General features: G+C 43.0%; 56 protein-coding genes (2 of these 56 cut by a window edge). 36 read left to right on the top strand and 20 right to left on the bottom strand.

The features are described from left to right. Together addA and J7E35_RS02620 are read left to right on the top strand one after the other, a co-directional pair. Nucleotides 1–580, top strand: the end of a protein-coding gene (addA, locus tag J7E35_RS02625) for a helicase-exonuclease AddAB subunit AddA (RefSeq protein ID WP_214776748.1). The gene continues 3200 nt to the left of window position 1, outside the view; the window shows 580 of its 3780 coding nt (coding positions 3201–3780); its start codon lies beyond the left edge, outside the window; it ends in the stop codon at nucleotides 578–580. 307 nt (nucleotides 581–887) lie between these two features. Then, on the top strand, nucleotides 888–1196 hold the full coding sequence (locus tag J7E35_RS02620) for an HNH endonuclease (protein WP_214776653.1): 309 nt from the start codon (nucleotides 888–890) through the stop codon (nucleotides 1194–1196). On the opposite strand, the gene J7E35_RS02615 is transcribed toward J7E35_RS02620, so the two are convergent. The 6 genes from J7E35_RS02615 to J7E35_RS02590 all read right to left on the bottom strand — a co-directional run bounded on the left by J7E35_RS02615 (nucleotide 1193) and on the right by J7E35_RS02590 (nucleotide 3228). Next, nucleotides 1193–1411 (bottom strand): spore germination protein, encoded by a 219-nt coding sequence (locus tag J7E35_RS02615; RefSeq protein ID WP_214776651.1) that lies wholly within the window; start codon nucleotides 1409–1411, stop codon nucleotides 1193–1195. The two genes, J7E35_RS02620 and J7E35_RS02615, sit on opposite strands and share 4 nt — an antisense overlap. An 87-nt stretch (nucleotides 1412–1498) precedes the next feature. Further along, nucleotides 1499–1897, bottom strand: coding sequence for a spore germination protein GerPE (locus J7E35_RS02610; protein ID WP_214776649.1), 399 nt, complete (start codon nucleotides 1895–1897; stop codon nucleotides 1499–1501). Nucleotides 1898–1902: 5 nt separating this feature from the next. Next, nucleotides 1903–2085 (bottom strand): spore gernimation protein GerPD, encoded by a 183-nt coding sequence (locus tag J7E35_RS02605; protein ID WP_214735407.1) that lies wholly within the window; start codon nucleotides 2083–2085, stop codon nucleotides 1903–1905. Beyond that, nucleotides 2085–2699: a spore germination protein GerPC gene (gene gerPC, locus J7E35_RS02600; RefSeq protein WP_251009655.1), complete on the bottom strand. Its 615-nt coding sequence runs from the start codon at nucleotides 2697–2699 to the stop codon at nucleotides 2085–2087. Before gerPC ends, J7E35_RS02605 begins: the two co-directional genes overlap by 1 nt. 38 nt (nucleotides 2700–2737) lie before the next feature. Beyond that, nucleotides 2738–2992, bottom strand: coding sequence for a spore germination protein GerPB (locus J7E35_RS02595; protein ID WP_214776647.1), 255 nt, complete (start codon nucleotides 2990–2992; stop codon nucleotides 2738–2740). Nucleotides 2993–3006: 14 nt separating this feature from the next. Beyond that, a complete protein-coding gene (locus J7E35_RS02590; RefSeq protein WP_214776645.1) occupies nucleotides 3007–3228 on the bottom strand; it encodes a spore germination protein in 222 nt (73 codons plus the stop codon). 252 nt (nucleotides 3229–3480) lie between these two features. On the opposite strand from J7E35_RS02590, the gene J7E35_RS02585 reads away from it, so the two are divergent. From J7E35_RS02585 to J7E35_RS02560, 6 genes are all read left to right on the top strand, one after another. Next, entirely contained in the window at nucleotides 3481–5073 is a 1593-nt protein-coding gene (locus J7E35_RS02585) for a long-chain-fatty-acid--CoA ligase (RefSeq protein WP_214776642.1), read from the top strand. A gap of 367 nt (nucleotides 5074–5440) precedes the next feature. Continuing rightward, nucleotides 5441–6625, top strand: coding sequence for a DUF418 domain-containing protein (locus tag J7E35_RS02580; protein ID WP_214776640.1), 1185 nt, complete (start codon nucleotides 5441–5443; stop codon nucleotides 6623–6625). Then, on the top strand, nucleotides 6625–7149 hold the full coding sequence (locus J7E35_RS02575) for a DNA topology modulation protein (protein ID WP_214776639.1): 525 nt from the start codon (nucleotides 6625–6627) through the stop codon (nucleotides 7147–7149). The genes J7E35_RS02580 and J7E35_RS02575 overlap by 1 nt, the downstream gene beginning before the upstream one ends. Before the next feature lies 1 nt (nucleotide 7150). Continuing rightward, nucleotides 7151–8059 carry a fumarylacetoacetate hydrolase family protein gene (locus J7E35_RS02570; protein ID WP_214776638.1) on the top strand — a complete coding sequence of 303 codons (909 nt, stop codon included), beginning with the start codon at nucleotides 7151–7153 and terminating at the stop codon, nucleotides 8057–8059. Between the two features lie 83 nt (nucleotides 8060–8142). Then, complete coding sequence (locus J7E35_RS02565; RefSeq protein WP_214776637.1) at nucleotides 8143–8496, top strand: YisL family protein; 354 nt, start codon at nucleotides 8143–8145, stop codon at nucleotides 8494–8496. 124 nt (nucleotides 8497–8620) lie between these two features. Further along, on the top strand, nucleotides 8621–10660 hold the full coding sequence (locus J7E35_RS02560; protein ID WP_214776636.1) for a sensor domain-containing protein: 2040 nt from the start codon (nucleotides 8621–8623) through the stop codon (nucleotides 10658–10660). A gap of 36 nt (nucleotides 10661–10696) precedes the next feature. On the opposite strand, the gene J7E35_RS02555 is transcribed toward J7E35_RS02560, so the two are convergent. Then, nucleotides 10697–11257: a DUF2777 domain-containing protein gene (locus J7E35_RS02555; protein ID WP_214776635.1), complete on the bottom strand. Its 561-nt coding sequence runs from the start codon at nucleotides 11255–11257 to the stop codon at nucleotides 10697–10699. Nucleotides 11258–11438: 181 nt separating this feature from the next. Here J7E35_RS02555 and asnB point away from each other — a divergent pair, with 181 nt between their 5' ends. From asnB to J7E35_RS02515, 8 genes are all read left to right on the top strand, one after another. Beyond that, on the top strand, nucleotides 11439–13286 hold the full coding sequence (gene asnB, locus J7E35_RS02550; protein ID WP_214776737.1) for an asparagine synthase (glutamine-hydrolyzing): 1848 nt from the start codon (nucleotides 11439–11441) through the stop codon (nucleotides 13284–13286). Between the two features lie 320 nt (nucleotides 13287–13606). Beyond that, entirely contained in the window at nucleotides 13607–14683 is a 1077-nt protein-coding gene (locus J7E35_RS02545; RefSeq protein WP_214776634.1) for an NAD(P)H-dependent flavin oxidoreductase, read from the top strand. Nucleotides 14684–14792: 109 nt separating this feature from the next. Then, nucleotides 14793–16415: an ATP-binding protein gene (locus tag J7E35_RS02540; RefSeq protein WP_251009653.1), complete on the top strand. Its 1623-nt coding sequence runs from the start codon at nucleotides 14793–14795 to the stop codon at nucleotides 16413–16415. Continuing rightward, the gene (locus J7E35_RS02535) at nucleotides 16393–17052 is read left to right on the top strand and encodes a response regulator (RefSeq protein WP_214776633.1); all 660 of its coding nucleotides are present in this window, start codon (nucleotides 16393–16395) and stop codon (nucleotides 17050–17052) included. Before J7E35_RS02540 ends, J7E35_RS02535 begins: the two co-directional genes overlap by 23 nt. Before the next feature lie 271 nt (nucleotides 17053–17323). Further along, nucleotides 17324–18286 carry a DctP family TRAP transporter solute-binding subunit gene (locus J7E35_RS02530; protein ID WP_353050327.1) on the top strand — a complete coding sequence of 321 codons (963 nt, stop codon included), beginning with the start codon at nucleotides 17324–17326 and terminating at the stop codon, nucleotides 18284–18286. 91 nt (nucleotides 18287–18377) lie between these two features. After that, complete coding sequence (locus tag J7E35_RS02525; RefSeq protein WP_214776632.1) at nucleotides 18378–19418, top strand: TAXI family TRAP transporter solute-binding subunit; 1041 nt, start codon at nucleotides 18378–18380, stop codon at nucleotides 19416–19418. A 57-nt stretch (nucleotides 19419–19475) separates the two neighbouring features. Next, nucleotides 19476–21446 carry a TRAP transporter permease gene (locus J7E35_RS02520; RefSeq protein ID WP_214776631.1) on the top strand — a complete coding sequence of 657 codons (1971 nt, stop codon included), beginning with the start codon at nucleotides 19476–19478 and terminating at the stop codon, nucleotides 21444–21446. A gap of 181 nt (nucleotides 21447–21627) precedes the next feature. Then, nucleotides 21628–22686, top strand: coding sequence for a tartrate dehydrogenase (locus J7E35_RS02515; protein ID WP_214776630.1), 1059 nt, complete (start codon nucleotides 21628–21630; stop codon nucleotides 22684–22686). A 270-nt stretch (nucleotides 22687–22956) separates the two neighbouring features. On the opposite strand, the gene J7E35_RS02510 is transcribed toward J7E35_RS02515, so the two are convergent. After that, nucleotides 22957–24318 (bottom strand): MATE family efflux transporter, encoded by a 1362-nt coding sequence (locus tag J7E35_RS02510; RefSeq protein ID WP_214776629.1) that lies wholly within the window; start codon nucleotides 24316–24318, stop codon nucleotides 22957–22959. A 206-nt stretch (nucleotides 24319–24524) separates the two neighbouring features. Beyond that, a complete protein-coding gene (locus tag J7E35_RS02505) occupies nucleotides 24525–26285 on the bottom strand; it encodes an alpha-glycosidase (RefSeq protein ID WP_214776628.1) in 1761 nt (586 codons plus the stop codon). Nucleotides 26286–26669: 384 nt separating this feature from the next. Here J7E35_RS02505 and J7E35_RS02500 point away from each other — a divergent pair, with 384 nt between their 5' ends. The 5 genes from J7E35_RS02500 (at nucleotide 26670) to J7E35_RS02480 (ending at nucleotide 33309) form a co-directional block, all read left to right on the top strand. Then, nucleotides 26670–27947 carry a sugar ABC transporter substrate-binding protein gene (locus J7E35_RS02500; protein ID WP_214776627.1) on the top strand — a complete coding sequence of 426 codons (1278 nt, stop codon included), beginning with the start codon at nucleotides 26670–26672 and terminating at the stop codon, nucleotides 27945–27947. A 460-nt stretch (nucleotides 27948–28407) separates the two neighbouring features. After that, nucleotides 28408–29691, top strand: coding sequence for a carbohydrate ABC transporter permease (locus J7E35_RS02495; RefSeq protein WP_214776626.1), 1284 nt, complete (start codon nucleotides 28408–28410; stop codon nucleotides 29689–29691). 1 nt (nucleotide 29692) lies between these two features. Further along, nucleotides 29693–30535, top strand: a complete 843-nt coding sequence (locus J7E35_RS02490) for a sugar ABC transporter permease (RefSeq protein WP_214776625.1) — start codon at nucleotides 29693–29695, stop codon at nucleotides 30533–30535. A gap of 71 nt (nucleotides 30536–30606) precedes the next feature. Beyond that, entirely contained in the window at nucleotides 30607–32148 is a 1542-nt protein-coding gene (locus J7E35_RS02485; protein WP_214776624.1) for an alpha-amylase family glycosyl hydrolase, read from the top strand. A 117-nt stretch (nucleotides 32149–32265) separates the two neighbouring features. Continuing rightward, nucleotides 32266–33309, top strand: coding sequence for a LacI family DNA-binding transcriptional regulator (locus J7E35_RS02480; protein ID WP_214776623.1), 1044 nt, complete (start codon nucleotides 32266–32268; stop codon nucleotides 33307–33309). A gap of 56 nt (nucleotides 33310–33365) precedes the next feature. Here J7E35_RS02480 and J7E35_RS02475 read toward each other — a convergent pair whose 3' ends face one another. From J7E35_RS02475 to J7E35_RS02465, 3 genes are all read right to left on the bottom strand, one after another. Beyond that, nucleotides 33366–34232, bottom strand: a complete 867-nt coding sequence (locus J7E35_RS02475) for an SDR family oxidoreductase (RefSeq protein ID WP_214776622.1) — start codon at nucleotides 34230–34232, stop codon at nucleotides 33366–33368. Nucleotides 34233–34493: 261 nt separating this feature from the next. After that, nucleotides 34494–36146 carry a CoA-disulfide reductase gene (locus J7E35_RS02470; RefSeq protein WP_214776621.1) on the bottom strand — a complete coding sequence of 551 codons (1653 nt, stop codon included), beginning with the start codon at nucleotides 36144–36146 and terminating at the stop codon, nucleotides 34494–34496. 293 nt (nucleotides 36147–36439) lie between these two features. Continuing rightward, nucleotides 36440–36931, bottom strand: a complete 492-nt coding sequence (locus J7E35_RS02465) for a YajQ family cyclic di-GMP-binding protein (RefSeq protein ID WP_214776620.1) — start codon at nucleotides 36929–36931, stop codon at nucleotides 36440–36442. A gap of 167 nt (nucleotides 36932–37098) precedes the next feature. On the opposite strand from J7E35_RS02465, the gene J7E35_RS02460 reads away from it, so the two are divergent. Further along, nucleotides 37099–37962 carry a CvfB family protein gene (locus J7E35_RS02460; RefSeq protein ID WP_214776619.1) on the top strand — a complete coding sequence of 288 codons (864 nt, stop codon included), beginning with the start codon at nucleotides 37099–37101 and terminating at the stop codon, nucleotides 37960–37962. Between the two features lie 61 nt (nucleotides 37963–38023). On the opposite strand, the gene J7E35_RS02455 is transcribed toward J7E35_RS02460, so the two are convergent. Together J7E35_RS02455 and J7E35_RS02450 are read right to left on the bottom strand one after the other, a co-directional pair. Then, the gene (locus J7E35_RS02455; protein ID WP_071976845.1) at nucleotides 38024–38155 is read right to left on the bottom strand and encodes a DUF3941 domain-containing protein; all 132 of its coding nucleotides are present in this window, start codon (nucleotides 38153–38155) and stop codon (nucleotides 38024–38026) included. Between the two features lie 64 nt (nucleotides 38156–38219). After that, nucleotides 38220–39080, bottom strand: coding sequence for a DegV family protein (locus tag J7E35_RS02450; protein WP_214776618.1), 861 nt, complete (start codon nucleotides 39078–39080; stop codon nucleotides 38220–38222). A gap of 129 nt (nucleotides 39081–39209) precedes the next feature. On the opposite strand from J7E35_RS02450, the gene J7E35_RS02445 reads away from it, so the two are divergent. Continuing rightward, a complete protein-coding gene (locus J7E35_RS02445) occupies nucleotides 39210–40052 on the top strand; it encodes a YitT family protein (RefSeq protein WP_214776617.1) in 843 nt (280 codons plus the stop codon). A 23-nt stretch (nucleotides 40053–40075) separates the two neighbouring features. Further along, nucleotides 40076–40864, top strand: coding sequence for a BsuPI-related putative proteinase inhibitor (locus J7E35_RS02440; RefSeq protein WP_214776616.1), 789 nt, complete (start codon nucleotides 40076–40078; stop codon nucleotides 40862–40864). 37 nt (nucleotides 40865–40901) lie between these two features. On the opposite strand, the gene J7E35_RS02435 is transcribed toward J7E35_RS02440, so the two are convergent. From J7E35_RS02435 to J7E35_RS02425, 3 genes are all read right to left on the bottom strand, one after another. Further along, nucleotides 40902–41093 (bottom strand): DUF3813 domain-containing protein, encoded by a 192-nt coding sequence (locus J7E35_RS02435; RefSeq protein WP_214776615.1) that lies wholly within the window; start codon nucleotides 41091–41093, stop codon nucleotides 40902–40904. After that, entirely contained in the window at nucleotides 41094–41246 is a 153-nt protein-coding gene (locus J7E35_RS02430) for a hypothetical protein (protein ID WP_214776614.1), read from the bottom strand. It lies immediately after the preceding gene. A 503-nt stretch (nucleotides 41247–41749) separates the two neighbouring features. Continuing rightward, nucleotides 41750–42568, bottom strand: a complete 819-nt coding sequence (locus J7E35_RS02425; RefSeq protein WP_214776613.1) for a Cof-type HAD-IIB family hydrolase — start codon at nucleotides 42566–42568, stop codon at nucleotides 41750–41752. Between the two features lie 388 nt (nucleotides 42569–42956). On the opposite strand from J7E35_RS02425, the gene yjfP reads away from it, so the two are divergent. The 3 genes from yjfP (at nucleotide 42957) to J7E35_RS02410 (ending at nucleotide 45458) form a co-directional block, all read left to right on the top strand. After that, nucleotides 42957–43724 carry an esterase gene (gene yjfP / locus J7E35_RS02420; protein WP_214776612.1) on the top strand — a complete coding sequence of 256 codons (768 nt, stop codon included), beginning with the start codon at nucleotides 42957–42959 and terminating at the stop codon, nucleotides 43722–43724. A gap of 78 nt (nucleotides 43725–43802) precedes the next feature. Beyond that, nucleotides 43803–44114, top strand: coding sequence for a metal-sulfur cluster assembly factor (locus J7E35_RS02415; RefSeq protein ID WP_167832161.1), 312 nt, complete (start codon nucleotides 43803–43805; stop codon nucleotides 44112–44114). Nucleotides 44115–44333: 219 nt separating this feature from the next. Beyond that, nucleotides 44334–45458 (top strand): TIGR04053 family radical SAM/SPASM domain-containing protein, encoded by a 1125-nt coding sequence (locus J7E35_RS02410; protein ID WP_214776611.1) that lies wholly within the window; start codon nucleotides 44334–44336, stop codon nucleotides 45456–45458. A 72-nt stretch (nucleotides 45459–45530) separates the two neighbouring features. Here J7E35_RS02410 and J7E35_RS02405 read toward each other — a convergent pair whose 3' ends face one another. After that, nucleotides 45531–46229, bottom strand: a complete 699-nt coding sequence (locus tag J7E35_RS02405) for a Crp/Fnr family transcriptional regulator (protein WP_214776610.1) — start codon at nucleotides 46227–46229, stop codon at nucleotides 45531–45533. A 392-nt stretch (nucleotides 46230–46621) separates the two neighbouring features. Between J7E35_RS02405 and J7E35_RS02400 the strand changes: the two genes are divergently transcribed. From J7E35_RS02400 to cls, 3 genes are all read left to right on the top strand, one after another. Further along, nucleotides 46622–48121 carry a nitrate/nitrite transporter gene (locus J7E35_RS02400; RefSeq protein ID WP_214776609.1) on the top strand — a complete coding sequence of 500 codons (1500 nt, stop codon included), beginning with the start codon at nucleotides 46622–46624 and terminating at the stop codon, nucleotides 48119–48121. Nucleotides 48122–48408: 287 nt separating this feature from the next. Further along, the gene (gene moaA / locus J7E35_RS02395; protein WP_251009678.1) at nucleotides 48409–49425 is read left to right on the top strand and encodes a GTP 3',8-cyclase MoaA; all 1017 of its coding nucleotides are present in this window, start codon (nucleotides 48409–48411) and stop codon (nucleotides 49423–49425) included. 314 nt (nucleotides 49426–49739) lie between these two features. Then, the gene (cls, locus tag J7E35_RS02390) at nucleotides 49740–51251 is read left to right on the top strand and encodes a cardiolipin synthase (protein WP_214776608.1); all 1512 of its coding nucleotides are present in this window, start codon (nucleotides 49740–49742) and stop codon (nucleotides 51249–51251) included. Between the two features lie 55 nt (nucleotides 51252–51306). Here the strand turns inward: cls and ric are convergent, their stop codons facing one another. Further along, nucleotides 51307–52005, bottom strand: a complete 699-nt coding sequence (gene ric, locus J7E35_RS02385; protein WP_214776607.1) for an iron-sulfur cluster repair di-iron protein — start codon at nucleotides 52003–52005, stop codon at nucleotides 51307–51309. 221 nt (nucleotides 52006–52226) lie between these two features. Here ric and J7E35_RS02380 point away from each other — a divergent pair, with 221 nt between their 5' ends. The 4 genes from J7E35_RS02380 (at nucleotide 52227) to J7E35_RS02365 (ending at nucleotide 55618) form a co-directional block, all read left to right on the top strand. Beyond that, complete coding sequence (locus tag J7E35_RS02380) at nucleotides 52227–53492, top strand: molybdopterin molybdotransferase MoeA (protein WP_214776606.1); 1266 nt, start codon at nucleotides 52227–52229, stop codon at nucleotides 53490–53492. Then, nucleotides 53480–53995, top strand: coding sequence for a molybdopterin-guanine dinucleotide biosynthesis protein B (gene mobB, locus J7E35_RS02375; RefSeq protein WP_251009679.1), 516 nt, complete (start codon nucleotides 53480–53482; stop codon nucleotides 53993–53995). The genes J7E35_RS02380 and mobB overlap by 13 nt, the downstream gene beginning before the upstream one ends. Nucleotides 53996–54122: 127 nt before the next feature. Next, entirely contained in the window at nucleotides 54123–54569 is a 447-nt protein-coding gene (locus J7E35_RS02370) for a respiratory nitrate reductase subunit gamma (protein WP_214776605.1), read from the top strand. Between the two features lie 332 nt (nucleotides 54570–54901). Beyond that, nucleotides 54902–55618: a YwiC-like family protein gene (locus tag J7E35_RS02365; protein ID WP_214776604.1), complete on the top strand. Its 717-nt coding sequence runs from the start codon at nucleotides 54902–54904 to the stop codon at nucleotides 55616–55618. Nucleotides 55619–55678: 60 nt separating this feature from the next. Here the strand turns inward: J7E35_RS02365 and J7E35_RS02360 are convergent, their stop codons facing one another. Next, the gene (locus J7E35_RS02360; RefSeq protein ID WP_214776603.1) at nucleotides 55679–56371 is read right to left on the bottom strand and encodes a Crp/Fnr family transcriptional regulator; all 693 of its coding nucleotides are present in this window, start codon (nucleotides 56369–56371) and stop codon (nucleotides 55679–55681) included. A gap of 223 nt (nucleotides 56372–56594) precedes the next feature. Between J7E35_RS02360 and argC the strand changes: the two genes are divergently transcribed. Beyond that, entirely contained in the window at nucleotides 56595–57629 is a 1035-nt protein-coding gene (argC, locus tag J7E35_RS02355; protein WP_214776602.1) for an N-acetyl-gamma-glutamyl-phosphate reductase, read from the top strand. 11 nt (nucleotides 57630–57640) lie between these two features. Beyond that, on the top strand, nucleotides 57641–57671 hold the 5' portion of the coding sequence (gene argJ / locus J7E35_RS02350) for a bifunctional ornithine acetyltransferase/N-acetylglutamate synthase (protein WP_251009680.1). The gene runs 1205 nt beyond the window's last position; 31 of the gene's 1236 nt are visible here — the first part of the coding sequence; the start codon lies at nucleotides 57641–57643; its stop codon lies off the right edge, out of view.

Here is a 57671-nt window from a genome sequence, read left to right as displayed (position 1 = left end):
CCTCAATAGGCCGAGATTCATGCAGGAGAAGAAACTTACACCTGCAGAACGCGGAACCGCGATGCATATGGTCATGCAGCATATCGATCTGAACCACCCTGTAACGGAAGCCTCTCTGGAACTGCAGCTGGACAGGATGGTAGAGAAGGAGCTGCTTTTCCCTGAGCAACGGGATGCTGTTGATAAAAAATGGATACTTGCCTTTTTTGAAACTGATATCGGCAAGCGACTGGTTACTGCTGAAAAAGTCAGCCGTGAAGTTCCATTTTATCTGTCATTGCCGTCAAAAGAAGTATATCCAGATTGGCAGGGAGAAAACGAGTCGATCTTTATCCAAGGGGTAGTCGACTGCATATTCCAGGATGAAAAAGGGACAGTCCTGCTTGATTTTAAAACGGATGGCATTCACGACCGCTACAAAGGCGGTTTTGAGCAGGCAAAGCCGATTCTCGAGGAACGTTATCGAATCCAAATCAGCTTGTATGCCAAAGCAATCGAACAGGTGTGGAAGCAGCCGGTTGAGGAGAAGTACTTATATTTCTTCGACGGCGGTCATCTGCTGGAACTGGATCAACTATAAAGGATTGTTAAAAACCGGCGGGTTGTGAATAATAACCCTGCCGGTTTTTTTGGGTTTGGCTTTGAAAAGTTTCCGATAGAAGGGCTGTATTGGACAAACGTAAGGCGAAGAAAGAGAAAAGTGTCCGATAGAAAAGAGCCTATAGGTTACTCAGAAAAGATGAACCAATATATATTGGATCCAAAACCGTAAAAACCCGTGTGTAATGGTGCACCTACCAAGGTAAAAAGATTTTATGAGTAAAGAAACTTTTTTTTCAAAGAAAGCACTTTATGCCAAAATTCATTCTGATAGGTGGGATCACCGAGTGGCAAAGAAAAAGAAGTCCGGCACATGCGAATTATGCGGCAGGCAGGATGTTGAGGTGACCATTCACCATCTGGTTCCTAAAGAACTGGGGGGCACTTTCATGCCAACTGCCGATCTGTGCATCCCTTGCCATAAACAGATTCATGCTCTGTTCACGAATGATGAGCTTGCAGCGGATTTGAACACAATTGAGCGTCTTCGCTCCCATCCTGAATTGGGGAAATTTTTGAAATGGATAAAAAAGCAGCCTTCTACAAGGCTGCCGAAAATTTCAAAATCTAATGCGCGAAAAAGAAATAAACGCTAGTTATTTCCCACAGTCGGCTGGTCAATCAAGTTGGCATCAAGGACATTGCTGGCGCTTAATCCATTATATGTGACGATAAATCCTCCAGTATTGAATCCACCCTGCCCAGCGACTGTTTTTGAATTGCTTTTTGGCGAGATGAACAGCGTGTCGCCAAACTGCACCGTCCCGCCGCCTACATTCAATATTTGCACAGGACCTATTATTGCTGGCATTGAAAACATCCTTTTCTGCTTTTGTTTAGTTATTTATGCTCATTGCCGTCGTAAAACCGGATATAGACTAGAAACTCCATACTAAATCTATATGCCTTCCCCACTTGAGTTGTTATTACGGGGCAAAAGTTGACGTATATGCTTAACCCGGGCTTCCATGGAAATATTGTGGCTGTTTCCAAGATGCACTAAAGACGAGGAAGAGGTTCCCAGGATATCAATGTTCCGAACCTTCAATACAGGGTTGAGGTTCTGGGAAGAGAAAATAACACTTTCTTCTTCTGCTGGTTGAAATGGGATTGTTTCTGAAAAAATTGGATAGACATTGTAATTCCCTTCATTATCAAAAAATATCTCAGCCTCTCTTTGTACGGCCAAAGCCCTGGAAACCGCCTGTATTTGTTGCGAATCACCTATCTGGAAAATCGAGGAGAAGGATACCGAGTCAATTTTTATGTGGTCAACACAAGTTATTCTCCGAAGCATAGCGATCACGATATATCCGGCGACAGAGGGACAAATGGGCCGACAATCAACGACTCTGCAGGTGTATCAAAGGTTGCTGCCAGCTGGATTGTATCTGCATCCCCAACCATCAGCAGCGAGGAACTTGAAACACCTATGATCCTGATGTCGCCGACACAAATATCACGGTTATAAACTTGGAAATTCATTAAGAACGTCCTTCCTTTACATTATCCGGCAGGTTTTTCAGGAACAGGAATACACCATTCTGGATTTCCTGCTTAATCAAATCAATCACCCGTTCATTCAGCTGAGGGCTAAGTTCCGTACCTCTTTCATTCGAGGATTGTTCTTTTAAATGCTGAGCCACTCTGCCAGACAATTGTTTTTTGATATCATTTTTTATAAACTCGAAATAGGAATCATCTACACTGATTCCCAGCTCCGCCTGGGCACCTCGGTAAATGTTCTCCAGTTCCGATTCTAGATATTGGTCTATTGCTGTTTCAATCTCGATTGTCCTTTTAAATAACTGCTTTGGCGGAATCGGTACATTCACAGCCTTTTGATCTACGGTAAAATCGTCAATTCCATCCATGTCCGTTGGGTTTAAACCAATATTTAAAGTTCCCTCAAGGGTTTCCACTTTTAACTGGTCGAACTTATACTCGATATTTCCGATTTGAACCGGAGGCCGCTCCTTCAGTGCAGCAATTTCCTGCTGCAGTTCGGAAATCATTTCCTCCAATCTTGCAGTCTTTCTGCTCTGGTGCTCCACATATAAATGCAGCTTCTTTATATAATGATAAAATTCCGCATTCAAAATGAATCACCTCGAATCGGCCGATTTTTAAAACATCCCTAACTACGTGGAACAGGGGCCTGCAAAGGGACTGCAGGGGCTTCAAGTGTACCGCCTGGCATATCTCCCATGCCAGTGCTGATTTCTGTGGGGTGGACCGCCTCTGGCGCAGGAGCTGTAAATCCACCGGTGTTATAAAGATAGGAAACTGGCTTGATCATTCCTGCACTGCCAATTTGCAGTACAGAAGAGTTTGTGATTCCATCAATCCTCAGAAGGTTGATTTTGATGGATTGTTGTATATAAAAATTCATTCGACTCACCCGCATTATACATTCAGATAGTTTCCTTGATCGACGGCATCCTGATCATAGGTATTCGTTGAGCTCTGGTTATTGTACACGGTCAATCCATCTCCGGTATTGAATGAGCCAGCTCCGGAAAATGTTTTTGCATTGGAAACCGGGCTTATCCTGTAAACATCGCCTATATGGAAAACGGAGCTGTTCCCAATGGAAATGACCTGTGCGACTCCAACAATTGCTGGCATAAGCAACACCCTTTAATAAGATTTCTCTATTATCCTATGTGCCCAGAAGCAGAATGTGATTAAAATGCCTATTCAGTTTAAAAGGTTCTTTTCGCAAACAATGGTCATCAGGGGTTGATACAAGAGTTTTGCAGCAAAGCCTTAGAGAAAATACATGTTATATAACAGTTAAAAAGTTATATAACAGGTGGAGTAATATGTTAATATATTTATATATTTAGAATTATAAAATTATTCTACAGGAGGCAGATTATGAACGTTCCATTGCTTTTGAACCAGTTTCTAGATCGTGCGGTGTCACTATACGGCGATACGAAAGCCATTTTTTCCGAAGATCGGGCACTTACATATTCTGAGTTGAATAATAGGGTGAACAGGCTTTCCGATGGTTTAAGAAAGCTGGGGGTGTGCAAAGGCGACCGGATTGCCTATCTTGCACCAAATTCGATTGAGATGCTTGAAGGTTTTTATGGTGTATTCCAGCTGGGCGGAGTCATGGTCCCATTGAACATCCGCCTGAAGCCTGATGATTATTTGTTCATCCTTAACCACAGTGAATCAAAGGTTTTGTTCGTGGACCAGGATTTATATCATTTGATCCAGCCAATCAAGGATCAGCTCGAAAGCGTTCAGCATATTATTGTCCATTACAAGGAAAATAGCCTGGATGAAATCAATTATGACGAATGGCTTTCACAGCAATCTGCTGAAACTTTTAAACGTGAAGAAATCAAAGAAAATGATGTCTGCAGTCTCCTGTATACAAGCGGTACGACCGGAAATCCAAAAGGAGTCATGCTCACTCACCGGAATAATTATCTCCACGCGCTGAGCACGATGCACCATTTACGAGTCAGCGATGAGGATGTCCTCCTGCATGTCCTGCCAATGTTCCATGTCAATGGCTGGGGATCGCCATTTTATTACACAGCGAACGGCGCTTCACAAGTATGTCTGCGAAAAACGACGCCCGAGACAATTTTCAACGCGCTGGAAAAACATAAAGTCAGCGTCATGCATATGGCTCCAACTGTGTTGAATGCGCTGCTGCAGTATTTTGAAAAGAATGTCCCGACCATCGAACAGCAGGTACGGGTAGTCATCGCTGGTTCTGCACCGCCACCGGCTTTCGTCACCCGGGTGGAAAAAGAACTGGACTGGGAGTTCATCCAGGTGTACGGGATGACGGAATCCTCACCCTTAAGCACGATTTCAACGATCAGGTCGCATTTGAAGAAGCTGCCTTTGAATGAACAATACCGAATGAAAGCAAAAGCAGGCGTATCCATGATTGGCAGCCAGGTAAAAGTCGTGAATGAGCATGGGGAAGAAGTTGCCCATGATGGCAGGGAAATTGGAGAAGTTATAACCCGAAGCAATGGAGTCATGAAAGGCTACTGGAAAAATGAAGAGGCGACGATGGAAACGATCCGTAATGGCTGGCTTCATACCGGGGACATGGCAACCGTCGATGGATACGGCAACATTGATATCGTCGACCGCAAGAAAGATGTTATCATCAGTGGCGGCGAAAATATTTCCTCCATCGAAGTCGAGGGTGTCTTGTATGATCATCCGTCGGTCCTTGAAGCGGCAGTCATTGCCGTTCCTCATGAAAAATGGGGTGAGACTCCGCATGCCTATATTGTGCTGCGAGAAAATGAGCGAGTCACAGAACAGGAACTCATTGCTTTTTCCAGAGAAAAGCTAGCCCATTTCAAAGCGATTACAGGAGTGACTTTTGTAAAAGAACTGCCGAAAACGGCTTCCGGGAAAATCCAGAAAGTTCATTTGCGTAACGAATATTGGGAAAGCAATGGAAAGACTGGCAGATTTGTAAACTAATAGGCCTGGGGGGATGCCTTGCTATTGGCATCCTTTTTTTTATTGTAGTACAAGAATTTATATACACTTTGAGATTGGTACAGCTGCAGCGGGGGTGCTTCTGCACATTTAGTTTGGTAGGAATTTATATAATAATTTAGTTGTAAATATTACATGTGTTTTCTTAATCCAGCTCCAGCGCCTAGCCCCTCGAGTCGCTTCGGTCCGCCCAATGAAGTCAAAGAACGACTTCACCGGTCGGCCCTCCAGCGCTTGTCGGGGCTGACCAAGGCGCTTGCGCTTTTTGTTCAGTTACCTTTGGCATGTTGTTTTATTGTGTGATATACATAGATTAGATGTTAACTATTAGGATGGAAAGAGGGGGAAAATGGAGATTAACGGACAGGTATCCGGAAATAGGGTTATTTCAATTGACCGGATGCGGGGCTTTTCATTATTGGGTATTTTTCTCGTAAATATGATTTCATTCCATTCGCCGTATTTTTATATTGATCCAGAGACATGGTGGGGTGGAAGCGAAAATTTATTTACATACCGGTTCATTGATATATTTATCCAGGCCAGCTTTTACCCGCTGTTTTCGATGCTGTTCGGATATGGTCTGGTTATTTTAAGAGAACGCACGCTTGAAAAAGGGTTAAGCTTTAACCCTCTTGCTTTAAGAAGACTTTCAATCCTTTTGTTGATTGGTATCATCCATGCATTCTTGATCTGGCCAGGTGATATTCTCATAACTTATGCAGTCTGCGGTTTTGTTTTCCTTCTGTTTATTGGGTGGAGTGCGAAGAGGCTTTTTATTGCCGGATTGGGTTTATACATAGTTCCAAACATCCTCCTGTTGTTGATGCTTGGTGCAGCATCAGTTGTTGATGGCGGAGAGGGATTTTCGATGTATGACGCACAAGCTGCAGAGCAGTCGATAACCATCTATCAAACGGGCAGCTATACGGAAGTGACACATTATAGAATAACTGAATGGTATAAAAATAATAACCTTGTGGGGTTGTTCTTATATTTGATCACAATTCTTCCTTTGTTCATGATAGGAGCTGGAGCGGCAAAGCTGAAATTGTTTGAAAATGTACGTAATAAAAGAGGTAAGATTGCAGTCGCTGCGGCTGCATTCGCAGCCCTTGGCCTGTTGATAAAAGCAATTCCGTACCTGTTTGGCAAAACGATGATGACGGATTATTTGCAGGATGTTTTTGGCGGTGTATTGGTCGCGATGGCTTATGCATTAATTATTGCGCTCGTTTCTGAGCTAAAACAATTTGACAGGTTCTTCTACCCGATGGAGGCTGCCGGCAGGCTCTCCATCAGCAATTATCTGATCCAGTCCATCGTTTCGACACTGATTTTTTATAGTTATGGACTAGGGTACTACGGGGATTTGTCCATTTTCTCTGGATCAATGCTGGCGCTGATCATTTACATAATGCAATTGGCATTTAGCAGCTGGTGGGTCAAAAGGTTTTACTATGGGCCGGTAGAATGGCTGTGGCGGAGTGGCACCTATTTGAAAAAGCAGCGTTTTAAAAAAGGAGAAACCTGATGGAGAAGGTCATCATCATCGGCTGCGGAGGCGCAGGGAAATCGACACTTTCCCGGAAGCTGGGAGAAATACGCAACATAAAGGTGTATCATCTTGATGCATTGTACTGGAAACCGGGCTGGGAAATGACTGCAAAGAATGAGTGGGAAACACTCATCAAGCAAGTGATTGAAAAAGATTCATGGATCATGGATGGCAACTACGGCAGCACGATTGATATGCGGGCACAAGCAGCTGACACCATCATCTTCCTTGATTATTCTGCTCCAAGATGCCTGTATGGAGTTTTCAAAAGGAGAATCATGTACCATGGCAGGACAAGGCCGGATATGAATGAAGGCTGCCCGGAGAGACTTGATTGGGATTTTATCAAGTGGGTCGCAAAATACAAGCGTGAAAAAGCTCCTGGAATTATTGCCAAGTTAGAAGAATTCAAGCTTCAGGGAAAAGAAATATACCATTTTACAAATCCTCGTGAAACAAACAAATTCATAGAAGAGCAGTCTATTAAAGGAGGACGTTAACATGAAATTCGCTACATATAAAAATGAATCTGGTCAGTTTATTGGAATCGTTCATTCAGATGGCAGTCGCGTTCTGCCGCTTTTGGATGCCTATGAAAAAATGGGTGGTGAAAATAGTCTCCCGTCTAACATGATTGAAGCCATTACACACGGTGAAGTTTTTTATCAGGAAGCGGAAAAAACAATTCAATGGGTAAGCGCGAACAATCTCGACAGCGAGCTATACCTTCCGTTAGAATCGGTGGAACTGCTTGCGCCGATTCCACGCCCGGCCAAGAATATTTTCTGTGTCGGCAAAAATTACGCCGAGCATGCGATCGAAATGGGCAGCAAGGATGATATTCCTGAACATGTCATGGTATTCACAAAGGCACCTACCACCGTTATTGCCCACGATCAGAATATCCTTGCGCACAGCGAATTGACAGAGCAATTGGACTATGAAGGCGAGCTGGCAGTCATCATTGGCAGGAAAGGCAAGGCGATTAAAAGGGAAGAGGCATTGGATTACGTGTTTGGCTATACAATCGTGAATGATGTGACAGCCCGTGACCTCCAGGCGAAGCACAAGCAGTTTTTCATCGGGAAAAGCCTTGATACAACCTGCCCGATGGGACCATGGATTGTCCATAAATCAGCACTCGCAAATCCAAATAATCTGGATATAAAGACAACCGTAAATGGAGAAGCAAGACAGGATTCCAATACGGAAAACTTCATTTTTCCGGTAGAAGAAATCATTGCAGTGCTCTCCCAGGGAATGACACTCGAGCCAGGGGATATTATTGCAACCGGAACACCAGCAGGCGTAGGCAAAGGCTTCAAGCCGCCAAGGTTCCTGAAGGCAGGAGATACCGTTGAAATTACTGTTGAAGGAATTGGGACATTACGCAACAAGGTGGAGGGCTAACTTAAGCCTGGCCGGTTAATTTTAGTTTTTTTGGCGCCGTTATGATATGATATTTTAGAATTTACTATTAGGAGGACGGGTACATGATCCATGCCCATATGACAGCCTGGTTTTTGGCTTTGGTTTTATTCTTTGTAGCACTTGGTCTACATAAGAGCGGTAAGGAAAAGGGCGCGAAAATTGTCCAGATGGTCCTTAGATTATTTTACGTGCTGATTCTGTTGACTGGTTTCTGGCTTCTGTTCAGCATCAATATCAACCTGATGTATGTGCTGAAAGCGGCAGTAGGCCTGTGGGTCATCGCCATGCTGGAAATGATATTGATCCGTACGAGAAAGAACGAAAAAGCGTCTGTATTGTGGGTTCAATTTGTTGTCGCAGTTCTGCTTGTACTGTATTTAGGTTTTTCACTTCCGCTTGGAACAGATATGTTCTAATATTTGTCGAAAGAAAGCTGTCTTCATAGGCAGTTTTTTCTTTTTTTGTCATATCTTAACCCAAAGAAATATGATAATTTAAGTTATAAGGGTTATTGGAGAAATATAAAAATTGGAGAATGCAATGGCTACGACAAAAAGCTGCTTTTACGAAAATGAACGACAACTTAATAGCTTTATAGAGGGCAATTCATTCAAAGAACACCGCAATCTGCTGGTACAGATCTTTTTCAGCCAAAGTGAAAAAGAAAAGCTTCAGCAACTGGAACGGATGCTTAAAAAGCAGCTTCCCGCCTCAACAGTGTTGAGCTGTGAAGCTGGGAACAGCTTCATGGAAGAAAAAAAGTATTTCATCACAATTACTGTTTTCGATAAACATGAACTCAATCCTATTCTTCAAGATCAGTACACGATCAATACCTTGAACAATCTAGTAGAAATCTCCCAGCAAGATATCCTTCACCTTAACGAAAGCCTCAAAGTTTCCGAGCAATACTATCGTTCATTGTTTGACAACAATGGAGATTTTGTCTATTCAACAGATCTGGCAGGAAATTTCACAAGTATCAATCAGGCATTCATGAAAACCTTCGGCTATACAGAAGATGAACTTATCGGCAGGTCCGCACTCGACTTTATCAACAAGGAAGATGTACACCGTGCCAAAATGCATTTCATTCAGGCTCTCAAAGGGAAAGATCAAACCTATACAATAGAAATTCCAATCAAGAGCGGCGAAGCGCAGATCTTTCAAATCAAAAATATCCCCATTACGGTTAATGGGGCTTGTGTAGGAACATATGGAATAGGGCGGAATATAACGGAACAGAAGAAAACAGAGGAAAAGATCATTCAGCTCGCCTATTACGACCAGGATACTGGGCTGCCGAACAGAATGAGATTTACCGAACAGCTTGAAGAGATGCTCCACCGCGCCAAGCATAAGAAAGAACTGCTTGCCGTACTTGTCATTGATATTGACCGTTTCAAGATCATTAATGACAGTCTGGGACATTACGCTGGTGATATTGTCTTAAAGGAGCTGGCGGAAAGGATCCTGGACCGACTCCCGGCAGGAGCTTATCTTGGCAGGTTCAGCGGTGATAAGTTCACCCTGATGCTGACAGAGAATGTCAGCATCGATCAGACGACAAGAATAGCCAGGGAACTGCAAAATCTGATTTCAATGCCTATGTCTTATCAAAATCAAGAGTTCATCGTCACAGCGAGCATCGGCATCAGTTCCTTTCCAGGAGATGGTCTAGATGAACATGGACTGCTGAAGAATGCTGATATTGCGATGAACCGTTCAAAAAACCAGGGCGGAAATAGGATTACTTACTTCTCAACTGGAATGAACGATCAGGCCATGGTTCGGCTTGAGCTTGAAAGCTATTTAAGAAAAGCGCTTCAAAAAGATGAATTCTATCTCTGCTACCAGCCGCTAATGGACTTGAAGTCTGGGGAGATTACCTGCACAGAAGCTCTCATCCGCTGGCAGCATCCGCATCTTGGCCTTGTATCGCCGGCACAGTTCATTCCTCTCGCAGAGGAAACAGGGTTAATTGAGGAGATTGGTGCGTGGGTGCTGACAACCGCCTGTGTCCAGACAAAAGCCTGGCAGCAGAATGGCTTCCCCAATCTCGGAATCTCGGTGAATGTATCAGCTTACCAGTTCCAGCAGCACGGTTTTATAGGTCAGGTGATCGAAGCGCTGAAGGTTTCGCAGCTTGCCCCAGGATACCTTTCCCTGGAACTCACAGAGAGCGCCATGCTGAAAGATATTGTCTACAGCATTTCGGTTATGAAATCGTTGCAGGAGCTGGGGGTAAAGGTTTCGATTGATGATTTCGGCACCGGATATTCCTCGTTAAGTTATTTGCGAAATTTACCGATCGATACGCTAAAAATCGATCAATCTTTTATCAATAATCTCCATGACGACCCATCTGATATTGCAATCGTCAAGGCAATTATTACAATGGGACAGGGACTTTCCGTGAAGATTGTTGCCGAGGGTGTCGAAACGCATGAACAGCTGAATCTTTTGCGAGATATGGACTGCCATTATGCACAAGGCTATTACATTGAGAAACCCCTGGACATTGCTGCCTTTGAAAAAGGATTCAGGACAATGGAAAAAGTGGAATACACGATAAGATAAAAATCAGAGCCTGCACAATTGTGCGGGCTCTTTTCTTTACGAAATTCTCTCGATAACGGTCCGTTTCCCGTTGTTCAAAGTCAATTCGAATCTGTCATTTTGTGTTTCGAAGTAATCAAAGTGGTGCTGGACACTGCAGATGTATTCTTCATTATCAAGAATCAAAAAATTGACTCCTGAAACCCCTTGTTCGTGATCAAGGAAGGTCAGGTGGTTGTAACAATAGATGCAATCATAGATTGAAAAATTGAGCGAATTCAATGTATTGATAAATTGGACAAACGCTTCATCATTTAGCTCATCAAGCAAACGCTCGAACGAATAGATCAGCTGTTTCCTGATTCTGATCATTTCCTGATCCTGCAAAGTGATTTTTTCGTTGCCGGTTTGAATGCTGCCGTTATCCAGCAAAAAACCTTTGCACCATTTATGGTTTCTCTGCACTTCAACCTCTTGATGGATGAATTCATCGATGAGTGCAGCCTCTTCAGTTTCTTCATCAAAGAAAACCCATTGTGAATTAATATATTCTACTGTCCCGGCATTAAATGCGCGCGGCTGGAACTCAATTAGATTGCTTCGTTGTTGTCGATTCATTTGGATCCTCCGTTAATTATCGCTCACCTTCTTTGTAGACAGATTTTGGCGAATTTATAACATGTTCTAAAAGATAGGCAATTAACCAGTTGAGATGTATTTGCATAAGATGAGTAATGCTTAAGCAATGGTCAAGTGCTTTATGCAATCAAAAAGTTCCGCTGAAAGGAATGATGAAAAAATGTGTGGAATAACTGGCTGGGTAGATTATCGTAAAAATTTGGATCATGAACGTGAGACCATGGCAAAGATGGCGGAAACTTTAAGTAAAAGAGGTCCCGACGATACAAATATATGGACTTCGGGGCATGCTGGGCTGGGTCATAAAAGGCTGGTAGTTGTCGATCCTGAGGGCGGCAAACAGCCAATGACCAGAACACAAGGAGATAACCGTTATACCATTTGTTATAACGGAGAACTTTATAATACGGAAGACCTCAGAAAAGCACTGCTATTAAAAGGATATTCTTTTAGCGGTCATTCTGATACAGAGGTTTTGCTTACTTCTTTCATGGAATGGAAAGAAAACTGCCTGGAACATTTAAATGGGATTTTTGCCTTTGCTGTATGGGATCACCAGCAGGAACAGCTCTTCATCGGCCGCGACAGGCTTGGCGTGAAGCCGTTATTTTTCCTGGAAACAGCATCTGGTCTTATGTTTGCTTCTGAACAAAAGGCGCTGCTTGCGCATCCAGATGTGAAGACTGAGGTAGGCAGGGAAGGACTTTGTGAGGTGTTTGGGCTTGGGCCATCCCGTTCGCCCGGGGCAGGCATCTTTAAAAACATGAAGGAGCTTCGGCCGGGCCATGGATTGATTTTTTCAAAAAATGGACTGAAAATCTGGAGATATTGGAACGTGAAGAGTGAGGAACACACTGATAGCCTTGAAGAAACAGCTGAAAAGGTACGTGATTTATTTACGGATGCCGTCACCAGACAGCTTGTTTCAGATGTGCCACTGTGCACCTTCCTCTCAGGGGGCTTGGATTCAAGCGCAATTACCGCCATTGCTGCTAACTATTACAAGTCGGAGGGAAAAGGAAGCCTTCATACGTATTCTATCGATTACGAAGGCAATGACAAATATTTCAAGAAAAATGAATTCCAGCCAAACGCAGATACCTTTTGGATCAATAAAATGACGGAAACATACGGCACTGTCCATCATAACAGTATTATTTCACAGCATGATCTGGCAGACTTTCTGACAGAAGCTGTTCATGTCCGGGACCTGCCGGGAATGGCAGACATCGATTCCTCGCTCCTCTGGTTCTGCCGTGAAATCAAACAGGATTTTACGGTAGGACTTTCAGGTGAATGTGCAGATGAGATCTTTGGCGGCTATCCATGGTTCCACAGAGAAGAAGATTTGAATAGACCAGGGTTCCCTTGGATGAGGTCGATTAATGAGCGTCAAAACATGCTGAGGGACCACTGGCGGAAGAAGTTGAGTCTTGAAGAGTATATGATGGCAAAATACAACGATACAATTGCAGAGGTTCCAGTGCTTGATGGGGAGAACCATAGCGATGCCAAGCGGAGACAATTATTCTATTTGAATATCATCTGGTTCATGACGACACTTTTAGACCGCAAGGACCGGATGAGCATGGGGGCGAGCCTCGAAGTGAGGGTGCCTTTCGCCGACCACCGCCTTGTCGAATATGTCTGGAACATCCCATGGGAAATGAAGATGCACGGCAACAGGGAAAAAGGAATCCTGCGCAAAGCATTGGAGGGCACATTGCCTGATGAAGTTTTGTACCGGAAAAAGAGTCCATATCCGAAGACTCACCATCCGGCCTATACCCATGCTGTTCAGGGAATGCTTTCAGATTTCATGGCCGATTCGAACAGCGCGCTGCATGAATTCTTTGACAGGGCCACACTGCAAAAAATGATTGAGACCGAGGGCGCGTCCTTCAAAGTTCCATGGTTCGGCCAACTGATGACCGGTCCGCAGCTGTTGGCTCAGTTAGCACAAATTCATATCTGGTTCAGGGATTATAATATTAATATAGCAGACTAAAAAAGCAAGCCCGAAATAATGGGCTTGCTTCAATTTTTAATAATTTTAGACATCTGGCTAATGCCACGTCCTCTTTTCGGAAGTGTGGCTTTTCCAGATGAATTGATGATCAATTTTATAAAACGACAAAATTAGCTTTTATGTATCGAAAAATTCTGTAAAATAAACAATAAGGAATATTTGAGAGGTAGCTGCAGGGGAAATGAGCCGGATGAGCTCATGGGATTTGTTTATGGAATGATGAGAAAGCGATTACGGAGTAGGAATGCATAGATTGAGCCTAGATGGGAAGAACAGCGAAAAAAGGAGGGTTCTATAACTTGTGGGATAACAGGGTGACGGAGTTATTGAATATTGAATACCCGATCATACAAGCACCAATGGCAGGAGGGGTGACAACCCCGGAACTGGTGGCATCGGTATCAAACGCTGGCGGCCTTGGGATGGTCGGTGCAGGATATATGGAACCAGGCCAGTTGACGAGTCAAATAAAGGAAATCAAGAAGTTGACGGACAAGCCATATGGAGTGAATTTGTTTATTCCGGGCGATTTTCGAATTTCAAAGTTTGATTTCGACTTGGCCTATAACAGACTCCAGCCTTTTCGTGATGAGTTGAATATAAAGGAAGAAGTCCCGGTCCTTCCAGATTCGAAGGAGGATCATGTTAAATTCGCTCAGCTGCTCGACGTCATAATCGGAGAAAAAGTCCCTGTCTGCTCCTTTACCTTTGGCATACCTTCTGAAGAGGTCATCTCCAAGTTGAAAAGGGAGGGAATCATCCTCGTTGGAACGGCCACAAGCTTAAATGAAGCAGTGATAAATGAAAATGCAGGCATGGACATCGTCGTCGGGCAGGGAAGTGAAGCGGGCGGACATCGAGGAACTTTTTCGGAAGATGGCGGTGACCATTTAATAGGAACAATGTCGCTGATTCCCCAGCTAACAGAAAAGGTATCAATACCAGTAATTGCTGCCGGAGGGATCATGAATGCGAAAGGGGTTATAGCCTCACTCTGTTTGGGGGCAAAGGGAGTGCAGATGGGAACAGCTTTCCTCACCTGCAAAGAGAGCGGTGCCCACAAAGTTTACAAAGAAGCAGTTCTCCAGGCAACCGATACAGATACCGTACTGACCCGAGCTTTTTCCGGTAAATGGGCCAGAGGAATCAAGAATCAGTTCATTAAAGATATCGAAGAAAGTCAGGTTCCCATTCCTGATTATCCAGTTCAAAATATACTGACCACCCAAATAAGGAAGGCGGCAGCCTTAGGGAATGACAGCCGGTTCATGTCGCTTTGGTCAGGGCAAAGCCCAGGGCTGGCAAAGGACCAAACCGTTAAAGAGCTGATCAGAGATATCGTTTCTCAGGCTGAGGTAACAAAGGCATCATTTTGATTTGCAGATGCCGTTAGAGTTTTCAGCTAAAGTAATGGACAAGGGGCATTTCAGCACCGCCATCGTCCAGGATACCTAGGAATTTTGTTCATCTAAAGGATGGCTTTTTATGAGAATGAGTTTAAGGACTAAAATGTTAATTATGTCTTTTCTTGTGGTTTCAGGCTCTATTTTTACTAGCGGATTAATCATGGTTTACAGTATTTCGGATGCTTTTCAGAAAGAGCTGGGTGAGCGGGCGACAGCCATAGCTAGAACAGTTGCACAAATGCCCAGTATCCGAAATAATGTCGGAAAGCCAGGTGGGGAAACTATTATCCAGCCGTTTGCGGAACGGACAAGGCTGGCTACCAATGTAGACTACATTGTGATCATAGATATGCACCGTATCCGGTACTCACATCCATCTGAAAGCCTTATTGGCAAGGAGTTTGTCGGTGGGGATGAGAAGGCATCATTGTCAGAACATGAATATGTTTCAAAAGCGAAAGGGACATTGGGTAATTCGGTAAGGGCTTTTGTCCCGATTATGGATGAGGAAGGAGTTGTCCAGGTCGGGGTAGCCGTTGTCGGGATTCTTACTCCAACTTTCCATTCTCTTGTAGGCCAGTATCAGAATGATATCTTCCTTTCGCTCATATGGGGATTGATGATTGGTCTGGTCGGTTCTTTGTTCCTGGCAAATAATATTAAGAAGCAAACTTTTAATCTGGAACCCTATGAAATTGCCAGGCTGGCCGAGGAACGTTCTGCAGTTATGCAGGCAATGGATATGGGGATCATCGCTGCTGATGAAAACGGGAAAATAACTTTTATGAATCGGCTGGCTAAAGAATACATGTTTAATGACTCAGAAAAAGAAATAACCAGGGACAATGGCCTGACAGAGCTTCTTCCTAATTTAAATGATAGTATATCAAAAGCCCTCCATAACACTCAGTCCATGCAAATCGTAAATCGGAGCATGAATATATTTAATAAAATTTACCTTGTATCTCTCTATCCGATTTATGTTAATGGTCGGCCGGCTGGCTCATTCATTACAATGGTGGACAAGACTGAAGCCAACCGTCTGGCTGAAGAGCTTACAGGGGTGAAGACGCTGGTGGATGCCTTAAGGGCTCAGAATCACGAATATATGAATAAGCTGCATAGCATTGCAGGGTTAATTCAATTGGAAAGGACCGAAGAAGCCCTCAATATTATAATTGATGAAACAACTGATGAAGAGGATATGATCCAATTTCTGAAGGATTCAATATCGGACTATTCTATTTCGGGCTTGCTTTTAGGCAAAAGGGCAAGGGCTCGGGAGCTTGGAATCCAGTTTCATTTTGACAGACGAAGTTATCTGCATCAGCTTTTGGATGGTTTCAGTCCAGGCGATATAATCACAATCGTGGGAAATTTGATTGAAAACGCCTTTGAGGCTTATTCGCCTCAAGAAAAGAATAAAATCGTCGAATGCTTTCTCCAGGGTGATGAAAATCATTTGATGATTATGGTACGGGACAAAGGGAAGGGCATCAGGGCTGAAGACCGGAAAAATCTGTTCACATATGGTTTTAGCACTAAGGCCAAGGAAGGCAGAGGGATTGGTCTCGCGCTTGTCAAGCAGATTGTCGAGACTCAGGGAGGAAAGGTCGAAATAGTATCCGAAATCAACAAAGGGGCAGAAATAACCATTGAAGTGGAAAGAAGGGGAGAGAATGATAAAAGTTTTTATAGTTGAAGACGATCCAATGGTTCTTGATGTGAATATTGGATTCCTGAAAAGGCTACCCTTATTCCAATTGTGCGGTTCAGCCGCCTTGGGAGCAGAAGCAGTCAAAGAGATTCAAGAGCTAAAGCCGGACCTGGTGCTTCTCGATATGTTTTTACCGGACTTATCCGGAATGGAAGTAATGAAATCTATACGAGAACAGAATATTCCAACGGATGTCATCATGATCACTGCAGCAAGGGATGCCCCGACCATCCATGATTTTTTTCGGTTAGGTGCGGTTGATTATCTGGTGAAACCCTTCCGTTTTGACCGATTCAAATCGGCGCTCGAGGCATACGAGAAAATGTGGAATAAATTAAATGCTTCACCCAGCTTGAAGCAGGAAGACATCGACGAATTCAAACAAATGCATGGACAGGCAGAATACTTGCCAAAAGGCCTAAGTGAAAAAACACTGAAGCAGATTTTATTAGCATTGATGGAACAGAACGAACCCGTTACGTCCGAAAGCCTTGCATCCGTCATGGGGATGGCACGGGTAACGGTAAGAAGATATTTGGAGTATCTCGTACAATCTAAGAAGATCAGGGTGCATGTCCAATATGGAAGTGTTGGACGGCCAAGCCATTATTATTTTATTTAATTTGAATTAAACCTCTTATATTTTTTGACCAAAAAGACCAAAAAGACCATTATGGTCTTTTTCTTGTTGACGCAATGGAAGCGCTTTATAATTTGAATTATCAAAATATGGACAAAAAAAATTCATCAAAATGTCAATGTTTTGCCATGGATGGAGGAAGGGGCAAGTTGAACCAGTGATCCATTACCTTTTCCGGACAAAGCCAAGAATGATTTTAATTATGGTATTCCCACTGCTTTTACTAACTTTGTCATCTTGTCAAACACAGAAAGTGGCTGTTGATCACGAGCAGCTTAGCAAGGAAGAGAGAATCGTCATCCGGTTTTCTCATATCGTCGGGGAAAAAACTCCAAAAGGAATGGCTGCCAGGAAGTTTGCCAGCCTGGTCAAAGAGAAATCAAAAGGGTATGTCGAGGTCCAGGTATTCCCCAATGGTTATCTTTATAAGGATGGAGAGGAAATCGATGCGCTGCTAAGAGGTGATATCCAGATGATTGCTCCTGCAACAGCCAAAATCAGTTCCTCTGTGCCTGAATGGCAAGCTCTTGACTTACCTTTTGCATTTCAGGACACCGATGAGGTCCAAGAGTATCTTGACGGGAATGTCGGGGACAAATTATTGAAAGGGCTTGAGAGGGAAGGTTTTTATCCATTGGGCATGTGGGAAAATGGATTCAAGCAAATGACCAATATATCAAAGCCGCTCGTCCAGCCTGAAGATTTCCGAGGATTAAGGTTCCGAATCATGCCAAGTGAGATAATCAGGCAGCAATTTCTAGAACTGAAAGCAGAAATACAATCCAATTCTTTCAATGAGGTCTATCAATTACTGGAGAAAAACGAGATCGATGGCCAGGAAAATACATACTCCAACATTGTCAGCAAAGGAATCCATTCCCAACAGAAGCATATGACAGTCAGCAATCATGGTTATCTCGGGTATGTCGTATTGTTGAAAAAAGAATTCTGGGACCAGTTGCCTGAACATGTGCAGCAAATCCTCCAGGAATCCATTAAGGAGGTTACTGCCTGGGAAAAGAAGATGGCCAGGAAGTTGAATGATGAGAGTTTACAAGAGTTGAAGGATTGTGGATGTGTTGAAATCCACTATTTATCAGAAGAAGAAAAAGAATTATGGGAAGAAGCTTTCAAACCGATTTACCAGAGATTCATCAATCGGTTTGGAGCAGATTTTATAAAACAGCTTCCGAGGAACAAAGGGGCAGAACACTAACCCCAGGCTCTGTTATAGGATAGGTTAATGCTAATTCGCCAGCAAAATGTCTTCAGAGCCAAATAGTAAACAATTTTAAGGGGGAAATACAATGAATTTTAATTGGAAAAAGAAAGCGATCGCTGCAGTTGCTGGATTGTCAATAGTTTTGACATCAGCCTGCGGAAATGGAGGAGGCAGCGAGACGAGCGGTGAAGCGGCTGAAATCAAATATCAGGATTATCCAAAGACCGTTAAAATTGGAACTGCTTCACAGGGAGGCACTTATTTCATTGTTGGTGGAGGCTTAGCCTCATTATTAGAACAAAAGCTGGATATTACAGCTAATGTTGAAGTAACAGGGGGACCTGTCCATAATATGCAATTAACCCAGGCGGGTGAACAGGATATCGGAATGGTAACACTTGGTCCGGCTTATGAAGGGTATACAGGAACCGGGGAATGGACTGGCGGAAACAAGATGGAGGATGTCCGGATTGTTTTCCCAATGTATACCACACCGATTCATTGGTGGGCGTTGGAAGAGTCAGGGGTTAAGAAACTTGAAGATATTAAAGGTCAACGTGTTGGTGTTGGACCGGCTGGGGGGACTTCCGGAACCTACGTTCCATTAATCCATGATGTTTTGGGATTGGATACTGATAACGTGCAGGCTGGCGCAAGTGACATGGCTTCCCAACAGATGGATGGCCAGCTTGACATCATCGGATATGCAGCAGGTATTCCTATTTCTGCTGTATCTGAAATCGAAGTTCAAAGGAAAATCAATTTCTTTGGGATCGATGGGGAAATGAGGGATAAGGTCACCGAAAAGTTCCCATACTTCTTCCCGTTCACGATTCCTGCCGACACATATACAACACTGGATAAAGACATCGAAACGATTGCCATGTTCAACTTTGGAATTGTGCGTAAGGATGCCAATCAGGACTTTGTTTATGACCTGGTAAAGGCTTATCATGAAAATCATGACATGCTTGTAAAAACCCATGTATCAATGGAAGAAGCTGTAGAAGAAGCGATAAAGATTAATAAAGATGTTCCGCTTCACCCAGGGGCAATTAAGTATTACGAGGAAAAAGGAATTGAACTGCCGAAATCAGTCTATCCGCCAGAAATGAATAAAAAGTAGAATACTAACCTATCCCCTCTTATGGGGATAGGTGTATTTAAGAAGGTTGGTGTAAAAATGAGCAAGGAAAAAACAGAACAAACCGAATTGATCAATAAGCCCGTCCTTGAAATGCTCGAAGAAGCTGAAGAGGAGGAACAGGTCGAAAGTGCCACCGAGGCACGAAGGTTCACTGGCTGGACTAAGACCCTTTTCACCTCGATTGCTGTAATTGGTGCGCTGTTCCATTTATATATTTTAAACTTTAACCCGATTGATCCATGGCTATTCAGAAGCGCCCATTTACTTTTCGGAGCAGTTCTTGGCTTCATGCTCTTCCCAGGGTGGAAGAAAGCGAATGGAAAGATTCATATTGTCGATTGGGTCCTTATCCTGGCAAGCATCGGCATCTTTATCTATATATATATGAATTTAAAACAATTACTTTTCCGATTTGGCGTCCTGCCGACAACAATGGACTTTATCATAGCATTGGCAGGAATATTGCTGGTCCTTGAACTTACAAGGAGGACAAGTGGCTGGACGCTCCCGATTCTGGCAGGCATATTCATTCTCTATGCCTTCGTCGGTCCGTACCTTCCAAGCATCCTTAACCATAGCGGCTACAGTATTGAACGCTTTACTACCTATATTTATGGTCTTGATGGTGTATTCGGAGTTACGCTCGACGTTTCGTCCAAATATATTTTGCTTTTTATTATTTTTGGAGCGTTTTTGCAGATGTCGGGTGTAGGGCGCTACTTTATTGATTTTTCTTTTACCCTTGCAGGAGGAATGCGTGGAGGCCCGGCAAAAGTAGCCGTCATTTCCAGTGGTTTGATGGGAATGATGAATGGTACATCAGCAGGAAATGCGGTTGCAACCGGTTCGTTGACGATTCCTTTGATGAAGCGAGTAGGTTATAATGGCCGATTTGCTGCAGCAACAGAGGCAACTGCTTCGGCTGGGGGACAGATCATGATCCCAATCATGGGAGCGGGGGCTTTCCTGATGGCCGAAATTACCGGAATCCGCTATAGCGAAATTGTTATTGCAGCAACAATTCCGGCAATATTATATTTCCTTTCTGTATATTTCATGGTCGATTTCGAAGCAATCAAAAAGGGCATGAAGGGAATTTCAAGGAAAGATCTGCCGAGTCTGAAAAGCATTTTAAAGAAGGCGTATTTGTTTGTGCCAATCATCCTGTTAATCGGGATGCTGCTGCAAGGATATTCTGTTATCTTGTCGGGAACATACAGCATTCTGGCTTGTCTTGCTATCAGCTGGGTTCGCAAGGAAACGAGAATGGGATTAAAGAAGGTCCTGGAAGCTTTAGAACTTGGGATGAAAAACACAATTCAACTATTAGCAGTTTGTGCCACCGCCGGCATTATCGTTGGGGTAATCGCCTTGACAGGGGTTGGCCTAAGATTCAGCTCCATGCTCTTTTCAGTGGCCGGAAACAGTGAATTCCTTGCTCTCTTGTTCGCTATGTTCATTGCGATTTTCCTCGGGATGGGTATGCCGACAACAGCAGCCTATGCCGTGGGTGCTTCCGTTGTTGCACCTGGATTGGTTAACCTGGGAATTGAACCACTGTTTGCGCATATGTTCGTCTTCTACTATGCTGTCATGTCAGCCATCACACCGCCAGTCGCTCTTGCAGCCTATGCGGCAGCTGGAATTGCAGGCACTGATCCGATGAAAACGGGAGTGGAAGCATTCAGGCTTGGAATTGCAGCCTTCATCGTTCCTTTTATGTTTATCTACAGTCCGCAATTATTGATGGTAGGAAGCTTTATGGAAATCTCCCTTGCTGTAACTACAGCAGCCATCGGCATTTACCTGCTTTCAGCCAGCGTCCAGGGATGGTTCGCGGGACGGCGCGCCATTTGGGTTACGAGGGTTTTGCTAGTCATTGCGTCGCTTCTATCAATTGATTCTGGCTTAAAGACAGATTTAATCGCGCTTGTGATCATTGCGTCGGCTGTTGCTGTCCAGCTGATCATCGTGAAAAAAGAGGCAGATAACACACTGGCAGTCTAGGATAGCAAATTGGGAATGGAGGAATCAGGGAGTCCAGGTTAGTGGGAATTCCCTGATTCTTTTTTTACATTTTTAGTGGAAAGCTAGGAGTTATGGCGAAAATAAACTGATAGCCTGCTCTTGCAGCAGCGAGTCTGAAGATAACTTTACATAAATAAAGAATAGTAGGGAGAGATATAAAATGAACCAACTAGATATATCCGTAATACCAGGTGATGGAATCGGCAAGGAAATCGTTCCTGCGACACTGCAAATCTTAGACACTCTCGCCGACCTTCATGGCGGGGTGAAGTTCCATTACCAAACCCATCCGTGGAGCTGTGAGTATTATCTTGAACATGGCCAGATGATGTCCGAAGACGGAATTGAGCAGCTTAAGCAAACAAATGCCATTTATCTCGGGGCGGTCGGTAATCCCCAGCTTGTTCCTGACCATATTTCTTTATGGGGCCTGCTGATTAAAATTCGCCGTGAATGCGAGCAGGTGATCAATATCAGGCCTGCAAAATTTATCGAGGGAATCAAATCCCCGCTTGCTGAACCTAATCATTTTGACTTTATTGTCGTCCGTGAAAATAGTGAAGGAGAGTATAGTGAATCCGGAGGGAGAATCCATAGCGGTGAAGATGAAATCGCGATCCAAAATGCGATTTTCACCCGTAAAGCGACGGAAAGGACAATCCGCTATGCCTTTGAGCTGGCGCAGACCAGAAAGGGCAGAGTCACGAGTGCGACCAAATCAAATGGAATAGTCCACAGCATGCCTTTCTGGGATGGGGTATTCAACGAAATCAGTGCTGAGTTCCCGCGGATTGAAACGGAAAGCAATCATATTGATGCTTTATGTGCCTTCTTAGTTTCGAAGGCACACCATTTTGATGTCATCGTTGCCAGCAACCTGTTTGGCGATATCCTGACCGATCTTGGAGCGGCGATCATGGGAAGTATTGGCATCGCACCTGCAGCGAATATCAATCTGACTGGAAAATATCCGTCTATGTTTGAGCCTGTCCACGGCTCAGCGCCGGATATTGTAGGCAGGGGTATCGCAAATCCAATCGGGCAGCTCTGGACCGCAAAAATGATGCTCGACCACCTTGGGCTGAATGAACTCGGCACTTTATTGCTCCGTGCAATCGAAGAAACAATTATTGAAGGTGTAAAAACACGAGATATCGGCGGTTCTTCAAATACACAAGACGTCATCACCTATATTAATTCAAAGATCCTAACCTATTAAAAGGGCACACCGGATCAGAAAAATAAAAACTCCCGGCTGGAATTCAACATTCTGGTCGGGAGTTTTTAATTACATTAAATGTTTGCGAGATAATCGTACCCTTATGCAGCAGCATCGCTTCCTATAAGGATACAATTAAGGGCAAACCGTATCCTTATGCAGCAGCATCACTTTCTATAAGGATACAATTAAGGGCAAATCGTACCCTTATGCAGCAGAATCTCCATCCATAAGGGTACAATTAAAGGCTAGCAGCATAGTCTCCATAACTTATTCAGCCTGCACTGGCTGGGCATCCGGCACGAATGATTTTTTCACCCAAACTCGTGATTTCCAGCGCCACAGCATAAGCAGTCCGCGCAGCCACTCGTCCGCAATGAAGGCGATCCAAATGCCGACAAGTCCCATCTCAAGATATATCCCTAGGAAATAAGATAGTGTTACGCTTACTCCCCACATCGACAGGATTCCCATATAAACAGGGAATTTTACATCTCCGGCTGCCCTGAGTGAACTGATCAGTACAAGGTTAAAGGATCTGCCGGGTTCAAGGATGATTGTGAGTAAAATCAATGTGGTACCGACCTCAATGATGCTCATATTATCCGTGAAGATTCCGAGCAGGTCTTTCGAAAAGAAGGACACGGCCAACGCGGCAGCAATGGAAATTAAAATAGCCAGCTTTAAACTTTTTAATGCGCGCTTATACGCATTCTCGATTTCTTTTGCGCCGACCATATGGCCAATCAAAATCTGAGTGCCCTGGCTGATCGCGATACTGAAAAGGAAAATGAACATCATGACATTTTGAGTATAAACTTTTGCGGTCAATGCCTGGGTTCCTAACGTAGCGATAAAATAGGTGATCACCATCTGGGAGCTATTGTAGCTCAAGTGCTCCCCAGCTGAAGGAATGCCGATATTAAGCAGATTTTTCAAATGTTTTTTTGGAAAACTGAACAGCAACGATATTGGCAATGAGCCAGGGACTCGCTTTGTCATCACATAAATAGCCGCCAGCAATCCGATGACCCGGCTGACAGTGGTTGAAATCGCCACACCCTCAACCCCAAGGACAGGGAAGCCGAACGGGCCGAAGATGAAGAAATAATTGCCGATGACATTGAGTACATTCATGCCGATTGTGACATACATGATATCACGTGTAAATCCATAGCTGCGGATAATACTGCTGACTGTCATGATCAGCGACTGGATGAACGAAAAGCCGCCGACAATCCGCAGATAAGAATTGGCTTCATCGAACAGTTCAGGTGGCAGATCCATTAATCGGAGCAGTTGCTCACTGAAAATGAACACGGCAGCGCTCAGGACCAGGCCAAATACAAGATTTGCCCCAATGGATACAGATGAAACTTCACGAGCCTCATCATTTCGTTCTGCCCCCAGGTTCTGTGCGACCAGGATGGCAGTCCCTGTTGCAATGAAGCCAAACATGACAATAACCATCGAGAGAATCTGATTGGAAACCCCGACAGCTGCCACGGAATTATCCGAATACTGGGACAGCATCAGCGTATCCGCATTCCCCATCAGCATATATAGGAGAATTTCAATAAAAAGTGGCCATGTAATGGCAAAGAGTGATAGTTTAGCAGTTTTATTCTTCATGTTTACATCTCCAAGCTGTCATTCAATTCCTTAATTATACAGACTATAGGGAGAAATAGAAGTGAAAAAGATTCGTTTTCCGAAAAAAATAATTGGAAAAGCATCGTATCTTAATTGAAATGGATGAAATGACATTAATAGTCTGAATGGACATACAAAGAACAAAGAGCAACCCCTTTCCCGGAAAGGAAAGGGGTTTGCGAGTTTTAAAATTTGAATAATGCAAATCCGTTTGCGTCAATCTTGGCTGTAAGATCATCGCTTTCAGCCGCATATTCTTCGCCAGTATAGATATTCGTGATTTTTTCCCCTTTTAAATTAAATGGCAGATGATAACTTGCTTCTTTATCGCTCATATTCACGACAACCATAATGGTTGTCTCGCCGTTGGATTTAGTATAGGCAAAGCAGCTTTCATGGTAATCTGATGGAATGAAGTGAAGTTCACCTTCATTTGCCAGAAGCGGATACTCTTTGCGAAGCTGGATCATTTTTTGGACGTGTCCGAACATATCCTTGTTCTGATCTTCTTCGTCCCACTTCATGCATTCGCGGCAGCCTGGATCCTGCGGGCCGCTCATGCCAATTTCATCACCGTAATAGATACACGGTGTTCCGATGTATGAAAGCAGTACGGTGAAAATCTGTTTAACTTTGTCTTCGTCACCGCCACATTCGGTCAGGATTCTCGGTGTATCATGGCTGCCAACCAGATTGAAGGCAACTTCATTGACGTTCTTAGGATACATATGATTGACGGTTGTCATGTTTTCAATAAATTCCTTTACTGTAATGGAACCTTTGGCAAACAGGTTCAGGATATTAGTCGTGAACGGATAGTTCATGACAGCGTCGAACTGGTCGCCTCGCAGCCATGGCATTGAATCATGCCAAATTTCACCGAGAATATAGAGATCAGGCTTGATTGCTTTCACTTCAGAACGGAATTTTCTCCAGAAAGAGTGATCGACTTCATTGGCAACATCAAGTCTCCAGCCATCGATATCGAACTCGCGCACCCAATAGCGACCGACTTCAAGCAGATATTCAATCACTTCAGGATTTTCGGTATTCAGCTTCGGCATCGATTTTTCAAAAGCGAATGTGTCATAATTCGGCCTTGGCTCCATTACCAGCGGGAACTCATTAGTGTGGAACCATTCCTTATAAGAAGATTCCTCGCCTTTTTCAAGTACATCCTGGAATTGAGGGAAGTAGAACCCACTGTGGTTGAAGACAGCATCCAGCATGACCTTGATCCCATGCTCATGGCATACCTGGACAAGCTTCTTCAATGTGTCTTTATCCCCGAATTGCGGGTCGATTTCCATGTAGTCAATCGTATCGTATTTATGATTGGAATATGCTTTGAAAATAGGCGTAAAATATATGCCTGTGATGCCAAGGTTGGCTAAATAATCGATATTGTTGATAACGCCTTGAAGGTCGCCGCCAAAGAAATTATCCCTCTCAGGAGGAGCACTGCCCCACGGCAAAGCACCTTCTGGATCATTTGATGGATCTCCGTTGCCAAAACGTTCAGGGAAAATCTGATACCAGACTGTATCTTTAACCCAAGATGGAGCACGGAACACGTCAATATTGTTTAGGTAAGGGAAGGCAAAATAATAGCCGGTATCATCCAAAGGAGGTTCATCGTAAAATCCTTTTTCAGTAAGACAAGCTGTTTCACTGCCATCATTTAAAATAAATCCGTACCGTATCCTGCGAAAAGGAGGTTTAATAGCAACAAACCAATAATCGAATAATTGATCCGTTCCGCTTTTAATCATTGGAACGATATTCGTCATCCATTTTCCATCCTGCCAGTCATATGGATCGCCATTCAAAAGGGAAACTTCTTTCATATCATCTTTTTTGGTGCGAATGCGAATATGTAATTCTTCATTAGTGCAAGCGTATGCATAATTGTCTTTAGGACGGTGGTATATCGCTTCTTTTAACAAGTGGAAACCATTCCTTTCATATTAAATTGCTGATATTGCGAAGTTCCAGAAAATTATAGAGTGAACTTATTAAATGAATGTTTTGCTCTATTTGATGAAATTTTAACGGAAAGAGCTGCAACATATCAAGATTAAAACAAGGGTAGAACACTCATTTTGAAATGTCAATCAATAAAAAGCTGATTCACAAAACTTTAATGATTTCAGCTGACTTTTAAAAAAAATAAAAAAATTAGTTGTCAAAAAGATTTAAGCCTTTATAATAAGAAGTAGGTTGTGCAATCGTTTTCATAGATTTGCAAACTAAATTACAAACGTTTGCACAGAATGGAAGACTATCTGCACAATGAAGAGTAATTACACATTTTTAGGAGGGGTATACACATGAAAAAGGCATTGTCGATTTTCATGATGCTGGTCTTAATGATTGGCGCACTTGCTGCTTGTGGACCTAAAGAAGAAGAGAACACAGGTTCAAAAGACAACGGTGAGAAAACAGAAGACGCTTCTAAACCAGAGAAGCTAGTAGTTTGGGAAGACAAAGATAAGTCTGGCTGGCTTACAAAAGTAGCTGAAGACTTCGAAAAAGAACACGGAATCAAAATCGATTTCAAAGAAGTAGAAATGGCTACAAAAATGAAAGAACAATTACGTCTTGACGGTCCTGCTGGAACTGGCCCGGACATCATCACTCTTCCACATGACCAAATCGGTGAACTTGCAGTTCAGGGTCACATTGCTGAACTTAATGTAAGCGATGACGTTAAGGGTACTTACTCTGAGTCTTCAATCGATGCTCAAACTTTCGATGGTAAATTATACGGACTTCCAAAGTCTGCTGAAACTCCAGTGTTCATCTACAACAAAGCTCTTATGACTGAAGTTCCAGCTACAATGGAAGACCTTTACGAATTTGCAAAAGCTAACACTAAAGACGGCAAATACGGTTTCCTTGCACTTTGGGATAACTTCTACTTTGCACACGCTCCAATCGCTGGTAACGGCGGATATGTATTCGGTGAAAAAGACGGCGCTCTTAACCCGCAAGATCTTGGATTGAACAACGAAGGTGCTGTTGAAGGAACTGAATACATCCAGAAATGGTACAATGAAAAGTTATTCCCTAACGGAATCATCGGCGAAAACGGCGGTTCTGCTATGGACGGACTATTCAATGAAGGTAAGGTTGCTTCTGTCATGAACGGACCATGGGCGTTCGGCGGCATGAAAGATGCTGGCATCGATTTCGGTGTTGCTCCATTCCCTAAATTCGCTGATGGCACACCAATGAAGACTTTCATGGGTGTTAAAGGCTGGCACGTTTCTTCTTATTCTAAGAACCAGGAATGGGCTACAAAGTTCCTTGAGTACATCACTAATGACGAAAACGCTAAATACCGTTTCGAACAAACTGGTGAAGTTCCAACGAACGTAGCACTAGTTGACGATCCTGCTCTTGCTGAAAACGAAGGTGCGAAAGCTGTTGCCCTTCAAACTCAAGACGCAGTTCCAATGCCAAACATCCCTGAAATGGGTGAAGTTTGGGCACCAATGGCAAGCGCATTGCAAACTGTTGTAACAGGCAAAGCGGAACCACAAGCTGCTCTTGATTCAGCTGTAAAACAAATCGAGCAAAACATCAAGCAAAACCACTCAAAATAATAGGAAAAAGGTATAGCAGTACCTCCCTTGGGGGGTACTGTTATATTTTCCAGTAGTTTATTCCATTTTCTGTGTTTTCATAAACGGTATGTGAAAAGTCACAAAGTTTACGAAAACTGCAGTAAAAAAGTCTTTCATTGAGCAAACGGTTGCGCTAGAATAGAGATAGCTGATCAGGTGCTTCATGAGAGTGAAAACACGAAAAATCGTTACAATAATAGTGTTGTCTCGAGCAGGTATTCCATTACGGGAAACAATGTATTCGTTCTCATAAAGCATCTGATGCTTTTACCAAGGTCTCTTCGCAAGGATTACAGCTTTCGCCAATGCTTTGCCCATTCTCTATCAAACTCTATGAAAAGAAGCAGTTTGACACGGGAATGGTCCAGAGTAGGCATGAATAGCGGGTTACACGATGAGGTGCCTTAAAAAAACATAGAAAGAGAAAGGGGAATATAGGATGAAAGAGAAGTCCTATCAAACCAACCACCGCAGAATAGCAGCAGCCCTTTCGATTATTCCAGGGCTAGGACAGCTATACAACAAACAATATTTAAAAGGGATCGCATTCTTAATTTTGACCGGTGCATTCTTCGGAGTGTTCGCAGACCTGCTCAACATGGGGTTATGGGGCCTGTTTACACTCGGAGAGCAGACGCCTCGTGACCACTCCATCTTCTTGATGGTTGAAGGGATCCTGGCACTGATTGTCCTGATCTTTGGAATCGGTTTCTATCTATTCAACTTAAATGATGCATATAAGACTGGCTTAAAAAGAGACATGGGAGAGCGTCTTAGCACTGTTAAGGAGCAATACAACAATTTAATTGATAATGGATTCCCATATTTGATCATGTCACCTGGATTCCTGCTATTGATTTTTGTTGTTGTATTCCCAATTCTATTCGTAGTTTTACTAGCTTTCACTAACTATGATCTGTACCATTCACCACCTGCAAAATTGGTTGACTGGGTCGGACTGAAAAACTTCTTCGATTTGTTCCAACTAGAATCTTGGCGTCAGACATTCTTCTCCGTACTTTCATGGACAATCATCTGGACTTTCGTTGCAACTACTTTCCAGGTTGCATTGGGAATGTTCCTGGCGATTCTCGTAAACCAGAAGGATGTAAAAGGAAAGGCAATCATCCGTACAGTGTTCATTCTTCCTTGGGCAGTACCTGCATTCGTATCAATCCTTGTATTTGCTGGTATGTTCAACGAATCATTCGGTGCTATCAACCGTGATATTCTTGGTTTCTTTGGAATCGATCCTATTCCATGGATGACAGAAGCCATGTATACGAAAATCGCGTTGATCATGATTCAAACATGGCTTGGATTCCCGTTCATTTTCGCAATGGTAACCGGTGTCCTTCAATCCATTCCGGAAGAATTATACGAAGCAGCGACTGTGGATGGTGCGACAAACTTCCAGAAGTTCAAGAACATCACATTGCCGCTTGTGCTTTTCGCTACAGCGCCAATTCTGATTACGCAATACACGTTCAACTTCAATAACTTTAATATTATTTATCTCTTTAATGGCGGCGGACCTGCTGTGCCAGGCGCTAATGCCGGGGGCACAGATATCCTGATTTCGTGGATTTACAGCCTCACGATGACATCTGCACAATATTCTAAAGCTGCTGCCATCACCATGCTCCTTTCCTTGATCGTTATTGGAGTTGCTTTATGGCAGTTTAAGAGAACGAAATCATTCCAAGAAGAGGATATGATGTAATATGAGTATCAAACGACAGAAATATCTCAGACTGACATTAACGTATCTTGTGATTTTAGCTATGTTCGCGATCATTATTTACCCGCTGCTATGGATTGTCGGTTCATCATTCAATCCAGGTCAGAGTTTATCCGGTTCAAGCATCATTCCGGAAAATGCTACGCTTGCTCACTATAAGGAGCTTTTCGATACTAACCAAAGCGCGTACTTATACTGGTACTGGAATTCGCTTAAGGTAAGTGTATTGACAATGGTGTTTACAGTCATCCTTGTCAGCCTGACTGCGTATTCCTTTTCACGCTATCGTTTCATCGGCCGTAAAAACAGCTTGATGACATTCCTGATCCTGCAGATGATTCCAAACTTTGCAGCCCTGATCGCGATTTTCATCCTAGCATTATTGACTGGGTTACTTGACACTCATCTAGGCTTGATCCTTGTATATGTTGGGGGCGCAATTCCGATGAATACTTGGTTAATGAAGGGATATCTTGATACGATTCCGAAAGAACTCGATGAATCAGCTAAAATGGACGGTGCCGGCCACTTGAGGATTTTCTTCCAGATCGTCATGCCGCTTGCAACACCGATCATCGCGGTTGTAGCATTGTTCGCGTTCATTGCTCCATTCGGTGATTTCATCCTTGCAAGAATCCTTTTAAGAACAGAAGAAAAATACACACTTGCAGTTGGTCTATACGATATGGTAGCCAAACAGTTCGGTGCAGAATTCACGACGTTCGCTGCTGGTGCAGTATTGATTGCGGTACCGATTGCCATCCTGTTCCTGTCATTCCAAAAATACTTTGTTTCTGGTTTGACGGCAGGAGGAACAAAAGGATAATCTATTAGGGCAGAAACATTTTAAGCAAAGGCCATATTTGGCCTTTGCTTAAATTATGAGGAGGACCGGAGATGAAAAAAATGATCATCTTCATCTTGATTCCGTTTCTTCTTTTTAGCTCCCTCCCGGTAGGTGCCGCTGAAAAAGAAGGACGCAAATGGCAGGATGAAACAATTTACTTTTTAATGGTTGACCGTTTTAACAACGGTGACAATAGCAATGATTTCGATGTTGATGCGAATGACCCAAGGGCCTATCATGGAGGCGATTTCCAGGGTGTTATCGACCAGCTGGATTATATTAAGGATATGGGTTTTACCGCTATCTGGCTGACACCTGTGTTCGATAATGTCGATAAAGGATACCATGGATACTGGATCAAAGACTTCTATAATACAGAAGAGCATTTTGGAAGCGTTGACAAATTCAAAGAGCTGGTAAAAGAAGCACATGATCGTGACATTAAGATCATTTTGGATTTTGTCGTCAACCATGTTGCGCCCGAACACGAGTGGGTAAATGATCCTGCTAAGAAAGATTGGTTCCATGAAAAGCAGGATATTTTTGACTGGAACGATCAAGACCAGCTGGAGAATAACTGGCTTTATGGATTGCCGGATTTAGCCCAGGAAAATCCGGAGACAAAGAAATATTTGCTGGATGCCGCTAAATGGTGGATTGAAGAAACGGATATCGACGGCTACAGACTCGATACTGTCCGCCACGTCCCGGTTGAGTTCTGGGAGGATTTTTCAAAAGAAGTGAAAAGTGTAAAAGATGACTTTTATCTGATTGGCGAGGTATGGTCTGAGGACCCAAATTATATTGCTGAATATGATAGAGCGGGAATCGATGGCTTTGTTGATTTTCCATTGAATGAGCAGCTGCGCACTGCATTCGAAAAGCCTGACCAAACTTTGGACTGGCTTTTAACAACTGCAAAGAGAAATAAAGCGATATACGAAAACCCTGAGTTGATGGGTAATTTTATCGACAACCATGATATGGTCAGGTTCACAAGGAAAGCCGTCCAGAACAGGCACCATCCAGGAACGAGATGGAAGATGGCGCTGACCTATATGTATACTGCTCCAGGAATTCCGATTGTCTATTATGGAAGTGAAATCGCGCTAGACGGTGGAGAAGACCCGGATAACCGCAGGCAGATGAGCTTCAGGGCGGATAAAGAATTAATTGATTACATCACGAAAATTGGTGAGCTGCGCAATGACCTTCCTTCATTGAGGAGAGGCGATTTGGAAGTTCTTTATGAAAAGAAAGGAATGGCTGTTTTCAAAAGGACCTATGAGAATGAAACTGCCGTCATTGCGATTAATAATACTTCAAATACCCAGAATGTCACATTGACAGCGGATCAGCTGGAAGATGGCAAAGAGCTGAGAGGCTTGCTTGCGAATGATCTTGTCAGAAGCAAGGATGGAGAATATAACCTGGCTATGGATCGGGAAAAAGCAGAAATTTATGTTCTTGCGGAAAAAACCGGATTGAATATTCCTTATTTACTGGCAATGGGTGCTGTATACGCTGCTTTCTTCGGCTTCATTTTCCTTCTATTTAAGAGGAGGAAGAGAAACAAAGAGCAAGGAGAATAGCCCAACACTTGCCTGAACTGTTGTTTAATGGACGCTTAAAAAAATAAGCAAAAAACCTGGACAATTCATTTATAATAAAGATAAGGGAATTGCTCTGGCAAAAGGGAGGGGAACTTTATGGCTGTCACAATCAAAGATGTAGCAAAGGTTGCAAATGTCGCGCCTTCAACTGTCTCGCGTGTTATCGCCAATAGTCCAAGAATCAGCGAAAAAACGAAAGAAAGAGTCAGGGAGGTAATGGACCAGCTAGGGTATCACCCGAACTTCATCGCCAGAAGCCTGGCCAGCCAATCTACTCGGGCAATCGGTCTGGTCATGCCAAGTTCTACTGATGTCGTATTCCAGAACCCGTTTTTTCCAACTGTCTTGACAGGATTGAGCGAAGGGGCGCATACGAAGCAGTACGCCCTTCACATGACAACTGGAAAGACAGAGGATGAAATTTTCGATGGTGTTGTCGCAATGGTTCAGGGCGGAAGAGTAGATGGTGTGGTTCTTTTATATTCCAAGGTGGAAGACAGGGTCATCGCGTATCTGAAGGAAAGAAATTTTCCTTTTGTTGTGATCGGCAAACCTTTTAAAGATGATGAAAATACTAGTTATGTCGATAATGATAATTTTAAAGCAGGCAAAGAAGTGACCGAACATCTTATCCAGCTTGGACATGACCGGATTGGTTTTATCGGGGGAAATTTGGATTTAGTCGTAACGGTTGAACGCCTGCTTGGCTATGAAAAGGCTTTGAGAAACTCTGGGATTAATCTTGAAAATAAGTACATTGTCAATGATGAGTTCCTTCGGGAAAGCGGCCAGGATGCTGTTGAGGTTTTGCTTTCGTTAGATCAGCCGCCTACCGCAATGGTAGTCGCCGATGACTTAATGGCACTTGGCGTATTGAATAAGATGGATGAAATGGGAATCGCGGTACCACAGGATGTTTCCATTGTCAGCTTTAACAATGTGCTCATTGCTGAAATGGCAAGACCGCCTTTAACTTCTGTTGATATTAACATTTTCGAACTGGGCTACCAGGCTGCAAAAAGTTTGATTGAGATTATAGAAAATCCTAATGAGCCAATCAAACGGATTATCGTACCGTTCAAAATAGTTACACGTTACTCTTGCGGTCATCCTAAGGATTACAAAGAGTTACCTGTGTAAGCCCATTGAAACAAAATGAACTGCACCCCGATGCTGAAGGTGCAGTTTTTTTGGTTCTATCCATTCACAATTGTGCCGCCATTCACGTGGATTGTCTGTCCGCTTACATAAGTAGAATCGTCGCTTGCCAGATAGACATAGGCAGGTGCCAATTCAAATGGCTGGCCGGCATGTCCCATTGGAGCGTTTGTTCCGAACTTCGCGACTTCCTCGGCACTGAAGGTAGAAGGAATGAGCGGAGTCCAGATTGGGCCGGGAGCTACACTATTGACACGAATGCCCTGTGACGCAAGGGACATGGCTAGAGAACGCGTAAATGAAACAATCGCCCCTTTGGTTGAAGAGTAGTCGATTAGCTTCTCATTACCCTTGTATGCGGTAATAGAGGAGGTATTTATGATTGTACTGCCCTTTTTTAAATGCGGCAAAACAGCCTTTGTCAGGTGGAAAATAGAAAATACATTCGTGCGGAACGTCTTCTCCAACTGGTCTGCTGAGATATCGAGCAGACTTTTTTGCGGGTGCTGTTCTGCTGCGTTATTGACCAGGATATCAATTTTACCGAACTCATCAAGCGTTTTCTTTGTCACTTCCTCACAGAAATGCTCTCTGCCGATATCACCAGCTAGCAGCAGGCATTTCCGGCCTTCAGCTTCAACTAGCTCCTTTGTCGTTTGCGCATCCTTGCTTTCTTCAAGGTAGACAATTGCTACATCGGCGCCTTCTTTTGCATAATAGATAGCTACAGATTTGCCGATACCGCTGTCGCCTCCTGTAATAAGGGCAACTTTACCAGCAAGTTTTTCAGATCCTTTATAATTTTCATCGACAGATTTAGGTTCAGGATTCATTTCCGGCTCAGTGCCAGGCTGGTGGTCTTGATGCTGCGGTGGAAAACCCTGTTTATTATTTTCATTAGTCATAAATCAAATCACTCCTTTAGTATAATCACCATTTATTAAATTCCTTTAAAATCCAGATTAAAAACATGGAAATTACTTCATGACGGACAAAATGAGGGGGTAATGCCCAGATTTCTGTCCGTGATGAGGGCGATAATGGCCCAAGAATAGGTGGACAGATTTCAGAGTGTTATAAATTGCATTAACGGAAAGTAAAGAGAGGAATCCCCAGTTTATATGTGTCAAAAAACGGCCCCCTTAATAGGGAGCCGCTTAATTTCTTTACTGAAGTTTATTTTTAAAGATTGAATAAGTCTTATAACCGCCTGTCAGGTTCTTGACCTTGAAGCCGTTTTGCTGAAGGATACGGGAAGCTAGGTAACCTCTCAATCCAACCTGGCAAGTGATCAGGATGGTTTCATCCTTTGGAAGCTCATCAAGACGATTGCGCAAATCATCAAGCGGAATATTTTTTGAGCCTTCAATTTTGCCATCTGCATGCTCTTTTTCAGTACGCACGTCAATCATGAACGCACCGTCCTGGAGCAATTCGTCAACTTCATAGTGCTGGACCGTTTCGATTGTACCATCGACAATATTGGAAGCTACGTAACCAGCCATATTCACTGGATCTTTTGCAGAAGAGAATGGTGGTGCGTATGCAAGCTCAAGCTCCTGAAGGTCATAGACGTTCAATCCGCCCTTGATAGCCGTTGCGATAACATCAATACGCTTATCAACGCCATCTTTACCGACTGCCTGTGCACCAAAGATCTTGCCAGTCTCTCTGTCGAAAATAACTTTAAGAGAGATTTGCTCTGCGCCAGGGTAGTAACCAGCGTGAGATAGTGGATGGATATGGACTACCTCATATGGAATGCCCAGTCTGCGCAATAGCTTTTCGCTGTTGCCAGTCGTTGCAGCAGTCAATTCAAATACTTTAACGATTGAAGTGCCCAGTGTACCTGGATATGCGATTTTACGCCCATTGATATGATGGCCGACAATGTGTGCCTGGCGGTTTGCCGGCCATGCCAGTGGAATCATTGTTGGCTGTCCATTGATATAGTCAGTAACCTCGATCGAATCTCCCATTGCATAGATTGACTCATCAGATGTCTGCAGGTATTCATTTACCTTGATACCGCCGCGTTCTCCAAGCTCAAGGCCAGAGTCAGCTGCAAGCTTGTTTTCTGGACGGACACCAATTGACAGAATGATCAACTCGGAATCAAGGACCTTGCCGCTTTCAAGAACAACTTTTGTGCCATTCTCTTGAACATCAGTTATACCGTCACCGAGAATCAGCTCAACACCATTCTTTCTCAACTCATCTTCAACGATTGCTGCCATTTCTGGATCAACCGGACCCATAACCTGTGGCAATTTCTCGACTAGAGTGACATTGACTCCAGCGTGTACCAGGTTTTCAGCCATTTCAAGACCGATGAAGCCTCCGCCGATTACGACTGCATTATTCGGATTGTTATCTTCAAGATACGCCTTGATTTTATCCATATCCGGGATATTTCTAAGCGTAAATACATTTGCGCTCTTCAAGCCTTCAATAGGAGGAACGATTGGTTTCGCTCCTGGTGATAAAACCAGTACGTCATAGCTTTCTGTGTATTCTTCACCAGTTTGAACATGTTTGATAGATACAGTTTTCTCTTCACGATTGATTGAAGTCACTTCAGAGAAATTGCGGATATCCAGGTTATAACGTGCATTCATGCCTTCAACAGTTTGCAAGAGCAATTTTTTGCGGTCTTCAATAACGCCGCTGATATGATAAGGCAGGCCGCAGTTTGCGAAAGAAATGAACTCTCCTCTTTCAAAAAGAACTATTTCAGCTTGTTCATCAAGTCTTCTTAGTTTAGTCGCTGTAGTTGCTCCACCTGCTACGCCGCCAATGATTACGATTTTTTTACCCATTGTATTGTCATCCTTTCGGTTGAAAAAATATGTGTTTTATACCCCTACTGGTATATTAACGTGAAAATAGGGGAAATCCAATAGTACTTTGTGAAGGATTTGTGAATGTTTTATCAAATTAAGTATCCCTGACCGACTAATGTCACATCTAAGACCAATACATTCATTTTATCGTGTAAATAGGATAATACCATGGGCGGTTTGTGAACCATTCATGACTTTTAGATAAATAAAAGCGGACAATGCTGCCATAGTCCGCTTTTTATCCAACAATATTAAGTTTTAGCACTTTTTTAACGATAATTCACGAATTGAACATCTACAGTAAGATCTGCTTCTTTGACAGCAGCGATGATTTTTTGAAGATCATCACGATTTTTGCCTGTGACGCGTACCTGGTCATCCTGTACCTGGCTCTTTATCTTCAAGCCGCTGTTCTTGATGATTGTATTGATCTTCTTCGCGTTCTCTTTATCGATTCCCTGGACCAGTTTGGCTCTTTGTCGGACAGTTCCTCCTGATGCACGCTCGACTTTCCCGTAGTCCAGATTTTTAATAGGAATGCCGCGTTTGATCATCTTGCTGAATAGTACATCCTTCAGCTGGTCAAGCTTATATTCATCATCGGAAATGAGGACAAGTTCTTCTTTATCAAGTGATATATCACTTTTACTGCCCTTAAAATCGTAGCGGTTCTGGATTTCTTTCATTGCTATACTGATTGCATTCGTGACTTCTGACAATTCAACCTTGGATACAATATCAAATGAGCTCTCTTTAGACATGACTACCTCCGGAATAAGGAAAATTTGCTGCGCCGGGGGACAATGGCTGTCCAGGCGCTTTCGCTTTTGCTTACATTATAGTAAAATATAGCAGTTCAAACAACTTTACGTAATTTAGAGCTCTGGTTCTTTGGGTAAAATGTTAATAACAAGGCAGGAGGGATTATATGTCCTTGAACGAATATACAGGTCAGACTTTGGAGCTGACCGTAGCGAGAATAGTTGATTTTGGTTACTTTTTAACGGACGGGGAAGAGGACGTGCTGCTTCATTCAAATGATACTGACAGGTCATTTGAAGAAGGAGACAAAGTAGAGGTCTTTTTATTTGTGGAATCAAGAGGCAGACTGGCTGCGACCACAACGATACCAAAAGTTCAGGTAGGTCAATATAATTGGGTACCGGTCGTTGATGTCAAAGAAGGGGTTGGCATATTCCTGGATATTGGCATAAGCAAGGATGTCTTGCTCGGTGAGGAAGATTTGCCAGTAGTAAAATCAGTCTGGCCGGAAAAAGGAGACTTGCTTTATATCACGCTTCGAGTTAATCGCAACAATATGATTTACGCACGTATGGCGACCGATCCTGTCATTCAGGAAATTTCTGAAAAGGCTACTAGAAGCGACTTTAATAAGAATGTCCATGGCTATATATACCGCACGGCAAGGGTGGGCAGCTGGATGATCACTGCTGAAGGCTTCAAAGGCTTCATCCATGAATCACAGCGCCGCACTGAGCCGCGTATTGGCCAGAAAGTAGAGGGAAGGGTCATCGATGTAAAACCGGATGGATCTGTCAATATCTCGCTTTTGCCGCGCAAGCAGGAAGCCTTGGATGAAGACGCTGAGAAAATCATGGAATATCTGGAGCTGCGTAATGGCGCAATGCCGTACCATGACAAGAGCATGGCCGAGGACATCCAGGAACGCTTCGGGATGAGCAAAGGCTCCTTCAAGAGGGCGATGGGAAGGCTTATGAAGGAAGGAAAGATCTATCAGGAAGACAATTGGACATATAAAAAAGAAAAATAGAGCCGGTCGGCTCTATTTTTTTCATTATGGAATTCAATTAAATAGTTAGTTCAAGTTTTTATTAAAGATGATCTGTTTTCTTGGAGTATTGATTCTTGCCTGCTTTCCGGTTCTTTTCACGCATCATATTTTTTTCGTGGCGAAGGGCATTGTTGTCCTTTGCTTTTTTATCATTATCAGATGTATGTGGCATATAAAAAACTCCTTTCAGGTTAGGTGCATTTTATTTTCCCTAAAACCCGAAAGGAGTATGTAAATTATGAAGACAGTTTATTTAAGAAGAAAATAGCAATCGTACCTGGCCCTGTATGGGAACCGACCGCTGCACCAATCGACGTGATGAAAACATCCTTTGCATTTAGCTCTTCATGAATCATATTCTTCATCTCGGTAGCTGTTTCTAAATCATCCGCATGGCTGATGCCGACGACTTGGTTTTCAAAAGCCGCTCCGCGTTCCTTCATTACTTCAATGATCCTGCGAAGAAGCTTTTTCTTTCCGCGGATTTTTTCAATTGGAACCAATTTCCCATCCTCCACATTAAGCAGTGGCTTGATATTCAACAGGCCTCCGACGAAAGCTGAAGCTTTAGATACGCGTCCGCCTTTAGCAAGATGGTCAAGGTCATCAACAGTAAATAGATGCTCCATATGCTCGCTTAGGAAATGGATGGCTTCAACGATTTCATCCTTTGAAAAATTCTCCTTTGCCATCCGTGCTGCTTCCATGACAACCAGCCCTTGTCCAAGTGAGGCACATTTTGTATCGATGATCGACAAGTTGAAGTCTGGATACTCTTCCTTTACCTGCTCGGCAATCATGACGGCTGTCTGATATGTTCCTGACAATTGTGAAGAGAAAGCTATGTATATTCCATCCTGTTTGTTCTCGGCCAATTCCGTAAAAACTTCTTTAAAACCAGCAGGAGATGCCTGAGAGGTTTTTGGAAGGTTGCCAGCGCGGATTTGATCGTACACTTGCTTTGGCTGGATTGTTCGCAGGTCCTCATATTCAGTGTCATTAATATGGACCTTCAACGGGAATAGTATTGCATCATTTTCTTCATAAAAACTCAATGGCAAATCACATGCACTGTCAGCCATGATTTTTACTGACATCACTTTCACCTGCTTTCAACCTTTTTATGTTAATAGTTTATAGGGAATATGGGAAAAAGACAATTAAATATAGTGATTTTCGGCAAAATAGGGGTACAGGAAGAATAGAAAAGAATAAGGGGGATTTACATGGTCTGGTTGGAAACAAAAAAAATCATCATCGTGGTGATCGGGGCATTCTTGAATGCTTTGTCACTGAATTTCTTTTTAATCCCGGCAAATGTTTATGCAAGCGGCTTTACCGGGATTGCCCAGCTCGTTTCGAGCATACTTGGTGCATTCGCGCCATTTAATATTTCTACCGGAATTCTTCTATTGTTATTGAATATTCCGGTAACAATCCTTGGCTGGATGAAGGTGGGGAAATCATTTACACTTTATAGTTTTATCTCCGTGCTGCTTTCATCATTCTTTCTTGAAATCATTCCGGTAAAAGAAGTATCGAGTGATATTCTGCTGAATGCTGTTTTTGGGGGAGTCATTGCGGCACTTGGTGTAGGGCTTACCTTGAAGTGGGGTGCTTCTACTGGCGGCATGGATATCATTGCGATGGTACTGTCCCGGATGAATGATCGGCCGGTTGGTACATATTTCTTTACATTGAATGGCATCATTATTATGACAGCTGGCTTTGTATTTGGCTGGGAGAACGCTCTTTATACTCTTGTCGCTCTGTATGTTTCCACAAGGTTAATTGATGCCATCCATACACGGCATGAGAAATTGACGGCGATGATAGTCACTAAGAAATCAGATGAATTAAAGAAGGCCATACATGACAAACTTGTACGTGGTATCACGCTGCTGCCAGCAAAGGGAGCTTTTTCAGGAGAACAGAAGGAAATGCTCATTATTGTCGTCACAAGGTATGAATTGTATGACCTGGAACACATTATTAAGGAAGTAGATCCACATGCATTTACCAATATTGTTGAGACTGCAGGGATCTTCGGTTTTTTCCGAAGGGAGTAACCACAGAAACGGAGGTACTGTTAATGAGGAAGGTCGGTTTGATGATTATCTTACTTTTGATAGCGGTCGCACCTGCCCTGGCGATTGGGGAAGAAAAACAGTCACCAGTAAATCTCGAATACAGTTTTTACATTGACCCCATAGCTGGTCCAGAAAAAGCCGAATTTGAGATTGTCCTGCAAAACCAGGGCAGTACAGAGTTATCGTTTGAATACCCAACCTCTCAAAAATACGAAATTACCGTTCTGGATGCCAATAAGAAAAAGGTATATCAGTATTCGGAAGGAAAGTCCTTTGCACAGGCATTTGAAACCCTGAACTTGAAACCGCAGGAAAAAATGAAGTGGGTGGAAAAATGGGATTATACGAGTTCAGGTAAAAGAGTCCCAGAAGGAGAATACACTGTCACTGCACAGTTAAAAGCAACCAGCGTCAATGGAAAACCAGTTGGTGACAAAAAGCTGCTTACAGATACGAAAACAATGTATATTCCTGCGGAGAATCCCGTTTTTAAAGGCGTTGTTTCAGAGGGCGGCAAGGGGAATTATAAAATAATGGGAGACGCCAGGCCAATCAATGGGAAGTTTTATTATACAGTTGAAGATGGTCATAACCAGCTGATTGCCGAAACAGAAGTGGTCCCTGATGCAAAATACCCGCATTGGAAGCCTTTCACACTAGAGGTTTCCATACCTGAAAGCAAGCTTCCGCAAAATGGATCAGTCATTCTCAATCTGTATGAACGCAGCAAGGATGGGGAAATCATTCATACTTATCCAGTGCTGCTCGAAAGATTTAATCCAAATAACTAAAAAGCAAAAGCTGGCGGAATCCCCGCCAGCTTTTGCTTTACTTACTTTCAATTGAATTCAGCTCGTCCTGAAATGACCGAAGCTGCTCCTTTTCAGCCATTGTCGTATTGGCATAGGCTGATGACAGAGCATTTTTAGCAGTGTTGATGGCTGCAGACTGTTCCGCAGGCTCTGCAGTCTTAGCTAAATGGACAGCCTTCCTTGCTTCCTGAAAAAGCCTGTTTCCCATTTAAATTCCTCCTAAAGAGGACTCTCTGACATTTGCCATCTTTTGAGCTTCAGCCTCGGCATACGTGGTGTGGTAAGGGATTCTTTCATCATGCTTGGAGACAGTATCTACCCCTTGCTGTATAAAACGCTTGGATTTATTGCTTTTACCCATCGTTTTCCCCTCCATCTACGAGCGAATTTGAAACAGGCTGGTACGCTGCTTCGCTTATAGTATGCTCTTTTGGCATGAAAACAAACGGTTGTAATGCAAGTTGCGGGATTATCCTGTGTAATCACCTGACCAACGCGGAAATGTCGCTAAAATCAATAGGAACTTCCCCGAACAACAGCAATAATCATGCCTTCATCCCAAAATTATAGTTTATAGAAGGGAGAAACCCATCAATTATAAAGGGAAATGGTAACTGGAAAAATTATCCTCCTAATGAAACCAGGGAATTGCCCGATCATCGGGTGTAATCTCCTAATTAAGCGGGGAAATCTCCTGAAAAATAACTGGAATTGCCCGAACATCAACAATAATTATGCCGTCATCCAAATTCAGGGAATTGTACCGATTATAAAGGGAAAAACAAACAAATAACGGTCAAACGCAGCCAGCAACAAGCGAAAAATGTCCGATAGAATTTTTCTACCGGACATCTTGGGTGTATCTTATAGAGCTTTTAAATTAAGCAAATCATTCAAATAGACGCCAATGCCGTCTTCTTCGTTTGTCAGTGTCATGTCATTCGCGATGTTTTTCACTTCGTCAACCGCATTGCCCATTGCGATTCCGCGTCCAGCGTATTCAAGCATTTCCAAATCATTATCTTCGTCACCGAATGCAATAATGCGATCTGCAGGGATTTGGAAATAATCAGATGCTTTCTTTAAGCCAACTGCTTTGTTCAACCCGCTTTTGACGATTTCGACGACGTGGAACGGAGCAGCCCAGCTTCTGTGGTCGATTACTTCGGCGTGAACCTCAGAAAGGTGCTTACGGATTTTACGTACGTCCTCTTCATCAGAGTGGATCAGCATGCTGGTTGGTGAGGCCTTCAAATACCTTCTCAAATCCCCTGTTGTGATATTCGGATTTCCCATATTAAAAATGTCCATCAGTTTTTCATCATGATAGTGGACATATACATCGTCGATTACTTCGGCAATGATATTGTGGAATTTAAAATCATCAAGTGCCTCTACAATATCTTTGGCCACATCGATTGAAAGCGGAGAATGATGGACTCCCCAGCTGTTATCGAGCGGGTGATGGATAAACGCGCCATTGAAGTTGACGATTGGCGTATCAAGGGCAAGTTCATGGTAATACATCTCGCTGGATCGGAATGGTCTTCCTGTCGCGATCATGACAACATGTCCTGCTTCCCGTGCTTTTTTAATCACGTGTTTGTTTTTTTCAGAAATCGTCTTATCATCTGTCAGTAATGTTCCGTCAAGATCTAATGCAATTAAATGTTTTTCAGCCATAAATACTCCTTTTTAAATCTAATATTTTTCTTAGTGTCTCAATACCGCGCTTGTCGGGGCTGAGCAAGGCGCTTACGCTTTTCATATTGTCCAGCTGCGGCTCCTAACTCCTCGAGACGTTTCGGTCCTGCCAATGAAGTCAAAGAGCGACTTCACTGTCAGGCCCTCCAACGCTTGTCGGAGTTGGGCAGTCGCCTCCGCTTTTCTATTAATATGCGTATGATTGGCTCTTTTTTCGCAAGAGTTCTACAATACATATATTGGTTGCTGGTTAATTGGTCTTATAACCACTATGGTAACCATTTTACATATAAATTGTAAAAAAATCATTTTAGATACTTAAAAGAGCGGTAAATTTAATGTCCGCTTTCTTCAGGAGGGTCAATCATTGATTTTAGTCGAAAAGAAAACCATTCAACATATTCCCGTTCTCCATATTGTAAAACAAAAACAATTTAAGGAGAGAATGCCTTTGATTGTTTTTTTGCATGGGTTTACGAGCACGAAGGAACGAAACATGCATTATGCTTATGCTTTTGCGGAAAAAGGATTCAGGGTCATCATGCCTGAGGCGAAATATCATGGAACACGGAGCGAAGGGATGTCGCAGACCGAGCTTGGCTTCCGTTTCTGGGACATCGTAATCACATCGATCGAAGAACTTTCGACAATTAAACAGGAGTTGGTTGAAGACGGACTGGTGGATGCAGCGAGAATCGGTGTTGCGGGTACATCGATGGGAGGCATCACGACACTCGGCGCAATGGCAAAGTATGAGTGGATAAAAGCTGGTGTCAGCTTGATGGGGAATCCTTCATTTGAGCAGTTCGCGATATGGCAGCTGAACGAAATGGAAAAAAGGAATGTTCAGGTTGGGTTATCACAGGAAGAAATATCAGGTTTGCTGAATCAGCTTAAACAGTATGACCTGAGCCTGCAGCCTGAAAAATTAAATCATCGTCCATTGCTATTCTGGCACGGAAAATTAGATCCGGTTGTACCATATCAAGCTGCTTATCATTTTTACGAGCAAAACAGGAAAAGCTATAAGGAAGCAGAAGGAAAGTTTGAATTCATTACAGACGAAAATGCAGGACATAATGTGTCAAATGCGGGTGTGGAGGCAACGGCAAATTGGTTTGAAAAGCATATTTGATGCCTTTCCGCTTTAAATGCTTATAAATCATTGTTATGATAGTAATAGGTTACAGCAATAAAAAAGGAGTGTTCACCGATGGATGAAGAATTAAAAGATAGCATTATGGGTGCGCTTGAGATGGTCGTTGACCCTGAACTTGGCGTCGATATCGTTAATTTAGGGCTTGTATATGATGTTGATTTGAACGAGGAAGGACTTGCGACAGTGACAATGACGTTGACGTCTATGGGCTGCCCGCTTGCAGGCACGATCGTTGAGCAGGTAAAACTGGCTCTTGCCGACCTTCCTGAAGTAAAAGATACTGAAGTAAATATCGTTTTCAACCCGCCATGGTCAAAAGACATGATGTCCCGTTATGCAAAAATCGCCCTAGGCGTTAGGGATTAAGTTATAAGGATAAAGCAGCAGGAACTCTCCTGCTGCTTTTTTTATGGCTGTCTGGCATGGAATTTATTATTTGTACAAATCTCATTCCGATAGTACAGGACACAAAATTGTCATACAAAATAGCAATTACGGGTTCATTTATGTGAGTTAGTTCACTTAATCATGTTGGAAACACTTATATACTTCTTTTATAGGGAAGTACTTAAGGAGGCGCCAATGATGTTCGATAGAGATTTTAACAAAGACCCATTCATTGTTATTTGGGAACTTACCAGAGCCTGCCAATTAAAATGCCTGCACTGCCGTGCGGAAGCACAATATAGACGAGATCCGCGTGAATTGTCTTTTGAAGAAGGTAAAACGCTGATTGACCAAATATATGAGATGAATAATCCGATGCTTGTGTTCACGGGTGGAGACCCATTGATGAGGGAAGACGTTTTTGATATCGCAGAGTATGTTGTGAAAAAAGGTGTCCGTGTTTCGATGACACCAAGTGCGACACCAAATGTAACGAAAGAAGCGATTGAAAAGGCGAAGTCAGTTGGATTGTCCCGCTGGGCTTTCAGCATTGACGGACCAACGGCTGAAGTCCATGACCACTTCAGGGGAACAGCAGGCTCTTTTGATTTGACGATGGAAAGAATCAAGTATTTGCATGAACTGGAAATCCCGATTCAAATCAATACTGTCATTTCACGATATAATATTGAGTATTTGGATGAAATGGCTAAAATGGTCGAAGATTTAGATTGTGTCCTTTGGAGTGTGTTTTTCCTGGTTCCAACAGGACGCGGACAGGAAAAGGACATGATCTCTCCTGTGGAGCATGAGAAAGTCTTCACCTGGCTGTATGATTTAAGCAAAAGGGTTAAGTTCGATATTAAAACAACTGCTGCCCAACATTATCGCCGGGTTGTCATCCAGCAAAAAATGCGGGAAGCAAAGGATCATACAGACGAAATTGATTACTTGACTGCACTGACAAAGGAAGGACTGACAGGGTCTATCGACGGCCTTGGCCGCGCGCCAAAAGGGGTCAACGATGGCAATGGGTTCGTGTTCATTTCCCACGTTGGAGATGTATACCCAAGCGGGCTGCTGCCTGTGAAAGCAGGGAACGTAAGGGAACAGCCCCTTGCTGAAATTTACAGGGATTCGCCAGTCTTCAAATCATTGAGGAATCCTGATGAGTACAAAGGAAAATGCGGAGTGTGCGAATTCAGGCATGTATGCGGGGGTTCACGCTCAAGAGCATACGCGATGACCGGTGATTACCTGGAGAGCGAGCCATTCTGTGTTTACATCCCTAAAGCGTTGAGAAAGCAAAAGCAGGAGAGCTGATAAAGCTCTCCTGGGGAACTTTAAAAAAAAGCGAGTGATGCCAGATGAAAGGCATTCACTCGCTTTTTTATATTAATCAATGGAACAAAAAACTGCCGGGCAGTTTTCACAGCCGATTTCCTGGCGTAAATAATCTACATCATGTACGAGGATTTTCCCTTTTTTAATTGAAATGATTCCTTCTCGCTTCAGGTCGTTCAAGATCCGGTTTGTGCTTTCGCGGGAAGTTCCGCAGAAATTGGCCAGCTCCTGGTTAGTCAGCGGCAGGTCGATCAAAATGCCGGTATCTTTCTGGACACCATAGCTGTTAGTCATCCGGATCAAGGTAGAGAATAATGCTCCTTTTTTCCCGTTAAGAACCAGGTCGCGGAATTTAGTCTGGGTTTTACGGAAATGATCGCTCATCCACTTCATGAATTCAAAGGCAAGTGATGGATTGTGGAAAATCTCCTTTTCGATCACATCTTTTCTGATTGCTGCGATTTTCGCATCTTCCAGGATTAGCGCACTCAAGAGATACTTAGGTGCATCAGTAAAAAGTGTCAACTCTCCGCAAATATCGTTTTCTCCGCAAATTCTTAAGGCAAGCTCGCGGCCATCCTGGGTGACTTTGCTGATTTGGACCTTGCCGCCCAGGATCAAATAAAGCTCCTCTGCCTCCATGCCCTCCTGAAACAGATATGATCCTTTTTGTACATGGATGGTCCGGTCGGCAAACTGGAGTAATTCTTTAATTTCAATTGAATGAGTCGCTTTAGTTGTGTTTGGCATGGTCATCACCCTTTTTTTGATTTTAAAAAGCATAGATCTCACTTTGAGAATTGTCTAGCTCCTGCGCTTTTCTTTTTTTCCGTGGCTTCTCTTTATTGACCCAATAATAACATCGGGATAGTGTTAACTAAATGATGATTAAGGAAATGTCAAAATCTCGTCACATTATAAGACCATTTTGTTCACATTTTCGAAACAAATGCGGTCAGTCTATCTATATTATATCGATAATAAAAGTCGGGTGTTTCAATTGTTTAGAGACAACTGTGACAGTTTATTGAACAAAGAAAGTGATGTGAAGTTCGTCATATCTAATAGTTTCGATTTTTCTTACTATTTATCCAAGTAACTGTCTGGTATATCTAAAATTTTTGCAAACAGAGGGGGAAACCATGATCACACAAAAAGTTCAACTGCCGCTTCAAACGCTCAGTCTTGTTGCTGGATTTATGGTATGGGTGATTTTATCTGCATTAATGCCGTTCATTAAAGAGGATATTCAGCTGACTGCCAACCAGGTAGCAATGGCTACTGCCATTCCCGTCGTCCTTGGTTCTGTCCTTAGAATTCCAATTGGGTTCTGGACAAACAAATACGGGGCAAGAAAACTGTTTTTTATCAGCTTTGCATTCCTGCTGTTTCCAGTTTATTTCATCAGTATTGCTGATTCCTATATTGAATTGTTGATTGGAGGATTATTCGTCGGCACTGGGGGAGCCATTTTCTCTGTAGGCGTAACCTCACTGCCAAAATACTATCCGAAAGAACGCCACGGCTTCGTAAACGGAATCTATGGGGTAGGAAATCTGGGAACGGCCGTTACAACTTTTTCAGCACCAGTCATTGCAGCTCAGTTCGGGTGGCAGCTAACTGTCAAGCTTTTCATCATCTTGCTGATTGCATTCGCATTACTTAACTTTTTCCTCGGTGACAAAAAAGAACCAAAAGTTGTGACTCCTCTGGCTGAGCAAATCAAGAGTGTGTACAAAAACCAGAAGCTTTGGGCATTGAGCTTATTTTACTTCTTAACTTTTGGTTCATTTGTAGCCTTCACAATCTATCTGCCCAACTTCCTGGTATCTCATTTCGAGCTTGATAAAGTCGATGCAGGACTAAGGACAGCAGGCTTCATTGCACTGGCGACGTTTTTCAGGCCAATCGGCGGCTGGCTGGGTGATAAATTCAACTCATTCGTCATATTGATGGCTGTGTTCGCAGGAATGACCATTTCGGGCTTTCTGCTCTCGTTCACGCCTTCGTTAACTTTGTATACAATTGGCTGTCTCGCAGTCGCAGTCAGTGCCGGCATCGGGAATGGGACTGTCTTCAAGCTTGTACCGCTTTATTTTTCAAAGCAAGCTGGGATCGTTAACGGAATTGTTTCAGCGATGGGTGGATTAGGGGGATTTTTCCCGCCGCTTATGCTGGCATTCCTGTTCAACCTTACCGGACACTATGCAATTGGTTTCATGGCTTTATCACAGGTGGCGCTGGCAAGCCTAATCATCGTGATTTGGATGTTCTATCAGGAGAAATTAAATCTTGCTAAAAATATCCTCGACCACACAGCTGAGGGAATCATGATTACAGATGTCAACGGTACGATTGAAAAAGTAAATCCAGCATTCACGACTGTCACAGGCTACAGTGCAGAGGAAGTCATTGGGGAAAATCCTCGCCTCCTGCAATCCGGTAAGCATGGGGAAGACTTTTACAGGGAGATGTGGCAATCCGTAAAGTACAAGGGATTCTGGCAGGGGGAGATTTGGAACAAGAAGAAGAACGGTACCATTTATACTGAATGGTTAACAATCAGCCCAGTGAAAAATGAAGCAGGTGAAATTAAGAACTTTGTGGGCATGTTCAGTGAATTGACCTTAAAGAACGAATAAGCCTTTTAAAAGACTGCGTCCCTGATGCGGTCTTTTCCTTGCTTTACCGAAAAGAAATTCCTGCTTAAGGCGCTTGCGCTTTTTATATGATATTATGACAACATGATGACATTTCTACACAAAAACACTATCCTTGCAGTTTTTATGTTGTAATATAGACATAAGGATGTAATCTACTATTCTAATAGAGGACTGAAGATGTTACTGTGAGAATATTAACAGTAAAGAACCTGCGTTGCTGTTACAATTTCAGTATTCATCACTTCTATAATTGGAGTTGACACAAAATGGTGAAAAACATAATCAAAGACCAATTAAATAGACCGCTACGCGACTTGCGTATTTCTGTTATAGATCGTTGTAATTTCCGCTGTCAGTATTGTATGCCTGCCGAAATCTTTGGCCCTGATTTCGCTTTCCTTCCTAAAAGCGAGCTATTGTCATATGAAGAAATTGAACGTGTGGCCAGGTTATTCATAGAACTTGGGGTGGAAAAGATCAGGCTTACAGGCGGGGAGCCACTGATGCGCAAGGATTTGCCAATCCTCGTCAAGATGCTGAATGAGATTGAAGGATTAAAGGATATCGCTTTGACCACCAATGGCGTAATGCTGCCGAAGTATGCAGAGGAGCTGCGTGCTGCTGGACTGAAGCGGGTCAATATCAGCCTGGATAGTTTAAAAGATGAATTGTTTGGCGAAATTAATGGCCGGAATGTTGGTGTAGGTCCGGTATTAAAAGGAATTGAGTCAGCGAAGAAAGCTGGCTTGGGCGTTAAGATCAATATGGTAGTCAAAAAGGGACTCAATGATACTGAGATTCTCCCAATGGCCGAATTCTGCAAAAAAGAAGGCCTGGAGCTCCGCTACATTGAATTCATGGATGTAGGTAGTACGAATGGCTGGAAAATGGATGATGTCATCACGAAGAAGCAGATCCATGACCTTTTGAGCCAGCATTATGAATTAGAACCAGTTGATCCTGAGTATTTCGGTGAAGTCGCGAAAAAATACCGTTATAAAGGAACGGATATTAATGTCGGTTTCATCTCATCGGTATCAGAGTCATTCTGCTCAAGCTGCACAAGGTCACGTTTGTCAGCGAATGGCCAGATATTCACATGCCTGTTCAATGGCAATGGCCACGACATCCGCGACTTCATGCGCGCTGGCGCTACAGATGGTGAACTCCGCGGCCGTATTACGGACGTTTGGAATCATAGAGATGACCGTTATTCTGATGAAAGAACGGCTGAAACAGTTGCGAACAGAAAGAAAATCGAAATGTCCTATATTGGCGGCTAAGACTCCTTCGGGGGTCTTTTTTATTGTTTTTTTAGGCTCTTTTCTCAAACTTTGCTGCAATTGACTACAAAATCGGATTCCTTCGCAAAGTTGACTCTTTTGTGAGAAAAGAGCATGCAAACTGACTGCCGACCTGCAAGATGGCTTTATATTACGTTAAAATGGTCTTTAGAATTTTAACAACAATCTTCACGAAACCATTTTTCATGATCTTTTTACTTTGGCGCGTATGGAAAATTTGGACATACTATGTTTCCGGACAAATGGTTTATGGGTATACATGAATCTACTATAAACTTGTTGGAGAATGCTGAATGCTAAAAAGAAGACTGGAATTTTTATTTGTATTTATTTTAATGGCATGTTTCTATATTGTATTTTTTACCGACTATAGCCAGACTTTCAAGGTATCAGCCATACTGATCTATGCGGTGATCATTTTTATCAGCATGTATTCATTGATGCTTGAAAACCGTTCGGCTCAGCACACGCTGATGTGGATGTATGTCATGCTGCTTTTTCCCGTGGGCGGTTATTTCTTTTATTTATTTTCGGGTCAGCTGTATTTAAAGGGTTATTTATATAAAAGCAAGCGGACGAGAGACCGTGACCAGTGGGAAAAACTGATGAGGAAGGAAGAGTCGAGGGACCTTTCTTTTTTGATTGAAAATCAGCAATGCTTCGCCAAGTATGCAAAAAATGCAACGTTGACACCGATAACAACTGCCTCCAGGGCAAAGATCCTGAAAAATGGAGAAGAAACCTTTGCCGAACTGAAAAAGAAATTACGGGAAGCAGAAAGATTCATCCATATGGAATACTATATTTTCAGGTCTGATCGCCTTGGACGGGAGATTATAGATATCCTGATTGAAAAGGCAAAGCAAGGTGTCGAGGTTTTATTCATGTTCGATGCTGCCGGAAGCATGAAGTTCGCAGTGAGCGACCTTAAAGACATGCAGGAGGCGGGCATTAAAGCGGCACCGTTCTCCCCGCTAAAATACGGGTTCTTCAATCAGAAGTTCAACTTTCGAAATCACAGAAAAATTGTCATTATCGATGGGGAGATTGGATTTGTCGGAGGTTTGAACGTTGGAGTAGAATATTTAGGAGAAGATGATAAAATCGGTTTCTGGCGTGATACGCATATGGTGCTGACCGGTGAGGCTGTGTATACCCTTCATAATGTCTTTTTGCTTGATTGGGAATATGTCAGCGGCGAGAAAGTGCTGGGAAATAAGCGAGCCGTGAAAAATCCCCATGATGAAGATGAACTCGATGGGGCTATCCAGGTCGTGCCAAGCGGTCCGGATACTCAGCAGGGAATCATGAGTGATTTTTACTATACGATGATGTCCTGTGCAACAAAATCGATTTGGATTGCTACCCCTTATTTTGTCCCTGACGAAGCAATCCGCACGGCATTGAGAGTTGCCGCAGCAAAGGGGATTGAAGTCAGGATCATGGTCCCTGAAATCAATGACAGCTACCTGACGCAATATGCGAGCCGTTCTTACTATTCTGAGCTATTACGGAACGGGGCAGAGATTTACTCGTACAAAAAAGGGTTTTTGCACCAGAAGGTCATCATCGTTGATGGGAATATCGCCTCGATTGGCACAGCCAATTTAGACATGCGGAGCTTTCATCTGAATTTCGAGGTCAATGTATTTTTGTTTGGTACAAGTTCGATCAGGGACCTTGTGGCTCATTATGAAGAGGATCTTGAGGACTCGGAGAAAATCAGTCCTGTTAAATATCATAAGCGCGGGCTTTGGGAACGAACGAAGGAATCGTTCGCGCGGCTTTTCTCCGGTGCATTATAACGTAAGCTGTAATGAAAAATGCCCCATCATTAATTGATTGGGGCATTCTAACTGGTTAGGCGATATACCTTGGAAACAGGATGTTGTTTTCTAGATGGACATGCATGAAGGTATGTGATTCCAGCGCCTCAAGACGCTTGTATACCAAGCGGTACGTTCCGCACGCATCGATTGGCGGATTGAAGTCAGCTGTTATTTCACGCAGTTGCTTTAGGATTGAGCCGGCATGGTCATGTTCCTTCTCAAGTTCTGTGATTTCTGCGATCATTTCAGAACGTTCTACATCATTTGCGGTATCAAGCTGCAGCAATAGCGGGAAGACAGTTGCTTCTTCTTTTGCGGTATGCTCCAGGAGCTCCTTCTTCAACTTATAGAAAAGCTCATAGACCTTCAAAAGTTCATCGTGGCGGTCACCGTGCACTTTAGCGACCTTTGTTACATACGGGCTTAGCAGTTTTAACTCTTCTTCAAGTTCGCGGTGGTATTTGTTCTTGATATGGTCGATCAATTCTGCTGAGTCAGTTTCTGTCCAGACCTCCATACTTTCTGGAGCGCCGTTATGCTTTCGATATAATTCTTCGAGTGCCTCCATGATTGCCGGCACGTCCAGGTTTTGTTCAGCCGCCGCTTCCGCTAGAGGACGATTGCCGCCACAGCAGAAATCCAGTCTATTTTGCTTGAACAAATCACTTGATTGAGGGAATATATTGACAATATCTTTAACTAAAGAATTTTGATCAAAAGGCATTTTCATATAAGTACCTCCAGGAGATTATTTAATACTGTTTACATACTCATCATAAAGGAAATGGTTTTACTGCTTGGTGATGTGCATCACACTTCACAAAAAATCTACATATTTTCGGGAGATTTTATGAGAGAATACTGTGAGGTTTGTTATGTTTTCATTTTTACATTACTCTTATAATGAAAAGGGTATATTTATAAGTTAAGCCTGCAATAGGAGCTGATTATATGTTAGAAAAAAGAAACCCTATTCCAATTGGAGAGGCAGTTAAGAGAGTGATGGAGCATAAGAAAAAAGGCTCCACTGAATATGTTTCAATAAATGAAAGCTTTGGACGCTATCTTTCAGAGGACTTGAAAGCAACCAGTGATGTGCCTCATTTTGACAGAGCTCCATACGATGGATATGCGATTCGTTCTGTCGATACACAGGAAGCCTCTCAAAATCACGCGGTTGAATTCGAAGTGGTTGACCATATCGGAGCAGGTATGCTAACGGATAAAGAACTTGGACCGTTCCAGGCTGTCAGGATTATGACAGGCGCCCAGATGCCTGTTGGAGCTGACGCTGTTGTTATGCTGGAATTAGCTAAAGAAGCAGAGCGTGATGGAAAAAAATATATGGAAACAAAGCGGAAACATAATAAAGGAGACAATGTTTCCTACCGCGGTGAGGATGCAAAGGAAGGGGAGGTCCTTGTAAAAAAAGGCACCTTCATCAATCCGGGAATCCAGGCGATGCTGGCAACTTTCGGGTATGCAAAAGTACCAGTAGCAAAGAAGCCGGTAATTGGCCTTTATGCAACAGGGACTGAATTGCTGGATGTCGATGAACCGCTTGAGCCGGGAAAAATTCGCAACAGCAACTCTTATATGATCTCCGCACAAATTCTTCGTGCCGGTGCAGAAGTGAAATACTTTGGACAGCTGCCAGATGATTTTGATACATGCTTCGATGCAGTGAGCAAAGCGATTGAGGAAGTGGACTTATTCATTACAACCGGTGGGGTTTCTGTCGGGGACTATGACTATCTCCCGGAAATCTATGCAAAGCTTGGAGCAGAGGTGTTGTTCAATAAGGTAGCGATGAGGCCTGGAAGCGTCACTACTGTAGCCCAGCTTGACGGGAAGGTATTGTTCGGTCTGTCAGGAAACCCTTCTGCTTGCTATGTAGGTTTTGAATTGTTCGCCCGTCCAATCATCAGGACGATGCTGTTCACTGGTCAGCCTCATTTGAGGAAGGAGAAAGCCATTCTTGATGCCAATTTCCCTAAAGCAAATCCATTCACTAGATTTGTAAGGAGTGCCCTGACAATCGAGAATGGAAAACTGGTAGTGACACCAAGCGGTCTGGATAAATCAAACATCATCATGAGCCTTGCCGGGGCTAACTCCCTCATGATTCTGCCTGGCGGCACGAGAGGTTTTGAACAGGGAACCGAGGTGGAGGTCCTGATGCTCGAAGACCATGCGGGCAGCGAATGGCCTTGGTAAAACCGGTGCTGTTCCAGATTGCAGGGTACCAAAACAGCGGCAAAACCACGCTTAGCCTGATGTTGATTAAACAGCTGACTGCAGCTGGCCTTAAGGTAGCGACAGTGAAACATCATGGGCATGGCGGCAAGCCGGAAGTTGTTGAGGCAAAGGATTCAGATAAGCATATTAAGGCTGGAGCCGCTGTCTCACTTGTAGAAGGAGGAGGCAGGATGATCATCCATGCTGAAAACGGTTCATGGTCCCTTGCTGAAGAAATAGACATGCTTTCCTTCTTCAAGCCAGATGTAATATTGATAGAAGGCTATAAGAATGAGCCCTTTCCCAAGGCGGTCATCCTGCGTGATGAAAGAGATCTGGAGCTAGTGGAAAAGCTTCAGAATATCCAGGTCGTCTTATGCCGGGATCCGGGTCTGCTAAACTTATTAAAGGATATTGCACTTCCTGTTCTTAATATGGATGATGGAGTTAGCTGGATTTTAGAGGAAATCATCAAAAAATAGGTGATTTCCTCTAGGTCCTTCAAGGTTTAGCTAGAAAAGTTCTTATTTTAGACATATACGGCGACTTTTGTCACTGCCACTTTATACCTGCCCGGTTAGAATGTTAATGGGGTTCAGGTTGTGACATATGTGTGAGGTGAGAGCGATGGAAATGCTGCAAATTTTTTTGTGGATTGTTTATCCATATTCTGTTGTGGCAATTGTGGCGATGGGACTAGTCTGGCAGTACGATGCATCGAGAGAGGAAGGAACACGTTCGAAAGCAGGGAGGCTTCTGCTGGGCGTCGTCAAAACACTTATGGCCGCCAGCACGGCGACAGGTATTGCGATCGTGATGTCAAGCAGCATAGCGAACGAACCAGTATTGCTGTTAAGATGGCTCATCAGCCTTGCCCAACTGCAGCCGGACATGAGCCTGGTCATGGATGTTTCCATTCTCTCGAAGGTCCATTATATTACTGTATTCCTATTCCTATTGAGTCTGGCATTCACGAAGGAAATTTATTATTTGCTAAAACCGCACTTATATTTAAAGAAAATATTTTTAAAATTGCATTTCGAAAGAAGAGGCTGATGGCAGAATTTCAGCCTCTTCTTTTCTTTAGGTTGTTTTCGTAAAGATTGTTGTTAAAATCCTAAAGACGATTTTAAAATAATCTAAAGCTAATTAGTAGGTCGGAATAAAGTTTGCATGCTCTTTTCTCATTCTTAGAATCAACTTTGCAAGGAAACATAGTTCATTCATCCTATTTTGCGGTCAATAGCAAAAAGTTTGAGAAAAGAGCCCTTTTTTTTGACAGTTCAGTGTCATTTGGAATTCCTCATCCCCAAATGTGATGTGTTTCACTTATTATACCTTTTGTCTGCTTTATATTTAAGGCAGGAAACAAAAGGGAGTGTTCATTCATGAAGTTATTTATGCCAAAACAGCATGGAGCCTGGGCGATGTTGATCATCCCTTTCTGGCTTGGAGCAGCGGCAAGTGAATTAGTCTGGCAGCATGTCCCGTTTTTTATCGGGTGGCTGTTACTATATTTAGGAACATATCCGCTTCTTTTGATGTTCAAGAAAAAGAAAATCCCATTTTATCGTAAATGGGCGCTTACTTATATAATACCAGCCTTATTATTCTTGATGGTCCCATTGTTCATGACACCAACGATTGTGACCTTTGGCCTAGCAATGATTCCGTTTTTCATGATCAATGCATACTTCTCTGCGAAAAATAAAGACCGTGCTCTCCTTAATGATTTAAGTGCAATCGTTGTTTTCTCTATTGCCGGACTTGCAAGCAGCTATCTTGCGAATGGGGAAATCAATGAAAATGCCATTCTTGTTTTTGCCGCATCGATCCTGTTTTTCACAGGAAGCACATTTTACGTGAAAACAATGATCCGCGAGAAGAAAAATAGTCAATTCAAATGGATTTCCTGGTCGTACCATTTACTCGTTCCGGTATTATGGCTTGTGGCTGGAGAAGCAATCGTAGCGGCAGCCGCAATTCCTAGCTTTATCAGAGCGATGGCATTTTACGGTAAACCGCTTTCTGTCATGAAGGTAGGCATATACGAAATCGTGAACGCAGCCCTGTTTTTTATCATCATGCTGTTTGCGATTCTCTAAGATCATCCAATTTGAAAACACTCAATAAGAAAAGCCGCCAGTTAAAGTCTGGCGGCTTTTCTATTCAATATTGCATACCTCAATCGGGCAATTCTCACAATCTATTTCTCTTTTTAGGCGGTTGATGGCATGGATGGTAATGAATCCTTTATCAATGGAAATGATTTTGCTTTTCCTTAGGTCGCTCAATAATCTGTTTACGACTTCGCGTGAGGTCCCACAGAAGTTTGCAAGCTCCTGGTTTGTAAGGGATACATTAATTTTAACGCCTTCATCTGTTTTAATGCCATAGCTGTTTGCCATCCGGATCAATGTGGAGTACATTGCGCCTTTTTTTCCATGAAGGACGAGATCTCTGAACCTTGTTTGCGATTTGCGGTGCTGCAGGGAAAGCCATTTAACGAGTTCCAGTGCCAGCCCGCTGTCCTTTTCAATTTCAGTCTCGAGCTTATCCTTCTGTATCACCGCTACCGTACCGCTTTCTGAGGCCCGGGCATTCAATATATGCTGAGATGCCGTGCTGAATAGTGATAACTCTCCAACCAACTCACCAGCTGAACACATTCTGATTGTTAACTCGCGTCCATCCGGCACCATTTTGCTGATTTGAAATTTCCCGCTCTGGATAATATACAGCTCGTCTGCGGTATTTCCTTCTTCAAAAAGAAACCGCCCTTTATCAATAGTCTTGATTTTATGGACCTTTTCAAAAAGCTTATTCAAATTTGGTGACAACGTTGTTGCAGTCAACATATGAATACCACCTTATCTACGGGAGGTTATACTCCCTTCCGTATCTGATATTAATATTATTATATTGTAAAGCATACAAAGCCAGCAATAAAATTGTGAATTGTTCACATATTGTTAATAAATCTGTTGCGTTTTTTTCTCTTTGTTTTTATAATAAAAAGAAATTTATTTATAAATATAAACAAACGTGATTATTTATGCATGCGTTGAAAGGAGGTTTCAAGTGAAGGCATCAATCATTGGCACAACTGGATATGGGGGTGGAGAACTAATTCGTATCCTGGCAAATCATCCATATATCAGTATTCATTCAATCCACACAACAAGAGAAGAAAAACCTGTTTCTGAAGAATACCCCCATTTAACAGGGATTTTTGATAAAGTCCTCACCAAGATTGAAACTGACAAAATCGCCGCGGAATCAGACATTGTGTTCCTGGCAACCCCATCAAAAGTTTCCGGAAAGCTTGTAAAATCTTTTCTCAATAAGAACATTAAAGTCATTGATTTATCAGGTGACTTGAGATTGAAAGACGCATCAGCATATGAAGAATGGTATAAGCATGAATCAGTCAGTGCTTCTATATTGGATGAAGCGGTATACGGGCTAAGTGAATGGAATAGGGAGCAGATTATGAATGCAAACCTGCTGGCAAATCCAGGATGTTACCCGACTGCAGCTCTCCTTGGGCTGGCACCTGTGCTGACAGAAAAGCTGATTGATTCGAATAGTATCATCATTGATGCAAAGTCTGGAGTGTCCGGTGCAGGGAGGTCTCCCTCAATGGGAACGTTATACGCTGAGTTGAATGAAAATTTCAAAATTTATAAAGTTAATGAGCACCAGCATATCCCTGAAATCGAGCAGCAGCTCAGTCTTTGGAATGGCGAAGAGGTTAGGGTCACCTTCAGCACACATTTAATACCCGTCACAAGAGGAATCATGGCGACCATATATGTTCAGTTAAAAGAAGATCTGGATACTTTGAGACTGCTAGATTTATATAAAGAAACATATGATAGCCACGCATTTATAAGAGTAAGGAAAAACGGAATGTTCCCTTCAGTCAAAGAGGTCAAGGGGTCGAATTACTGTGATATTGGGCTGCATGCGGACAGCAGGACAGGAAGGCTGACGATTGTATCGGTGATCGATAATTTAATGAAAGGCGCTGCAGGTCAGGCGGTTCAAAACGCCAATATTATGTTTGGATTAGAGGAAAGTGCAGGACTGAAGATGATTCCACTGTATCCATAAAGGAGGAAAATATGTACCAGGCAATGACCGACAAGCAATTAA

The sequence above is a fragment of the Bacillus sp. ISL-45 genome (assembly GCF_018613195.1).
Taxonomy (GTDB): domain Bacteria; phylum Bacillota; class Bacilli; order Bacillales; family Cytobacillaceae; genus Mesobacillus.
Note: the sequence above shows the minus strand (reverse complement) of the source record. Positions and strands in the feature narration are given on the sequence as shown.

Bases quoted from the DNA above. Each gene is read 5' to 3' on its own strand.
- J7E35_RS02480 (WP_214776623.1), top strand. From the start codon at position 32,266: ATGGCTGTCACAATCAAAGATGTAGCAAAGGTTGCAAATGTCGCGCCT.
- J7E35_RS02455 (WP_071976845.1), bottom strand. From the start codon at position 38,155: ATGCCACATACATCTGATAATGATAAAAAAGCAAAGGACAACAATGCC.
- J7E35_RS02405 (WP_214776610.1), bottom strand. From the start codon at position 46,229: ATGCCAAACACAACTAAAGCGACTCATTCAATTGAAATTAAAGAATTA.
- J7E35_RS02500 (WP_214776627.1), top strand. From the start codon at position 26,670: ATGAAAAAGGCATTGTCGATTTTCATGATGCTGGTCTTAATGATTGGC.
- J7E35_RS02590 (WP_214776645.1), bottom strand. From the start codon at position 3,228: ATGCCAGCAATTGTTGGAGTCGCACAGGTCATTTCCATTGGGAACAGC.
- J7E35_RS02610 (WP_214776649.1), bottom strand. From the start codon at position 1,897: ATGCTTCGGAGAATAACTTGTGTTGACCACATAAAAATTGACTCGGTA.
- J7E35_RS02370 (WP_214776605.1), top strand. From the start codon at position 54,123: ATGTGTGAGGTGAGAGCGATGGAAATGCTGCAAATTTTTTTGTGGATT.
- J7E35_RS02360 (WP_214776603.1), bottom strand. From the start codon at position 56,371: ATGTTGACTGCAACAACGTTGTCACCAAATTTGAATAAGCTTTTTGAA.
- J7E35_RS02515 (WP_214776630.1), top strand. From the start codon at position 21,628: ATGAACCAACTAGATATATCCGTAATACCAGGTGATGGAATCGGCAAG.
- J7E35_RS02585 (WP_214776642.1), top strand. From the start codon at position 3,481: ATGAACGTTCCATTGCTTTTGAACCAGTTTCTAGATCGTGCGGTGTCA.
- J7E35_RS02540 (WP_251009653.1), top strand. From the start codon at position 14,793: ATGAGAATGAGTTTAAGGACTAAAATGTTAATTATGTCTTTTCTTGTG.
- cls (WP_214776608.1), top strand. From the start codon at position 49,740: ATGCTAAAAAGAAGACTGGAATTTTTATTTGTATTTATTTTAATGGCA.
- mobB (WP_251009679.1), top strand. From the start codon at position 53,480: ATGGCCTTGGTAAAACCGGTGCTGTTCCAGATTGCAGGGTACCAAAAC.
- J7E35_RS02485 (WP_214776624.1), top strand. From the start codon at position 30,607: ATGAAAAAAATGATCATCTTCATCTTGATTCCGTTTCTTCTTTTTAGC.
- J7E35_RS02380 (WP_214776606.1), top strand. From the start codon at position 52,227: ATGTTAGAAAAAAGAAACCCTATTCCAATTGGAGAGGCAGTTAAGAGA.
- J7E35_RS02510 (WP_214776629.1), bottom strand. From the start codon at position 24,318: ATGAAGAATAAAACTGCTAAACTATCACTCTTTGCCATTACATGGCCA.
- J7E35_RS02565 (WP_214776637.1), top strand. From the start codon at position 8,143: ATGATCCATGCCCATATGACAGCCTGGTTTTTGGCTTTGGTTTTATTC.
- J7E35_RS02460 (WP_214776619.1), top strand. From the start codon at position 37,099: ATGTCCTTGAACGAATATACAGGTCAGACTTTGGAGCTGACCGTAGCG.
- J7E35_RS02560 (WP_214776636.1), top strand. From the start codon at position 8,621: ATGGCTACGACAAAAAGCTGCTTTTACGAAAATGAACGACAACTTAAT.
- J7E35_RS02400 (WP_214776609.1), top strand. From the start codon at position 46,622: ATGATCACACAAAAAGTTCAACTGCCGCTTCAAACGCTCAGTCTTGTT.
- J7E35_RS02555 (WP_214776635.1), bottom strand. From the start codon at position 11,257: ATGAATCGACAACAACGAAGCAATCTAATTGAGTTCCAGCCGCGCGCA.
- J7E35_RS02570 (WP_214776638.1), top strand. From the start codon at position 7,151: ATGAAATTCGCTACATATAAAAATGAATCTGGTCAGTTTATTGGAATC.
- J7E35_RS02535 (WP_214776633.1), top strand. From the start codon at position 16,393: ATGATAAAAGTTTTTATAGTTGAAGACGATCCAATGGTTCTTGATGTG.
- J7E35_RS02365 (WP_214776604.1), top strand. From the start codon at position 54,902: ATGAAGTTATTTATGCCAAAACAGCATGGAGCCTGGGCGATGTTGATC.
- J7E35_RS02475 (WP_214776622.1), bottom strand. From the start codon at position 34,232: ATGACTAATGAAAATAATAAACAGGGTTTTCCACCGCAGCATCAAGAC.
- J7E35_RS02580 (WP_214776640.1), top strand. From the start codon at position 5,441: ATGGAGATTAACGGACAGGTATCCGGAAATAGGGTTATTTCAATTGAC.
- J7E35_RS02410 (WP_214776611.1), top strand. From the start codon at position 44,334: ATGTTCGATAGAGATTTTAACAAAGACCCATTCATTGTTATTTGGGAA.
- J7E35_RS02435 (WP_214776615.1), bottom strand. From the start codon at position 41,093: ATGGGAAACAGGCTTTTTCAGGAAGCAAGGAAGGCTGTCCATTTAGCT.
- asnB (WP_214776737.1), top strand. From the start codon at position 11,439: ATGTGTGGAATAACTGGCTGGGTAGATTATCGTAAAAATTTGGATCAT.
- J7E35_RS02450 (WP_214776618.1), bottom strand. From the start codon at position 39,080: ATGTCAGTAAAAATCATGGCTGACAGTGCATGTGATTTGCCATTGAGT.
- J7E35_RS02470 (WP_214776621.1), bottom strand. From the start codon at position 36,146: ATGGGTAAAAAAATCGTAATCATTGGCGGCGTAGCAGGTGGAGCAACT.
- J7E35_RS02615 (WP_214776651.1), bottom strand. From the start codon at position 1,411: ATGCCAGCAATAATAGGTCCTGTGCAAATATTGAATGTAGGCGGCGGG.
- J7E35_RS02415 (WP_167832161.1), top strand. From the start codon at position 43,803: ATGGATGAAGAATTAAAAGATAGCATTATGGGTGCGCTTGAGATGGTC.
- J7E35_RS02575 (WP_214776639.1), top strand. From the start codon at position 6,625: ATGGAGAAGGTCATCATCATCGGCTGCGGAGGCGCAGGGAAATCGACA.
- J7E35_RS02445 (WP_214776617.1), top strand. From the start codon at position 39,210: ATGGTCTGGTTGGAAACAAAAAAAATCATCATCGTGGTGATCGGGGCA.
- J7E35_RS02495 (WP_214776626.1), top strand. From the start codon at position 28,408: ATGAAAGAGAAGTCCTATCAAACCAACCACCGCAGAATAGCAGCAGCC.
- J7E35_RS02430 (WP_214776614.1), bottom strand. From the start codon at position 41,246: ATGGGTAAAAGCAATAAATCCAAGCGTTTTATACAGCAAGGGGTAGAT.
- moaA (WP_251009678.1), top strand. From the start codon at position 48,409: ATGGTGAAAAACATAATCAAAGACCAATTAAATAGACCGCTACGCGAC.
- J7E35_RS02520 (WP_214776631.1), top strand. From the start codon at position 19,476: ATGAGCAAGGAAAAAACAGAACAAACCGAATTGATCAATAAGCCCGTC.
- J7E35_RS02605 (WP_214735407.1), bottom strand. From the start codon at position 2,085: ATGAATTTCCAAGTTTATAACCGTGATATTTGTGTCGGCGACATCAGG.
- J7E35_RS02595 (WP_214776647.1), bottom strand. From the start codon at position 2,992: ATGAATTTTTATATACAACAATCCATCAAAATCAACCTTCTGAGGATT.
- J7E35_RS02425 (WP_214776613.1), bottom strand. From the start codon at position 42,568: ATGGCTGAAAAACATTTAATTGCATTAGATCTTGACGGAACATTACTG.
- ric (WP_214776607.1), bottom strand. From the start codon at position 52,005: ATGAAAATGCCTTTTGATCAAAATTCTTTAGTTAAAGATATTGTCAAT.
- J7E35_RS02440 (WP_214776616.1), top strand. From the start codon at position 40,076: ATGAGGAAGGTCGGTTTGATGATTATCTTACTTTTGATAGCGGTCGCA.
- J7E35_RS02490 (WP_214776625.1), top strand. From the start codon at position 29,693: ATGAGTATCAAACGACAGAAATATCTCAGACTGACATTAACGTATCTT.
- J7E35_RS02525 (WP_214776632.1), top strand. From the start codon at position 18,378: ATGAATTTTAATTGGAAAAAGAAAGCGATCGCTGCAGTTGCTGGATTG.
- J7E35_RS02465 (WP_214776620.1), bottom strand. From the start codon at position 36,931: ATGTCTAAAGAGAGCTCATTTGATATTGTATCCAAGGTTGAATTGTCA.